The following is a 51,526-nucleotide window of genomic DNA, read 5'->3' on the forward strand; positions in this document are numbered from 1 at the left end:
GCGGCACCGTCACCCGCACCTGAACACGTGAACGGGCCCGGGCGCTCTCCCGCTGCGCACCCGGGCCCTGCCCCGTGTCCCCCCGTGGGGCGGTCAGAGGACGACGGTGGCTATCTGCAGCCCACCTTCCCCGACGACGTCCACACCGGTGAGCCGGGCGGCGGCCCGGCCGTCGACCCGTACGACCGCAGCCGGCCCATCGACCGGACACAGACGGAGTGCGGCACCGTCACCCGCACCTGAACACGTGAACGGGCCCGGGCGCTCTCCCGCTGCGCACCCGGGCCCTGCCCCGTGTCCCCCCGTGGGGCGGTCAGTGGATCACACGCGCTGCCACAGGGCGGGGACGCTCGACGGCTCCCAGCCCGGCTGGGCCTGGTGGCCCTGGAGGCAGCGGTAGGTGGCGCCGCCGTACGTCACCGTGTCGCCCGGCTGGTAGACCGTGCCGACCGCCCAGGTGCCGCCGCCGGGCGGGGGCTCCTCGGGGCCGCCGCCGTCACCGGACGTCTTCAGGGTGAGCCCGTAGTTCGTCAGCAGCGGGTTGATCGGCTGGAAGAAGGTCTCGCCGCCGCTGCTGCAGTTGCCCGAGCCGCCCGAGGTGACGCCCTGGGCCTGGCTGCCGGAGATGTACGAGCCGCCGGAGTCGCCGGGCTCGGCGCACACCGTGGTGCGGGTGACGCCGGAGACGGTGCCCTCCTGGTAGGTGACGCTGGTGTTGAGCTGCTGGACGGTGCCGCAGTGCCAGCCGGTCGTGGAGCCGGAGCGGCAGACGGACGCGCCGACCATGGCCTGCGTGGAACCGGCGACCTGGACGCTCTGCCCGCCGGCGCCGTTGACGTACGGGGTCGCCGTCCAGCTGGAGTTGGTCGCCACCCAGGCCATGTCGCGGCCCGGGAAGGTCGAGCCCTGGAAGGTGCCCTGCGCGACCCGGTTGGCGCCGCTCGTGCCGGCGCCGGCCCGGCCGCAGTGACCCGCGGTGGCGAAGCCCTGCTGGGTGCCCTTGGTGACCGGGAAGCCGATCGAGCAGCGGCCGCTGTTGTTGATGTAGTACGCCTCGCCGCCGCGCAGGTCGTAGAAGGTGCGGGGACGCTCGGTGCGCGACTCGACGCGGGTCAGGGACGCGTCCACGCCGGCCGCGGCCAGCAGCGAGCGGGCCGCGGCGGGACGTACGGCCTCCACGACGAGGGTGTTGGTGCGCGTGTCGACGTACCAGACGGGCGCGTCGGCGGTGTTCCGGCCGGCCGCCACCCGGTCCAGGCGGGCCTTGGCCGCGTCCAGGTCGGCCGGCGAGTGGCGCACGACCTTCGCCTCGGCGCCCTGCGCCTCGATCGCGGCGACGTCGCCCGCGTCCGTCGTCGCGACGGTCAGCGTGCCGGACTCGGCACCCCGCACCCAGGCGCCCGCGAAGTCGGCGCCCAGCGCGGCCCGCAGCCGGCCCGCCACGGCGCCCGCCTCGGCCTCGTTGACCAGGCGCTGCTCGGCCTGCCCACGGTCCAGGCCGAGGTCGCGCTGCATGGCCTTCAGCAGGGCGGGCGGGGCGGCGTCGGTCCGCAGGGTCTCAGCCGCGGTGGGAGCCGACGGCGCCTCGGCCGCCCCGGCGCTCGCGGAGCCGCTGAGCCCGGCCACGAGCAGGGCGGCCGTCGCCGCGAGGGCGGCGCCCGCGGCTCTGGCCCGGGTGTGCCGCTGGGACGCGGGGGACAGGGAGGACATGGGGGACTCCTCGGTCTCGGTGGGGAGGTGCCGAAACCGTAGGGAGGGCCGGCCGGTGGGCATAAGACACCGGTCGGCCCTCTTCCCGGCGTTATGGAACGCGCGGGCGTCGTGGAGCGCCCGCGGCTCAGCCCACGGCCGCCGTGTCTCCGTGCGTCGAGAGCCACGCGGTGTAGCTGTCGCTGCCCGCGGCCACGCCCGCGTGGGCGATGCGGGCCTGGGCGAGGACGGTGGCGGCGGTGTCCTGCCGCTGGGTCCCCGCGTGCCAGCCGAGCAGGTGCCGCCAGGCCAGGGGAGTGCCGGTGAGCGGCCGGGTGACGACGCCGGGCGTGGTCGGGAACGTCGCCCGGCACAGCCCGACCGCCCGGCCCACCTGCACGAGGTGCACCACGGAGGCGGTGTCCGTCTCGTACATGCGGTGCGGCGTGAACCCGGCACGGGCGCAGGACGCGGTGAAGCAGTCCCCGAAGCATCCGTCACCGGGCACACAGGCCCACTCCTCGCCCGCCAGCTCGGCCAGGTCCAGCTCCGGCCGGTGGGCGAGCGGATGGCCGTCGGGCACCATGACGAACACCGGGTCGACGGCGACCTCCCGCCAGACCAGGCCCTCCGCGCCGGGCGGGGGCGCCGACCCGCAGGTCCCGGCGAGGGCGAAGTCCAGCCGCCCTTCGACGAGCTGCTCGGCCAGCTCCCGTTCCGACCAGGAGGTACAGGTCGTCATCCGGGCGTCCGGCGCCACGCCCGCCAGCCGGTCCACCAGGGCGCCCAGCAGCGGTCCGTGGGTGCCGCCCAGCCGCAGCCGTTCCACCGTCCGGGGGGCCGCACGGGCGAACCTGGCCGCCTCCTGCTGGAGTTCGGTGACCGCGGGCAGCACGATCCGGCTGCGCTCCAGCACCAGTTCCCCCAGCGCGGTGGCCCGCACACCGTGCCGCCCCCGCTCGAACAGGGCTCCGCCCAGGGCGCGTTCGATCCGTTTGAGCTGTGCGCTCAACGCGGGCTGCGCGAGCCCGAGCGCCGTCGCCGCCCTGGTGAGGCTGCCGGCCTCCGCGATGGCCCGGACCGTCTTGAGATGCCGCAACTCCAGCTCCATGAGGGGAGCTTGCGACGCGGGAGGGGCGGGGGCAAGGGGTTGGTTCGGACCATTGTCGGAAGCCGCCCCGTCGGCGGGCCGGGAACGGCTGTCAGGACTCCGCGTCCGCGTTGTCCTCGACGAGCCGCCGCACACGCCGCACCAGCGCCTCCCGCACCGAGTCGGGCGCGAGGACCCGCAGGGGTGTGCCCAGGCCGAGCAGGTACGCGGCGAGGCCCTCGGCGTCGGGGCCGCCGACCTCGACGACCGTGGCGTCGGGACCCTCGGCGTGGTGGGTGCCGACGGAGGACGGGACGAGCCGCAGCGCCTGCTCCAGCGGCACCGGTAGGCGGACCGTGGCCCGCAGCGGGTAGGGGCCGGTGGCGATGGAGCGGGAGACGAGCAGCGCGGGGTCCGGCGGGTCGGCGATCTCCACCGGGCGTCCGGTGGGCCGGAGCCGCTGGACGCGGTCGGCCCGGAAGGTCCGCCACCGGTCCCGCTCCACGTCGCGGGCCACGAAGTACCAGCGGCGTCCGGTGTGGACCAGGCGGTACGGGTCTACGTCCCGGACCGTGGCCCGCCCCTCCCGGTCGCGGTACGACAGCCGGGCGCGTTCGGCCCGGCGGCAGGCGGCGGCCAGCTCCAGCAGCCTGCCGGGCGGGACCTGCGGTTCGCCGGCCCTCGGGGTGTGGACGAAGGCGGCGTCCATGTCGCCCAGCCGGTCCGCGACCCGCCGGGGCAGCACCTGCCGCAGTTTCAGCAGTGCCGACAGGGCCGCCTGGTCACCGCCGAGCGCTCCGCTCAGCGCGGCCTCCCGCAGCCCGACGGCCACGGCGAGCGCCTCCTCGTCGTCCAGGACCAGCGGCGGCGTACTGGTGCCGGGGCGCAGGCGGTAGCCGCCCCAGGGGCCGGGGTCGGAGTCGACGGTGTAGCCGAGCTCCCGCAGCCGGGCGACGTCCCGGCGCACCGTCCGCTCGGTCACCTCCATCCGCTCGGCCAGTTCACCGCAGGTCCAGGCGGGCCGGACGGCCAGCAGGGAGACCAGTCGCAGCAGTCGGGCGGACGTGTTCAGCACGTCGGCGAAGTTTTCCACACGCCGCCGCACGACCAGGACCGAACCTGTCCTGGTCGCGCCCTACCGTTCCCTCCATGACCACCACGGAGAACACCCCGGTGCCCGCGCTCCGCTACTCGGCCGTCACCTTCGACTGCCCCGACCCCGCCGACATGGCCCGCTTCTACGGCGAGGCCCTCGGCCTGACCGTCGTCTTCTCCACCGACGACTTCGTCCTGCTCGGCGGCCCGGAGGGCGCCGCCGGCCTCGGCTTCAACCGCCTGGCCGACTACCGCCGCCCCACCTGGCCGGACCCCGCGCAGGAGAAGCAGGCCCACATCGACCTCGGCGCCGACGACCTGGACGCGGCCGAGGCCCGGCTGCTGGCCCTGGGCGCCACGAAGCCCGACTTCCAGCCGGACCCGGACCGGTGGCGGGTGCTGCTGGACCCGGCGGGGCACCCGTTCTGCGTGTCCACGGTGGCGTGAGCGGGCCGCGTCAGTCGCCCTGCGACCAGGCGGCCACCGGCAGCGAGAGGTAGACGCCGAACCCGCGCAGCCCGGTGGCGGCCCGGATGCCGTCGTGCAACCGGTCCACGCGGTCCTGACGGTCGGCCGCCCGGCTCTCGAACCACTTGGACCGCACCTCGATCACGACGTCCAGCCCACTGCGGTCGAAGGGCCCGAGCGGCCGGAACCGCAGCTCCACGTCGCCCGGCCGGAGGTCTCCGTCGTAGGGCTCCTCCGGGCACTCCACGGCCAGGGAGACCAGATGCGGCAGGACCGCACCGAGTTCGCGCAGGGTCGTCTCCGGGACCTGCGGGGCGTAGGTGATCTCCACGAGGGGCATCGCCCCACCCTATTCGGGTGACGTGGACCGCGGCCGCGACGGACGGCCGGTCCCGGACGCCGGGCACGTGCGAGGAGCCCGCCCGGCCCTCACCCCGGCCGCCCGGACGCACCTCCTGCCGTGCGCGTCGGAGAGCCGTCCGCCGGCTCGACGACCTCCTGCGTCCCGACGACCGCCAGCAGCTCCAGCAGCCCCGCGCTGTCCGTCCCGACGGCCGGCGTGAACCACAGCAGCCGCTGCCGCCCGTCCTCGCTGAACAGGTTGAGGCAGTTGACCTCGATCAGGCCGAGTGCGGGGTGGACGAGGCGCTTGCGGTCGTCGCGCCGGAAGGCCACGTCGTGGTCGGCCCACAGCGCGGCGAACTCGGGGGAGACGCCGAGCAGCGTGCGGATGAGCGATCCGGCCTCCGGGTCCCTCGCGTCCCTGCGCGCCGCCGCCGCCCGCAGGTCGGCGACGAAGGAGCGGGACTGCCTCTCGTGGTCGGCCTGCGGGTACAGGCGCCGGGCCTCGGGCTCGGTGAACCACCGGTGGACGAAGCTGGCCCGGGGCCCCCGGAGACCGGACTGGTCCCCGAGCAGCGCCACGGCCGCCGGATTCTGCACGAGGGTGACGTGCAGGTCGGTGATCACCTGCGCCGGTGTCGAGGTCAGCCGGCCGAGCAGGTCGAGCATGCCGGGGTGCACGTGCGAGGCGGCCCCGCCCTGCACGGGCACCGGCCGGTCCGCGAGCCGGTAGAGGTAGTCCCGCTCGTCGGCGGACAGCCGCAGCGCCCGCGCCAGCGCGGCGATCATCTGCTCGGACGGCTGGGACCCGGCGCCCCGCTCCAGCTCGTTGTAGTAGTCCACCGACGCGCCGGCGAGCTGGGCGACCTCCTCACGACGGAGCCCCGGCACCCGGCGCCGCGGCCCGGTCGGGAGTCCGACGTCGGCCGGGCGGATGCGCTCCCGCCGTGATCGCAGGAACGCTCCCAGCTCGGCGTACTTCACGGCGCTCATGCCGCCCATTCTGCGCCGGTCCGGGTCCCCCACCCAGGGGACGGCGTCCCCTGGTTGCGCGGGCGGGTCCGGCGCATCGTGGAGCCATGACCACGAACACGAACACGCATCCCGCCGCCGCGGCCGTCCGCGTCGCCGTCGTCACCGGCGGATCCCGCGGCATCGGCCGGGCGGTCTCCGAGAAGCTCGCCGAGGACGGCCTGGCCGTCGTCGTGAACTACGCCCGCGACGCGGCGTCCGCCGAGGAGACGGTCGCCGCGATCACCGCCGCCGGCGGACGGGCGATCGCCGTACCGGCGGACGTGGCGGAGGAGAAGGAGGTCGCCACGCTGTTCGAGCGGGCGGAGGAGGAGTTCGGCGGCGTCGACGTGGTGGTGAACTCGGCCGGCCGGATGACCCTGTCGGCCATCGCCGACCTGGACCTGGCGGCTCTGGACGCCATGCACCGCACCAACATCCGCGGCACCTTCGTCGTCGCCCGGGAGGCGGCCCGGCGGCTGCGGGCGGGGGGCTCGTTCGTGGGGTTCTCGACGTCCGTCGTCGGCACGCAGTTCCCGGCCTACGGGGCGTACGCGGCGAGCAAGGGCGCGGTGGAGGCGATGATCCTGATCATGGCGCGTGAGCTGCGCGGACGGGACATCACGGTGAACGCCGTGGCCCCCGGGCCCACGGCCACGGACATGTTCCTCGCGGACAAGACGCCCGAGCTGATCGAACAGCTCGCCAAGACCCCGCCCCTGGAACGGCTCGGCACCCCGCAGGACATCGCCGCCGTGGTCGCCTTCCTCGCCGGCCCCGCCGGTCACTGGGTGAACGGCCAGGTCCTGCGCGCCAACGGAGGGCTGGTCTGACATGCCCTTCGCCCACTTCAAGGTCCCCGCGGGCACCGTCACCGCCGAGGACAAGCGGAAGATCGTCGAACGCGCCACCGACCTGTACGCCGAGATCTACGGCGAGCGGGCCCGCGCCACCACCGTCGTCCTCGTCGACGAGGTCGCCGACGGCGGCTGGGGCGTCGCCGGGCACGTCCTCACGGCGGCGATGCTCAACGGGGAGGCGTGAGCGGGCCCGGACCGCCCGCGTCCCGCACCTCCTCCGGTGGCCGGTAGGCGGCGACCCGGTCTCACATAGTGGTCGGGGCGCAGACCGAACACTGGCCAGGGTGTTTACATGCGCGTAACACTTAAGTGTCCCTGCGCGCGGCAACGGCGCCGAGCGCCCCTCACCGGACGGGACAGGAGTCACGCCGGCCACCCCTCCCGGCCTCCCTCCCGGTCCTGGTGCCAGCCGTGCCAGAAAGGGCTTCCGTGACGACGCGATCCGAGACGAAGACCACGCTCGACCACCTGCTCACCGAGATCGAGCACCGCAACCCCGCCCAGCCGGAGTTCCACCAGGCCGTCCACGAGGTGCTGGAGACGCTCGCCCCGGTGGTCGCCGCCAGGCCCGAGTACGCCGAGCCGGGGCTCATCGAGCGTCTGGTCGAGCCCGAGCGGCAGGTCATCTTCCGGGTGCCGTGGCAGGACGACCAGGGGCGCACCCACGTCAACCGCGGCTTCCGCGTCGAGTTCAACAGCGCGCTCGGCCCGTACAAGGGCGGTCTGCGCTTCCACCCCTCCGTCAACCTGGGCGTCATCAAGTTCCTGGGCTTCGAGCAGATCTTCAAGAACGCGCTGACCGGCCTCGGCATCGGCGGCGGCAAGGGCGGCAGCGACTTCGACCCGCACGGGCGCAGCGACGCGGAGGTCATGCGGTTCTGCCAGTCGTTCATGACGGAGCTGCACCGGCACATCGGCGAGCACACGGACGTCCCCGCGGGCGACATCGGCGTCGGCGGCCGGGAGATCGGCTACCTGTTCGGCCAGTACCGGCGGATCACCAACCGCTGGGAGGCCGGCGTCCTGACGGGCAAGGGCGCGGGCTGGGGCGGCTCGCTGATCCGCCCCGAGGCGACCGGCTACGGCAACGTCCTCTTCGCGGCCGCGATGCTGCGCGAGCGCGGCGAGGACCTGGAGGGCCAGACGGCGGTCGTGTCCGGCTCCGGGAACGTGGCGATCTACACCATCGAGAAGCTGGCCGCCCTCGGCGCCAACGCCGTCACCTGCTCGGACTCCTCCGGCTACGTGGTCGACGAGAAGGGCATCGACCTGGAGCTGCTCAAGCAGATCAAGGAGGTCGAGCGCGGCCGGGTCGACGCGTACGCCGAGCGGCGGGGCGCCTCGGCGCGCTTCGTGCCCGGCGGGCGGGTCTGGGAGGTCCCGGCCGACATCGCGCTGCCGTCGGCCACGCAGAACGAGCTGGACGAGAACGACGCCGCCGCGCTGATCCGCAACGGCGTCAAGGCGGTGTCCGAGGGCGCCAACATGCCGACGACCCCCGAGGCCGTCCACCTCCTCCAGCGCTCCGGCGTCGCCTTCGGCCCCGGCAAGGCCGCGAACGCGGGCGGGGTCGCGGTCAGCGCCCTGGAGATGGCCCAGAACCACGCCCGTACGTCGTGGTCGGCGGAGCGCGTCGAGGACGAGCTGACGCACATCATGAACGACATCCACACCACCTGCCACGAGACCGCCGAGCGCTACGGCGCCCCCGGCGACTACGTGACGGGCGCCAACATCGCCGGCTTCGAGCGCGTCGCCGACGCGATGCTCGCCCAGGGCGTCATCTGACGTACGGGTGAACGCGCCGCCAACGCCGGACGGGGCGTTGGCGGCGAGTCGTCGAAAGCACTTCCGTCTGCGGGACGGCTGTTCTTGTCTGGGCGGATGGTGCATGCGGCAGACAAGGGAACACCGTTGGTCGAGCGGGCGGCGAGACGCGTCGCGGGGCGGTCGAGGCAACCGCTCCCGCCGCTCGCGGTGACCGTACCGGGCCCTGCCGCCGGACGGCCGTCACCGCCCGCCCGGCCGGGCGGGCGCCTCTACGTCATCGACGGCATCCGGCTGCTCGCCGCGCTGATGGTGGCCGCGCACCACTACGCCGGCACCTGGCGGGCCGACCGCCCCGGCAACCCGATCTGGGGCCGGCCGGTCTCCGAGATCATGCCGACGGTGTTCCGGTTCGCCTCCTACGGCTGGATCGGCGTCGAGATCTTCTTCGTGATCAGCGGCTTCGTGATCTGCATGTCGTGCTGGGGGCGCACCCCGCGCCAGTTCTTCGTCTCCCGCGTGATCCGGCTCTACCCGGCGTACTGGTTCGCGGTCGTCTTCACCACGGCCGTCCTGATCGCCGTACCGGGAGTGTGGGAACGCCTGCGCCTGCGCGAGGTGCTGCTCAACCTGACCATGCTCCAGTCCGGTTCGGCCGTGCCCAACGTCGACGGCGTCTACTGGACCCTCTGGTCGGAGCTGCGCTTCTACCTGCTCTTCCTCGTGGTGGTCGCCATGGGGCTGACGTACCGCAGGGTGGTCCTCTTCTGCTGCCTGTGGGGCGCGGCGGCGATGCTCGCGCCGATCGCCCGCTTCCCCCTGCTGGAGCTGCTCGCCAACCCGGACGGCGCCTGGTACTTCATCGCGGGCCTCGCCCTCTACCTCATGCACCGCTTCGGCCAGGACCTCCTGCTGTGGGGCATCCTCGCCATGGCGTGGCTCATGGGGCAGCTGGAGCTCGGCAACCGCATCGCGGAGATCGAGCACGTCTCCGGCTGGCGGGGGAGCGTGCTGATCTTCACCGTCTTCCTGCTCTTCATGGTCGCCGTGGCGCTCGGGCACACCGACCGGATCCGCTGGAAGTGGCTGGTCACGGCGGGCGCCATGACGTACCCCCTCTACCTCGTCCACTACGCGGCCGGCACCGCGCTCATCAACCGCCTCCACGACACGATGGACGCCCGCCTCCTGGTGGCCGCGGTCGTCGCCGGCTTCCTGCTCCTGAGCTACCTCGTCCACCGCCTCGTGGAACGCCCCCTGTCCCGGCTGCTGAAGAGGGGGCTGGACACGTCGTTCGCCCGCCTGCGCAACGCGGGGAACCAGCCCGGGCACGGCTGACGTCTCCCGTTCGACACGTGACGCATTTTGCTTATGAGCACACTGCGTCGTCCGCGACGGTGAGTACCGGTGGGCGTGGCCCAACGGGGGCGGGGGGAGCAGAAGTGCCCACGTATCACGAGATCATGACCACGGACCTGGCCGCGCTCACCACCGCCGCCGGCAGCTGGGACGACATGGCGAAGGAGTTCGCCGAACAGGAGAAGGCCTACCGCCGGGACGTGCACGGCATCTCCCTGGGTCCCGGCTGGATCGGTGCGAGCGCGGACATGGCCGACCGGCGTTTCGCCATCACGCTCGAGGAGTACAAGAAGGCCCAGACCGAGGCCAAGGCCGTCGCCTCGCTGCTGCGGGACGCGCACACGCAGTTCACGGACCTGCGGGCGAAGCTGGTGTCGGCGAAAGCGGACGCGGTCGACGCCGGCATGGCGGTCTCGGACCAGGGGGTCGTCTCCTACGACACCGCCAAGCTCACCGAGGGCGAGCGCACCGCCCTGCACCACGACCCCGACTACCAGCAGTCGGTGCGCACGGCCGTCGCTTCGTGGCAGGCGCGCATCGACCGGTTGGTGAAGGACGTGGCGGACGCCGACAAGGGCGTCCAGATCGCCCTGGCCGCAGTGGTGATCGACGGGGACATCGGCGACGGCACCCTCGGCGGCTTCAACGGCCAGGCGCAGGGCGACATCGAGAAGTACGAGGAGGAGGCCGCGGCCGCGGCCAAGGCGGCGGGCACGAAGACCGACGGCTGGGTCTCCGACGGCAAGACCAAGGTCACCGGTCCCGACGCCGGCTTCACCGTGACCACCGACCCGAAGTACGGCAAGGAAGGCTCGGTCAAGGCGTACGCCGACCTGTTCCACGCCACCGCCGAGGGGACGTTGACCAACGGCGGCTGGAAGCTGTCCGGGATCGCCGACGGCTACGGCGGCGCCAGGGCCACCGCCAACTACGGGTTCAACGAGAAAGGCGTCGTGGGCAAGGCCGAGGCGTCCGCCGGGCTGCGGGGACTGGCCGAGGGCCGTGCCGAGTACGGGCCGTACGCCGGCGTCTACGGACGCACCGAAGGCTTCGCCGGGGCCGAGGCCGGGGTCAACGCCAAGGTGACCAAGGAGGAGGTCACCGTCGGCGCCAAGGCGTTCGCCGGGGCCAAGGGCAGCGTCGCCGGGGGTGTCGAGATCGCCGGCATCGGCATCGGCGGCACCGCCGAGGGATGGGCAGGGCCGGGCGCGGAAGCATGGTGGGGCTACAAGAAGGACGACGACGGCAAGTTCCACCTCGGCGGCAAGGCCGGTGCCTCGCCCATCCTGGGGGGCGCGGTGGGGGTCGAGATCACCGTCGACCCGCACAAGGTGGGCGAGACTCTCGGTGACGCGGTGGACGTCGTGGGCGACGCGGTCGACAGCGTCGGCGACGGCTTCGGGTACGTCAAGAACGGCATCACCGGTCTGTTCTGATCTGCTTTTCTCTGGAAGGGGCCCCTTCGTGCCTACGTCACTGCCGATCCCCATCGAGTTCCGGCTGCCGGAGGGCTGGCTTCCTGCCGCCCCGCAGGAAGCGGCCGTGGCGGCGGACGTCGCCTTCGCGGCGGTGCATCCGAGGCCGGACGCCGGCTTCGCCGCCAACATCACCCTCGACGGCGAGGTGGCGCCGGACCAGGCGACGCTCGAGGCCCTCGCCGACCGGGCCGTTCAGCGTCTACGGAGCGTCGCGGACTCGGTCGTGGTGGCCGACCGGCGCGAGGTCGGCTCCGAGGACGCACCCGGGGTGGTCCAGAAGCTGACGTTCTCGGCGACGGTCGGGGGCGTGCGCCGCGCCCTCGTCCAGTCACAGGTGCTGCTGACCATGGCCGACGTGCGGGACCCCCACCGACGCGCCGTGATCCGGGCCGTGCTGACCTCCACCGAGGGGCAGTTCCCGGAGGTCGTACCCGAGTTCCAGGAGTTCCTCGGGAGTATCCGGCCGGACGGCCCGTCGTCCTAGCGCGTCGCGGGGCCTTCGGGGCGCGTCACGTCATCCGACACTCACAGGCGGTTGTTCATGGGACTTTTCGACAAACTGACCGGCACCAGGCGGCCCGACGGCGCTGCCGGGCCGCGTCCGGCCGAGGACGTCCGGACGGCGTTGCTCGCGCTCAACGACACGGACGCGCCCTACCGGGTGCGCAACGCGCTTCCGGACGAGAAGGCCGACCTGGTGGCGGAGTGCCACATCCGGCGGGTCGGCGTCCGGCTCCGGACCCGGATGCGGCTGGTGCCGGACAAGCACGAGGTGCGCTTCCTCGACGAGCGGTGGGAGAACCGCTCCGGCAGCAACGCCGAGGGCCAGTACGGACGCGGACACGCTCCCGCGGTGTTCCGGCAGTGGGAGAAGCGGCAGGGGCCCGACGGCCGCGAGCACCGGGTCGAGGCGTTCCGTTTCGACACCAGGGAGATGACCGACCCGCTGCGGGACGCGGTGCTCGGCGCCGGGTGGACGTGGCGGGGGGTGTTCCGGCTCTGACGGCCGGGCCATGACGCCCCCGCAACCCTTTCGTGTGACCGGCACGTCACGCAAGGTGATCGGTGAGGTACCGTGACCGTGCGTGATCGACGGAGCTCGGAGCGCTCGTCACTGGGGGAGGCGGTTCGTCGTGAGTGGTGCTGTCGTGCGGGTCCTGCGGGGCACGGACCACGGGGTCGGGGCACAGGTTCCGCGGATCCGGCAGCCGTCGCGGCTGGGCCGGTCCTGAGGGAACGGGCGCATGCCGACGTACCACGAGATCATGACCACCGACCTCGGCACGCTCACCACCGCGGCCGACCGGTGGGACGGCATGGCGGGTGAATTCGCCGAGCAGCAGAAGACCTACGGCCGGGACGTGCACGGCATCTCCCTGGGCACCGGCTGGACGGGGCTGAGCGCCGACGCGGCCGACCGGCGTTTCGACATCACCCTCAAGGAATTCGAGTACGCCCGGACGGAGGCCGAAGCGGTGGCCGGACTCCTGCGCGACGCGCACACGCAGTTCGTCGAACTGCGCGGCCGGCTGAAGACGGCCCGGCAGGAAGCCCTCGACGCGGGCATGAAGGTGTCCGAGCAGGGCCGTGTGAGCCTGGACATCGAGCGGTTGTCGGACGCCGAACGCAGAACGCTGCGGCACGATCCGGGGTGGCAGGAGGCCGTCCAGACGTGGCAGGACCGCATCGACAAGGCGGTACGGGACGTCACGGACGCGGACGCTGGCGTACGGATCGCCCTTCAGGCCGTCGTGATCGACTCCAGTGCCATCGCCGGGGGCAAGGGCTTCAACGGCGAGGCGAAGAACGACATCGAGAAGTACGAGGGCGAAGCGGCCGAGAAGGCGCTGGAGAAGCTCCGCGACGGCGGGCGCCTGTCCGACGAGGAGATCGCCGAGCTCGAGCGCACGTTCCGCGACAACAGCGACGACCCGGCGTTCTCGCGGACTCTCCTGGACGGCCTGGGCGCCGCAGGGACCCTCACGCTGACGAACGAGCTGAACGACCTCATCCATGTGCGGGGCGGTGACCGCGCGGCCCGCTACTCGACGATCGAGACCGGCCTGGCCAACGCCCTGGCCTCGGCGACGAAGGACACCGAGTCGTCGTGGTACGAGGGATGGCGCGAGGACATGCGCGAGGCCGGCGTGGAGCGGCACGGCACCGACGCGCAGGGTGCCCGCCTGGACAAGGCCGTCGGCTACCAGTCGCTCGTCACGCTGATGCAGAAGGGGCACGGGTACTCGCCGGACATGCTCGGGGACCTCACCGACGACATGATCGCGGCGGAGAAGAAGGACCCGGGCATCTGGCGTCTGAAGGGGGAGTACGCCGGTGCGCACGGCGGCTGGTTCGCCAACGACCCGGTGGACGGCATGCTCGGCATCATGAGCCACGACCCCGACGCGGCGGCGGCGTATCTCGGTTCCGACGAGAAGACGCGGTACCTGATGAAGGACAGGGACTGGGACGTCACGTTGCACGAGCGTGAGGGTGCGAAGGCGAGTACGTACACGCCGGGCGTGGACGGGGACGACAGGGCCGGCCTCGGCGCCGCGCTCCAGGCCGCGGCGACCGGCATCGACCCGTCGGACCCGAACGCGCGGTACGTCGAACACACGAAGCAGAACGACGCGGTCTTCAGGTCGGCCCTCACGTCCCTGGCCGACAGCGGTGACGACTTCCCGCCGTCCCTGCGGGAGCCGATGGCGAACATCCTGGTGAACCACGGGGAGACGGTGCACACGGCGATGAGTGATGTCGCCATCGCCGGCTCCCCCCTGAACCAGGGCGACCTCTTCGAAGTCACCAAGCAGGTCTCCAAGGACCAGGACGCCTACAGCACCCTGAACGCCGGACTGAACCAGGCGATGGTCTCCGACATCCACGACGACACCCGGCCCAAGTCGACGGAGTCCCTCGTCAGGGCCGGCCGCACGGTCGGCTTTCTGGAGGAAGCGCGCCTTCAGGCGCAAGGGGACCCCAAGGTCGCGGAGTTCACGTGGAAACCCCTCGTGGACGAGGCGATCGGTTACATCCCCGTCGCCAGCGACAAGGTGCAGCAAGCGGCCGACTATGTCACAGACAGGTGGCTGGAGGACGAGCAGAGGAGGCTGGACGATCAGGCGACCAAGGAGAGCGTGAGCGCTTACAAGAGTCGAAACGGTCAGCTCTCCGCCCTGTCGGATGAATGGAAAAACGCCCACGGCGTAGCTGCCGAGGAATACGGGCCGATGGACACCATCGAGAAGTCGACCGAAGCAGGTGTCCAGCATGCGCAGGGAATCTCGGGGTCAGGGGCCACGCCGTGAGGCGGGGACGACGAGTGGTTTTGCGGACCGCCGTGGTCGCGTGTCTAGTTGCACTTACCTCCCTATGGTTCGGGCTGCGCGATGAAAAGCATGCACTCCCGCAGTCGCTCTGCGGCACACGAATCGCTCTGAATATTCTGGAACCACTGATTCCCGATGGCGTTGACGTTACCGAACGCAGTGACGTGGACCGGCGAGACCCGAGCCCCTCCTCGTGGTGCAGCTTGTATGTTGATGGCGAAGAGGCTCTCGACTTGCGTTTCGCGTGGCACAGTGACCTCGTGGATCCCCTGGAGATCGCAAATTCGCTGAACTCCGTCTCGCAGCTCCAGTTGCCAGAGCGCTTGAACGGAAATCCAGACATGGTCGTGGGTAACGACGGGGCCATTGCGACCACGTCGTGTGACACCAAAGGCGGTGCGTATTTCACCTTGTCGGTGCTGCTTAAGGGAAGTAATTCCATGGATGCCGATTATCGGCGTGACATCGATAAGTTCATGCGCGCCTACTTCCCCGCCACCGTCAAGACTCTGAAGTGCGGGTGAGGTGCTGGCGTGCCAGGCGCGCCAGCAGCTTCGCGTAGACCGTTGTCGCCGCTGCCACGACCGTTGTGATCGTCGACAGGGCGAGGATGCCGAGCAGGGCCGGCCACTGGCGCAGCTCGCTGTCGCAGACGTCGTCGCGGCGCTGGAACGGGTCGATCAGCGGGCCCTTGCAGTGTGGCTCGCCGGCGCCGGAGCCGTACGAGGGGTGCTCGGGGCCGTACGAGGAGAGCATCAGGACCGCGAAGCAGCCCTACAGCGCCAGGGACAGCAGGATCCATGCGATCGACCACTTGTCCGCGCGGTCGGCCGCCCGGAGTGCCGCCTCGTCGGGTCGTCCGGCTTCCGCCGGTCCGGTCGTGTCGGCCGTGGCCACGCTCGTCCCCTCCCGAATGTCCGGGCATGTCCCCCGTGCACCCTCGCCCGGCGGGCCGCGGTTTGATCCACGTCACGTGCGGGGTATTCTCTCCGGCTCGATTGGCCAGGCCCCCGTCCCGTATGGCAGACTAGCGGGGTTGCTCGGTCGAGTGCCGATGCTGCGCGCCTCCCGCCGGGAGGACCGGAAGCGAGTCCCACAGTACTCGTCGCCCCTGATCAGGGGCGGAAGTACGGGAATCTTCCGGGAAGTGTCAGCGGGGTGCAGACCAGGCACTCGGTGGGCCTTTCGCCCCCGGCCTGCGGTTCCGGAAGGGCCGCGCTCCCCCAGCAGGGAAGTCCTGGAGAAGGACATCTGTGTCAGCGGGAGTGCGACACGCCCGACCGCGTGGGTCGGACGGAAGGGTTCGAACACCGGGTACCAGAGCGTTTTCGAGAGACAGGACTACGAAGTAGCCATGGCGGGACAGAAGATCCGCATCCGGCTCAAGGCCTACGACCACGAGGTCATCGACTCCTCGGCGAAGAAGATCGTCGAGACGGTGACGCGTACTGGTGCGTCGGTCGCGGGCCCGGTGCCGCTGCCCACTGAGAAGAACGTGTACTGCGTCATCAAGTCGCCGCACAAGTACAAGGACTCGCGCGAGCACTTCGAGATGCGCACGCACAAGCGCCTGATCGACATCCTCGACCCGACCCCCAAGACCGTTGACTCTCTGATGCGACTCGACCTCCCGGCCGGTGTCGACATCGAGATCAAGCTCTGAGGCCGGTGATCTGAAGATGACCAAGCAGATCAAGGGCATCCTGGGCGAGAAGCTCGGCATGACGCAGGTGTGGGACGAGAACAACCGTGTTGTTCCGGTCACCGTCGTCAAGGCCGGCCCCAACGTCGTCACCCAGGTCCGCACGAACGACGTCGACGGCTACGAGTCCGTCCAGATCGCCTTCGGCGAGATCGACCCGCGCAAGGTGAACAAGCCCCTCAAGGGCCACTTCGCCAAGGCCGACGTCACCCCCCGCCGCCACCTTGTCGAGATCCGCACCGCGGACGCCGCCGAGTACACCCTGGGCCAGGAGATCACCGCTGAGGTGTTCGAGTCCGGTGTCAAGGTCGACGTGACCGGCAAGAGCAAGGGCAAGGGCTTCGCCGGTGTCATGAAGCGTCACAACTTCAAGGGCCTCGGCGCCGGTCACGGCACCCAGCGCAAGCACCGCTCTCCCGGTTCCATCGGTGGCTGCGCCACCCCGGGCCGCGTGTTCAAGGGCCTCCGCATGGCCGGCCGTATGGGCAACGAGCGGGTCACCACCCAGAACCTGACCGTCCACGCCGTTGACGCGGAGAAGGGTCTGCTGCTCATCAAGGGCGCGGTTCCCGGTCCGAACGGCGGCCTCGTCCTGGTCCGCACCGCGGCCAAGGGGGCCTGAGGTAACCGATGAGCACTGTTGACATCCTTTCGCCGGCGGGCGACAAGGCCGGTACCGTCGAGCTCCCCGCGGAGATCTTCGGCGTTGAGAAGGTCAGCGTCCCGCTGATCCACCAGGTCGTCGTCGCGCAGCTGGCCGCTGCCCGCCAGGGCACGCACAAGACCAAGACCCGCGGTGAAGTCCGTGGTGGCGGCAAGAAGCCGTACCGCCAGAAGGGCACCGGCCGCGCGCGCCAGGGTTCGACCCGTGCGCCGCAGTTCGCCGGCGGTGGCGTCGTGCACGGTCCCGTGCCGCGCGACTACTCGCAGCGGACCCCGAAGAAGATGAAGGCCGCGGCCCTGCGCCACGCCCTCACCGACCGGGCCCGCCACAACCGCATCCACGTCGTCACCGGCGTGATCGAGGGCGAGACCCCCTCCACCAAGGCCGCCAAGAGCCTGTTCGGCAAGATCAGCGAGCGCAAGAACCTGCTGCTCGTCGCCGACCGCTCCGACGAGGCCGCGTGGCTGTCCGCCCGCAACCTGCCCCAGATCCACATTCTGGAGCCGGGCCAGCTGAACACGTACGACGTTCTCGTCTCGGACGACGTGGTCTTCACCAAGGCCGCTTTCGAGTCCTTCGTCGCCGGCCCGAACAAGGCCAACGACACCGAAGGGAGCGAGGCCTGATGGCTACGCGTCACCCCTCCATCGCCTCGAAGGCCGCCAAGGCGGCCAAGGCCGCGCGCGTCGCCAAGGCGCGTCGCCACGAGGCCGAAGGCAAGAACACCGTCGTCACCCCGGCGAGCAAGGCCTTCACGGACCCCCGTGACGTGCTGCTCAAGCCGGTCGTGTCCGAGAAGAGCTACGCGCTGCTCGACGAGAACAAGTACACGTTCATCGTCGCGCCGGGCTCCAACAAGACCCAGATCAAGGAGGCCGTCCAGGCGGTCTTCTCGGTCAAGGTCACCGGGGTCAACACGATCAACCGCCAGGGCAAGCGCAAGCGGACCCGCACCGGCTTCGGCAAGCGTGCCGACAGCAAGCGCGCGATCGTGACCCTCGCCGAGGGCGACCGTATCGACATCTTCGGCGGTCCGACCTCCTGACGGAGGTCCGGATCGTCCGATATCGGACGAGGACTGAGAAATGGGTATCCGCAAGTACAAGCCGACGACTCCGGGCCGTCGTGGCTCCAGCGTCGCCGACTTCGTCGAGGTCACGCGGTCCACGCCGGAGAAGTCGCTGGTCCGCCCGCTGCACAGCAAGGGCGGCCGTAACAACGCCGGTCGTGTGACCGTTCGCCACCAGGGTGGCGGACACAAGCGCGCCTACCGCGTGATCGACTTCCGTCGTCACGACAAGGACGGCGTGCCGGCGAAGGTCGCGCACATCGAGTACGACCCCAACCGCACCGCGCGCATCGCGCTGCTGCACTACGCCGACGGCGAGAAGCGCTACATCCTCGCCCCGCGCAACCTGCAGCAGGGTGACCGCGTCGAGAACGGTCCCGGGGCCGACATCAAGCCGGGCAACAACCTGGCCCTCCGCAACATCCCGGTCGGTACCACGATCCACGCGATCGAGCTCCGTCCCGGTGGCGGCGCCAAGTTCGCCCGCTCCGCCGGCGCCTCCGTGCAGCTGCTCGCGAAGGAGGGCACGATGGCCCACCTCCGCATGCCGTCCGGTGAGATCCGCCTGGTCGACCAGCGCTGCCGCGCCACGGTCGGCGAGGTCGGCAACGCCGAGCAGAGCAACATCAACTGGGGCAAGGCGGGCCGCAAGCGGTGGCTGGGTGTTCGCCCGACCGTCCGTGGTGTGGTCATGAACCCGGTGGACCACCCGCACGGTGGTGGTGAGGGCCGGACCTCCGGTGGTCGTCACCCCGTGTCCCCGTGGGGCAAGAAGGAAGGCCGTACTCGTTCGCCCAAGAAGGCGTCGAACAAGTACATCGTCCGCCGCCGCAAGACGAACAAGAAGCGCTAAGGACGGGTTGAGATGCCTCGTAGCTTGAAGAAGGGACCCTTCGTCGACGACCACCTGATCAAGAAGGTGGACGCCCAGAACGAAGCCGGTACCAAGAACGTCATCAAGACCTGGTCCCGTCGCTCGATGATCGTCCCGGCGATGCTCGGCCACACGATCGCGGTGCACAACGGCAAGACCCACATCCCGGTGTTTGTCACCGAGTCCATGGTCGGCCACAAGCTCGGCGAGTTCTCGCCGACGCGCACCTTCCGGGGTCACGTCAAGGACGACCGGAAGTCGAAGCGCCGCTAGTCAGCGGGGTGTGAAAGACCATGACAAACACTGAAGGGACAACCATGGAAGCCAGGGCCCAGGCGCGGTACATCCGCGTCACGCCCATGAAGGCCCGCCGCGTGGTGGACCTCATCCGTGGCATGGATGCCACGGAGGCTCAGGCGGTCCTGCGTTTCGCCCCGCAGGCCGCGAGCGTGCCGGTCGGCAAGGTGCTGGACAGCGCCATTGCCAACGCCGCGCACAACTACGACCACACCGATGTCGACAGCCTCTTCATTTCCGAGGCCTACGTCGACGAGGGCCCGACCCTGAAGCGGTTCCGTCCGCGCGCCCAGGGCCGCGCCTACCGGATCCGCAAGCGGACCAGCCACATCACCGTGGTCGTCAGCAGCAAGGAAGGAACCCGGTAATGGGCCAGAAGGTTAACCCGCATGGGTTCCGGCTCGGTGTCACCACCGACTTCAAGTCGCGTTGGTACGCCGACAAGCTGTACAAGGACTACGTCAAGGAAGACGTCGCCATCCGTCGGATGATGACGTCCGGCATGGAGCGCGCCGGCATCTCCAAGGTCGAGATCGAGCGCACCCGTGACCGCGTGCGTGTGGACATCCACACCGCTCGTCCGGGCATCGTCATCGGCCGCCGCGGCGCCGAGGCCGACCGCATCCGCGGCGACCTCGAGAAGCTCACCGGCAAGCAGGTCCAGCTGAACATCCTCGAGGTCAAGAACCCCGAGACGGACGCTCAGCTCGTGGCCCAGGCCGTCGCCGAGCAGCTCTCCTCCCGCGTCTCCTTCCGCCGTGCCATGCGCAAGAGCATGCAGTCGGCGATGAAGGCCGGCGCCAAGGGCATCAAGATCCAGTGCGGTGGCCGCCTCGGTGGCGCCGAGATGTCCCGCTCGGAGTTCTACCGCGAGGGCCGCGTGCCCCTGCACACGCTCCGCGCGAACGTGGACTACGGCTTCTTCGAGGCCAAGACGACCTTCGGCCGCATCGGTGTGAAGGTCTGGATCTACAAGGGCGACGTCAAGAACATCGCCGAGGTCCGCGCCGAGAACGCTGCCGCCCGTGCGGGTAACCGCCCGGCCCGCGGTGGCGCCGACCGCCCGGCCCGTGGTGGCCGCGGTGGCGAGCGGCGCGGTCGCAAGCCGCAGCAGCAGTCGGCTCCGGCCGCCGAGGCCCCCAAGGCCGAGGCGCCCGCCGCTGCCGCTCCGGCTGAGAGCACCGGAACGGAGGCCTGACCGACATGCTGATCCCCCGTAGGGTCAAGCACCGCAAGCAGCACCACCCGAAGCGCAACGGTATGTCCAAGGGTGGAACGCAGGTTGCGTTCGGCGAGTACGGCATCCAGGCGCTGACCCCGGCCTACGTCACGAACCGCCAGATCGAGGCGGCTCGTATCGCGATGACCCGTCACATCAAGCGTGGCGGCAAGGTCTGGATCAACATCTACCCGGACCGTCCGCTCACCAAGAAGCCGGCCGAGACCCGCATGGGTTCCGGTAAGGGTTCGCCGGAGTGGTGGATCGCCAACGTCAAGCCCGGACGCGTCATGTTCGAGCTGTCGTACCCCAACGAGAAGATCGCCCGTGAGGCGCTGACCCGTGCGGCCCACAAGCTGCCGATGAAGTGCCGGATCGTCAAGCGCGAGGCAGGTGAAGCGTGATGTCGGCCGGTACCAAGGCGTCCGAGCTGCGCGAGCTGGGCAACGAGGAGCTTCTCGCGAAGCTCCGCGAGGCCAAGGAAGAGCTGTTCAACCTCCGCTTCCAGGCGGCGACGGGTCAGCTCGAGAACCACGGTCGGCTCAAGGCCGTCCGTAAGGACATCGCGCGGATCTACACCCTGATGCGTGAGCGCGAGCTGGGCATCGAGACGGTGGAGAGCGCCTGATGAGCGAGAGCAACGTGACTGAGAACACCGAGGCACGCGGATTCCGCAAGACCCGCGAGGGTCTGGTCGTCAGTGACAAGATGGACAAGACCGTCGTCGTCGCCGTCGAGGACCGCGTCAAGCACGCGCTGTACGGCAAGGTGATCCGCCGTACGAACAAGCTCAAGGCCCACGACGAGCAGAACGCCGCGGGCGTCGGCGACCGCGTCCTCCTCATGGAGACCCGGCCGCTGTCCGCGACGAAGCGCTGGCGCGTCGTCGAGATCCTCGAGAAGGCCAAGTAATTCCTGCGGGCAAACCCGCAGGTCGTTCCGCCAGGCTCGGCAGGGGCCCCACCTCGTGACGAGGCGGCCCCTGCCGGGAACCGGCAGACAATCAGGAGATAGACGTGATCCAGCAGGAGTCGCGGCTGCGTGTCGCCGACAACACGGGTGCGAAGGAAATTCTCACCATCCGTGTGCTCGGTGGCTCCGGCCGCCGCTACGCGGGTATCGGTGACGTCATCGTCGCCACCGTCAAGGACGCGATCCCCGGTGGCAACGTGAAGAAGGGTGACGTCGTCAAGGCGGTCATCGTTCGCACCGTCAAGGAGCGCCGCCGTCCGGACGGCTCGTACATCCGCTTCGACGAGAACGCCGCCGTCATTCTGAAGAACGACGGCGACCCTCGTGGCACCCGTATCTTCGGCCCGGTCGGCCGTGAGCTGCGCGAGAAGAAGTTCATGAAGATCATCTCCCTCGCGCCGGAGGTGCTGTGAGCATGAAGATCAAGAAGGGCGACCTGGTCCAGGTCATCACCGGTAAGGACAAGGGCAAGCAGGGCAAGGTCATCGCGGCCTTCCCCCGCGAGGACCGTGTCCTGGTCGAGGGTGTCAACCGGGTCAAGAAGCACACCAAGGCCGGTCCGACCGCTCGCGGTTCGCAGGCCGGCGGCATCGTGACCACCGAGGCCCCGATCCACGTCTCCAACGTCCAGCTGGTCGTGGAGAAGGACGGCAAGAAGGTCGTCACGCGCGTCGGTTACCGCTTCGACGACGAGGGCAACAAGATCCGCGTTGCCAAGCGGACGGGTGAGGACATCTGATGGCGACCACCACCACTCCGCGTCTGAAGACGAAGTACCGCGAGGAGATCGCCGGCAAGCTGCGTGAGGAGTTCTCGTACGAGAACGTCATGCAGGTTCCGGGCCTCGTCAAGATCGTGGTCAACATGGGTGTGGGCGACGCCGCCCGCGACTCCAAGCTGATCGAGGGCGCCATCCGCGACCTCACCACGATCACCGGTCAGAAGCCGGCCGTCACCAAGGCCCGCAAGTCCATCGCGCAGTTCAAGCTGCGCGAGGGCCAGCCGATCGGTGCCCACGTCACGCTCCGTGGCGACCGCATGTGGGAGTTCCTGGACCGCACCCTGTCGCTCGCGCTGCCGCGCATCCGCGACTTCCGCGGCCTGTCCCCCAAGCAGTTCGACGGCCGTGGCAACTACACCTTCGGTCTCACGGAGCAGGTCATGTTCCACGAGATCGACCAGGACAAGATCGACCGCGTCCGGGGTATGGACATCACCGTGGTCACCACGGCGACCAACGACGCTGAGGGCCGCGCGCTCCTTCGTCACCTCGGCTTCCCGTTCAAGGAGGCGTGAGCGAGATGGCGAAGAAGGCTCTGATCGCTAAGGCTGCTCGCAAGCCCAAGTTCGGTGTGCGTGGCTACACCCGCTGCCAGCGCTGCGGCCGCCCGCACTCCGTCTACCGCAAGTTCGGCCTGTGCCGCGTGTGCCTTCGTGAGATGGCTCACCGCGGCGAGCTGCCGGGCGTGACCAAGAGCTCCTGGTAATCCGGTAATTCCGGGTTATTCAGACTCTCGGTAAGCATCTGGGTCGGCAGGGGCCCACCTCCGCATGCCTTAGGCTTGTGGGGTTGGGCGTCTGCCGCCCGTACGACTTACTACGCCGTAGGTCCACCGCGCCGCACCCGTCCCGTCTCGGATCGGGGAGAGGGATGGCGCACCAGGAAACCCCGGCGAGAGAGGCCGAAGGCCAATTCATGACCATGACTGATCCGATCGCAGACATGCTTACGCGTCTGCGGAACGCGAACTCGGCGTACCACGACTCCGTGACGATGCCGGCGTCCAAGATCAAGTCTCACATCGCGGAGATCCTCCAGCAGGAGGGCTTCATCACGGGCTGGAAGGTCGAGGACGCCGAGGTCGGCAAGAACCTCGTCCTCGAGCTGAAGTTCGGCCCGAACCGTGAGCGCTCCATCGCGGGCATCAAGCGGATCTCCAAGCCCGGTCTCCGGGTGTACGCGAAGTCCACCAACCTGCCGAAGGTGCTGGGCGGCCTCGGCGTGGCGATCATCTCCACGTCGCACGGGCTCCTCACCGACAAGCAGGCCGGCAAGAAGGGCGTGGGTGGGGAAGTCCTCGCCTACGTCTGGTAGCGGAAGGGAACGGAGGAAACAGCTATGTCGCGCATCGGCAAGCTCCCCATCGCGGTTCCCGCCGGCGTGGACGTCACCATCGACGGCCGTACGGTCGCGGTCAAGGGCCCCAAGGGCACGCTGACCCACACCATCGTCGCGCCGATCGACATCGCCAAGGGTGAGGACGGCGTTCTGAACGTCACCCGCCCCAACGACGAGCGTCAGAGCAAGGCCCTGCACGGCCTGTCCCGCACGCTGGTGGCGAACATGATCACCGGCGTGACCCAGGGTTACGTGAAGAAGCTCGAGATCAGCGGTGTCGGTTACCGCGTGGTCGCCAAGGGTTCGAACCTGGAGTTCTCCCTCGGCTACAGCCACCCGATCACCGTCGAGGCCCCCGAGGGCATCACCTTCAAGGTGGAGTCCCCGACCCGCTTCTCGGTCGAGGGCATCGACAAGCAGAAGGTCGGCGAGGTTGCGGCCAACATCCGCAAGCTGCGCAAGCCCGACCCGTACAAGGCCAAGGGCGTCAAGTACGAGGGCGAAGTCATCCGCCGCAAGGTCGGAAAGGCGGGTAAGTAAGCCATGGCATACGGGCAGAAGATCCTCAAGGGCGACGCCTACAAGCGCGCCGCGATCAAGCGCCGTCACATCCGGATCCGCAAGCGGATCGCCGGTACGGCGGAGCGTCCCCGTCTGGTCGTTACTCGCTCGAACCGCCACATCGTGGCCCAGGTGATCGACGACCTCAAGGGTCACACCCTTGCGTCGGCGTCCACCCTGGACAGCTCGATCCGCGGCGGCGAGGCCGACAAGTCGGCGCAGGCCAAGCAGGTCGGTGCCCTGGTCGCCGAGCGCGCCAAGGCCGCCGGTGTCGAGGCCGTCGTGTTCGACCGTGGTGGCAACCAGTACGCCGGGCGCATCGCCGCTCTGGCGGACGCCGCCCGCGAAGCCGGACTGAAGTTCTGAGCCGGTTCCGTAGCTAGCGGAAAAAGAGAGAGGTAATTCCAATGGCTGGACCCCAGCGCCGCGGAAGCGGTGCCGGTGGCGGCGAGCGGCGGGACCGGAAGGGCCGTGACGGCGGCGCAGCTGCCGCCGAGAAGACCGCTTACGTCGAGCGCGTCGTCGCGATCAACCGCGTCGCCAAGGTTGTGAAGGGTGGTCGTCGCTTCAGCTTCACCGCGCTGGTCGTGGTGGGCGACGGTGACGGCACCGTGGGCGTCGGATACGGCAAGGCCAAGGAGGTGCCGGCCGCCATCGCCAAGGGTGTCGAGGAGGCCAAGAAGCACTTCTTCAAGGTCCCCCGCATCCAGGGCACCATCCCGCACCCCATCCAGGGTGAGAAGGCTGCCGGCGTCGTCCTGCTCAAGCCCGCGTCGCCCGGTACCGGTGTTATCGCCGGTGGTCCGGTGCGTGCCGTGCTCGAGTGCGCCGGTATCCACGACGTGCTGTCGAAGTCGCTCGGCTCCGACAACGCCATCAACATCGTGCACGCGACCGTGGAGGCCCTGAAGGGTCTGCAGCGTCCCGAGGAGATCGCGGCCCGCCGTGGTCTGCCGCTCGAGGACGTCGCTCCCGCGGCCCTGCTGCGTGCGCGTGCCGGGGCGGGTGCGTAATCATGGCGCAGCTCAAGATTACGCAGGTCAAGTCCTACATCGGCAGCAAGCAGAACCACCGTGACACCCTGCGCTCCCTTGGTCTCAAGGGCATCAACACGCAGGTCGTCAAGGAGGACCGCCCCGAGTTCCGCGGCATGGTGCACACCGTCCGCCACCTCGTGACGGTCGAGGAGGTCGACTGATCATGGCGGAGCAGAACCCGCTCAAGATCCACAACCTCCGTCCCGCCCCGGGCGCCAAGACCGCCAAGACCCGTGTCGGTCGTGGTGAGGCGTCGAAGGGTAAGACGGCCGGTCGTGGTACCAAGGGTACGAAGGCCCGTTACCAGGTTCCGGAGCGCTTCGAGGGTGGCCAGATGCCCCTCCACATGCGTCTTCCGAAGCTGAAGGGCTTCAAGAACCCGTTCAAGACCGAGTTCCAGGTCGTGAACCTCGACAAGCTGGCCGCGCTGTACCCCGAGGGTGGCGAGGTCACCGTCGAGGGCCTCGTGGCCAAGGGTGCCGTTCGCAAGAACAGCCTCGTCAAGGTCCTCGGCCAGGGCGAGATCTCCGTGGCGCTGCAGGTGACGGTCGACGCCGTCTCCGGCTCCGCCAAGGAGAAGATCACCGCCGCCGGCGGTACCGTCACCGAGCTCGTCTGAGCCCTTCAGACGCCTCGATGACCTGAGCGAACCCGACCGGGGATACTCCACAAAAGGGGTATCCCCGGTTGGTCGTTCCAAGGGAAGTGGTCCCGCCGGTAAGGTGGCCTGCGCTGCCCTCTTTCACGGGTGCCACACATGGGGCACCCTGAGCGGCAGTTGACCGTTATCCCCTAAGTCGTCAGTCGAACCTCAAGACCGTCACCCTTGACGCAGAAGCGCGGGGGTCGCAGGAGGCACCGTGCTCACCGCGTTCGCCCGGGCGTTCAAGACGCCCGACCTGCGCAAGAAGCTGCTCTTCACGCTCGGCATCATCGTGGTGTACCGGCTGGGTACCCACATCCCGATCCCCGGCGTCGACTACAAGAGCGTCCAGGAGTGTGTGGACCAGGCGTCCGGCAACCAGGGCCTGTTCGGTCTGGTCAACATGTTCAGCGGTGGCGCCCTGCTGCAGATCACGGTCTTCGCGCTCGGCATCATGCCGTACATCACGGCGAGCATCATTCTGCAGCTGCTGACCGTGGTGATCCCGCGCCTGGAGGCCCTGAAGAAGGAGGGCCAGGCGGGTACGGCGAAGATCACGCAGTACACCCGCTACCTGACCATCGCGCTCGCGATCCTGCAGGGCACCGGTCTGGTGGCCACCGCCCGCAGCGGCGCCCTCTTCTCCGGCTGCACCGTCGCCGGCCAGATCGTGCCGGACCGGTCGATCTTCACCACCGTCGTCATGGTGATCTGCATGACCGCCGGTACGGCCGTCGTCATGTGGCTCGGCGAGCTCGTCACCGACCGCGGCATCGGCAACGGCATGTCGATCCTGATGTTCATCTCGATCGCCGCGACCTTCCCGTCCGCCCTGTGGGCCATCAAGACGTCGGGCAAGCTGGCCGACGGCTGGATCGAGTTCGGCACCGTCATCCTGGTCGGCCTGGCCATGGTCGGTCTGGTCGTCTTCGTCGAGCAGGCCCAGCGCCGCATCCCGGTGCAGTACGCCAAGCGCATGATCGGCCGGCGTTCCTACGGCGGTACGTCCACGTACATCCCGCTCAAGGTGAACCAGGCGGGTGTGATCCCCGTCATCTTCGCCTCGTCGCTGCTCTACATCCCGGCGCTGATCGTCCAGTTCTCCAACTCGCAGGCGGGCTGGGCCACCTGGATCACGAAGAACCTCGCGGACACGGCGGCCACGCCGCACATCATCCTGTACTTCTTCCTGATCGTCTTCTTCGCCTTCTTCTACGTGGCCATCTCCTTCAACCCCGAGGAAGTCGCCGACAACATGAAGAAGTATGGTGGCTTCATCCCGGGCATCCGGGCTGGCCGACCGACCGCTGAGTATCTGAGCTACGTACTCAACCGGATCACCTGGCCGGGTTCGCTGTACCTGGGTCTGATCGCTCTCGTCCCGACAATGGCGTTGGCTGGTTTCGGGGCAAACCAGAACTTCCCGTTCGGTGGCACCAGCATCCTGATCATCGTGGGTGTGGGCCTCGAGACGGTGAAGCAGATCGAGAGCCAGCTCCAGCAGCGCAATTACGAAGGGTTCCTCCGCTGATGCGAATCGTCCTCGTCGGGCCGCCGGGTGCCGGAAAGGGAACGCAGGCCACCCGCCTTGCCGAGACGCTGCACATTCCGCACATCTCCACGGGAGACCTGTTCCGCGCGAACATCAGCCGGCAGACCGAGCTGGGCAAGCTCGCCAAGTCCTACATGGACGCCGGCAACCTCGTACCGGACGAGGTCACCATCGCCATGGCGAAGGACCGGATGGAGCAGCCCGACGCCGAGGGCGGCTTCCTGCTGGACGGTTTCCCGCGCAACGTCTCGCAGGCCGAGGCGCTGGACGAGCTCCTCGACACCGAGAACATGAAGCTCGACGCGGTGCTCGACCTGGAGGCCCCCGAGGACGAGGTCGTCAAGCGGATCGCCGGGCGGCGCGTCTGCCGCAACGACTCGGCGCACGTCTTCCACGTGACGTACACGCCGCCGAAGCAGGAAGGCGTCTGCGACGTCTGCGGCGGCGAGCTGTACCAGCGGGACGACGACTCCGAGGAGACGGTCCGCAAGCGGCTCGAGGTCTACCACACGCAGACCGAGCCGATCATCGACTACTACAAGTCGCAGGGTCTGGTCGTCACCATCTCCGCGATGGGGCCGGTGAGCGAGGTCACGGCGCGGGCGCTGGAGGCGCTCAAGCGCGACAAGTAGGTCCGGCGACGCGTGGTCACAGCCGCGGTTCCTTCCGGGGGCCGCGGCTGTGGCGTGGGCGGGCGGCCGCCGCGGCCGACGCGGGGGCCCGGCCCCGTATCGTTGATGGCGTCCGTTGTTCCCCCGGTCCAGAAAGGCCGCAGTCCCCATGGTGCAGATCAAGAGCCCCGAGCAGATCGCCAAGATGCGTGAGGCGGGGCTGGTCGTCGCCGCCATCCACGCGGCCACGCGGGAGGCCGCCGTGCCCGGCGCCACGACCAAGGACCTGGACCAGGTCGCCCGCAAGGTGCTCGCGGAGCACGGCGCCAAGCCGAACTTCCTCGGCTACGGCGGGTTCCCGGCGACGATCTGCACGTCCGTGAACGAGGTCGTCGTCCACGGCATCCCGTCCGACGACGTGGTCCTCAAGGACGGGGACATCATCTCCATCGACTGCGGCGCGATCATCGACGGCTGGCACGGCGACGCCGCCTACACGGCCTTCGTCGGCTCCGGTCACGCCCCGGAGCTGGTCGAGCTCTCCCGGGTGACCGAGGAGTCGATGTGGGCCGGCATCGCGGCGATGAAGCAGGGCAACCGGCTCGTCGACATCTCACGGGCCGTCGAGACGTACATCCGCCGCCAGCCCAAGCCGGGCGGCGGCAAGTACGGGATCATCGAGGACTACGGCGGCCACGGCATCGGCACCGAGATGCACATGGACCCGCACCTGCTGAACTACGTCGACCGGCGCCGCGGCAAGGGACCGAAGCTGGTGCCCGGCTTCTGCCTGGCCATCGAGCCGATGGTGTCCCTCGGCACCCCGAGGACCGAGGTCCTCGAGGACGACTGGACGGTCATCACGACCGACGGCACGTGGTCGTCGCACTGGGAGCACTCCGTGGCGCTGACGGAGCAGGGCCCCCTGGTCCTGACGGCCCCCGACGGCGGCAGGGCGAAGCTGGCCGAGCTGGGGATCACGGCGGCGCCGGACCCGCTGGCGTAACGATCTCACCCGTGGGGCAGACTTCCTCGTTTCGCCTTTCCGGGGGTGCTGACGTAGACTGACTCGTCGGCTCCAGTGCACCCGTATGCCTGTATCTGCTCGCAGGGCGCAGCGGAGTCGATCAAGGTAGTCGATTCGAAGGGCGAAGCGTGGCCAAGAAGCAAGGTGCCATCGAGATCGAGGGCACTGTCGTCGAGTCTCTTCCGAACGCCATGTTCAAGGTCGAGCTCCAGAACGGCCACCAGGTCCTGGCACACATCAGCGGCAAGATGCGCATGCACTACATCCGCATCCTCCCTGACGACCGGGTCGTGGTGGAGCTGTCTCCGTACGACCTGACGCGTGGCCGGATCGTCTACCGGTACAAGTAGATCTTGCCCACGTCCCGCGGCGCCGTGCCGCGGGTCCGCCGGCAACTGACCCGGAGAACCTCACCCCATGAAGGTCAAGCCGAGCGTCAAGAAGATCTGCGACAAGTGCAGGGTGATCCGCCGTCACGGTCGGGTCATGGTCATCTGCGACAACCCGCGCCACAAGCAGCGCCAGGGCTGACGCACGACCGTTCCCTCCGCGATTCGCATGACTTCGCGCGACGCGAGCTGAACATGTTCATACGCAGGACCCGGGCACCCAGGTGCCCGACACCCCCGGTTCGGAGGCCGGGGACCCGGTTCGTACCTGATACGGCGGCCGGGAACCGGTTCTGTGGAAGACCTCCGACAATCAACTGGAGCCATTGAATGGCACGCGTTTCCGGTGTTGACATCCCGCGCGAAAAGCGCGTGGAGATCGCCCTCACCTACGTGTTCGGCATCGGCCGGACCCTCTCGCAGCAGACGCTCGCTGCCACCGGCGTGGACCCGAACACCCGTGTTCGCGACCTCTCCGAGGAGCAGCTCGTCGCGATCCGCGAGTACGTCGACAACAACATCAAGACCGAGGGTGACCTCCGTCGCGAGATCCAGGCCGACATCCGCCGCAAGGTCGAGATCGGTACCTACCAGGGTCTCCGTCACCGTCGCGGTCTGCCCGTCCGCGGTCAGCGCACCAGCACCAACGCCCGCACCCGCAAGGGCCCGCGTCGCGCCATCGCCGGTAAGAAGAAGCCGGGCAAGAAGTAGTCCGCAGCGGACTCGCCGTCCAGCGGTCTTCGCTGTAGGACCGACCACCTCCCGTAGGAGAACGACATGCCCCCCAAGGGACGTCAGGGCGCTGCCAAGAAGGTGCGCCGCAAGGAAAAGAAGAACGTCGCTCACGGCCACGCGCACATCAAGAGCACGTTCAACAACACCATCGTGTCGATCACGGACCCGTCCGGCAACGTGATCTCCTGGGCCTCCGCCGGCCACGTCGGCTTCAAGGGCTCCCGGAAGTCCACGCCGTTCGCCGCGCAGATGGCCGCCGAGTCGGCTGCCCGCCGCGCCCAGGAGCACGGCATGCGCAAGGTCGACGTGTTCGTCAAGGGCCCGGGTTCCGGTCGTGAGACCGCGATCCGCTCCCTGCAGGCGACCGGCCTCGAGGTCGGCTCCATCCAGGACGTCACGCCCACCCCGCACAACGGCTGCCGTCCGCCGAAGCGTCGTCGCGTCTGACGCTCGACACGCGGCGGACGGGCCTCCGGCTGGGGGTGTGGGGGTCGCCCCCACAGTCGCAGCACGGCTGCCGTCCGCCGAGGCGTCGTCGTGTCCGACCTCGCTTCGTCAGGGATTTCCGGGCGGTACGGCTCTTTCGGGTCGTGCCGCCCGTACCCTTGCAGTACAGAGTCGGGCGTCAAATAGCGGGCGCCCCTGACTGAAGGATTCACTCCATGCTGATCGCTCAGCGTCCCTCGTTGACCGAAGAGGTCGTCGACGAGTTCCGCTCCCGGTTCGTCATCGAGCCGCTGGAGCCGGGCTTCGGCTACACCCTCGGCAACTCCCTCCGCCGCACCCTCCTCTCGTCGATCCCCGGCGCTGCTGTGACCAGCATCCGCATCGACGGTGTCCTGCACGAGTTCACCACCGTGCCGGGCGTCAAGGAGGACGTCACCGACCTGATCCTCAACATCAAGCAGCTGGTCGTCTCCTCGGAGCACGACGAGCCGGTCGTGATGTACCTGCGCAAGCAGGGCCCGGGTCTGGTCACCGCCGCCGACATCGCGCCCCCGGCCGGTGTCGAGGTGCACAACCCCGACCTCGTCCTCGCCACGCTCAACGGCAAGGGCAAGCTGGAGATGGAGCTGACCGTCGAGCGCGGTCGCGGCTACGTCTCCGCCGTGCAGAACAAGCAGGTGGGCCAGGAGATCGGCCGTATCCCGGTCGACTCGATCTACTCGCCGGTCCTCAAGGTCACGTACAAGGTCGAGGCCACGCGTGTCGAGCAGCGCACCGACTTCGACAAGCTGATCGTCGACGTCGAGACCAAGCAGGCGATGCGTCCGCGTGACGCCATGGCCTCCGCCGGCAAGACCCTGGTCGAGCTGTTCGGTCTCGCCCGTGAGCTGAACATCGACGCCGAGGGCATCGACATGGGTCCGTCCCCGACGGACGCCGCGCTCGCCGCCGACCTGGCGCTGCCGATCGAGGAGCTCGAGCTCACCGTCCGGTCGTACAACTGCCTCAAGCGTGAGGGCATCCACTCCGTGGGTGAGCTCGTCGCCCGCTCGGAGGCCGACCTGCTGGACATCCGCAACTTCGGTGCGAAGTCCATCGACGAGGTCAAGGCGAAGCTGGCCGGCATGGGCCTCGCGCTCAAGGACAGCCCGCCCGGATTCGACCCGACCGCCGCCGCGGACGCGTTCGGTGCCGATGACGACGCGGACGCCGGTTTCGTGGAGACCGAGCAGTACTGATCCGGCTGCCGGTCCGTCGTGGCGGGTCGCGCAGTTCCCCGCGCCCCTTCGGGGGCGCGGACCGCTCCGGGCACCTGGAAGGGTGCCCGGATCTCCGACAGGCGACCGCCTGCTCGGATACTGACCCCGGTACCTGATACGGCCGGGGCAGACACCTAGGAGAAACACCATGCCGAAGCCCACCAAGGGTGCCCGTCTGGGCGGCAGCGCCGCGCACGAGAAGCTGCTCCTCGCGAACCTCGCGAAGTCGCTGTTCGAGCACGGCCGCATCACCACGACCGAGGCGAAGGCGCGCAAGCTGCGTCCGTACGCCGAGCGTCTGGTCACCAAGGCGAAGAAGGGCGACCTTCACAACCGCCGTCAGGTGCTCCAGGTCATCACGGACAAGAGCGTCGTCCACACGCTCTTCACCGAGATCGGCCCCCGGTACGAGAACCGTCCCGGTGGTTACACCCGGATCACCAAGATCGGCAACCGCCGTGGCGACAACGCGCCCATGGCCGTCATCGAGCTGGTCGAGGCGCTGACCGTGGCGCAGCAGGCCACCGGTGAGGCCGAGGCCGCCACCAAGCGTGCCGCCAAGGACGCCGAGGCCGCTCCGGCTGCCGAGGAGACCAAGACCGAGGCCGCCGAGGCCCCGGCCGAGGAGTCCAAGGAGGCCTGAGGCTTCCGGCTCGCGACGGGCCCGTCCCCTTTTCCGGGGGCGGGCCCGTCCGCATCTCGGGGCAACCTTTCCGGCGGGTCGGTGGTCATGTATGCGTCACCGAATCCCGGTGCGTCCGGTCCCTGAGTCACGGGGGTTTCATGCCTTCTCCCGCCGCCGTGCGGCGTCGTACCGCCGCCTTCGCGCTGGCCGCCCTGGCCGCCACGGCGCTCGCCAGTCCCGCCCATGCCGAGGAACAGCCGCTGCCGGTCGCCGTCACCGGCCCCGACAGCGTGAACCTCTCCCTGCACCCGGAGTCCGACGGGTCGGCCGAACCGCAGATCGAGCTGGGGCTGCGGGCGCCCGGCGAGCCGGTACCGGACCAGGACGGGGTCATCACCCCGATCCACAACGGCGAATACACGGTCACCGTGGACGCGCGCTCCCTGGCCGGGGTCGCCGCGGTGGACTTCTCCGGCCTCGGCGGCTGGCAGGGGTGCGCCGTCGACGGGCTCGTCGCCACCTGCAACGGCTACGAGATCTACGCCGGCCAGGACTACAACCGCCTCGGCGGCATCCGCCTCGACGTGACCGACGAGAGCGCCGCGGGCGACGCCGGCAGCATCGAGGTCACGGCCCAGGGCGAGGGCCTGGCCTTCACCGGGCACTCGGTGGACGTGCTGGTCGGCGGTCCCGAGCTGCGGATGAGGCAGCTGACCGAGCCCGGGGACCTCCGGGCCGGCGACACCTTCCAGGCCCCGCTGGGCTTCAGCAACGTCGGCGGGCTGGGCGGCGAGGGCGTCCTGCTGCGCGTCTCCGGCACCCGGGGCCTGTCCTTCCCCCGCACCTTCGGCAACTGCTGGTACGACCCGCGTGACCCCGACGACCTGCTCGGGCGTTCCGAGGCGCTGTGCTTCTTCGACGGCGAGTTCGCCGGGGACGCGGCCTACGGGCTGAGCACGCCCTTCCCGGTCCGGACGGCCGGCTTCGCGCTGTACGACGCGCTGTCCTACTCCTTCACCGCGATGCCCGCCGCACAGGCGCGGGAGCTGCTGGCCCAGGGCGGTCACCAGGCCGGGGACGGCCCGGCGCTGGGGCTGGTCCGCCTGCCGGAGGCGGACCCGGCCGGCTACACGCGCTGGGCGGAGCTGGACCTGCCGACCAGGAACACCTTCGACCTCGACCTGACCGGTGAGCGGCTGCGGGCCCGCAAGGGCGACACCGTGTCGGTGGACGTCGGCTTCGCCAACCACGGTCCCGCCTGGCTGGCCCTGCTGCGCTCCGGGGGCGAGCCGATCTCCTTCCAGGTCGACCTGCCGCCGGGCACCACGGCCACCACCGTTCCCGAGAACTGCCGGCGTGCCTGGGAGGGCGCCGAGGGCGACTACGCCTGCTTCGTCTCCACGCCGATCCTGGAGGACGACTCCCGCACCTTCACCTTCGGCCTCCGCGTCGACCAGGTGATCAAGAACGCCACCGGCCGGGCGTTCTTCGCGTACACGATGCCGAACGAGGGCGACCCGGCGAACGACTCCGGGCAGATCGTGCTGAACCCCACCGGCAGGCGCTGACCGCCGGCCGTCCGGCAGCGGGTCCGTCCTCCGGGGGGCGGGCCCGTTCGCCGTTCCTGAGAGGATTCAGGGGTGAGTGAGGAAGTAGAGCCCGGGCACGTGCGGGTGCGCCTTGATCTTTCCTACGACGGCACCGAGTTCTCCGGCTGGGCCAAGCAGGCCGGCGGGCGGCGGACCGTGCAGGGGGAGATCGAGGACGCGCTGCGCACGGTCACGCGGTCCCGTGAGATGTACGAACTGACCGTGGCGGGGCGGACCGACGCCGGGGTGCACGCCCGGGGTCAGGTCGCCCACGTCGACCTGCCGCGCGAGGTCTGGGCCGAGCACCACGGCAAGCTGCTCAAGCGGCTCGCCGGGCGGCTGTCCCGGGACGTGCGGGTGTGGGCCCTCAGGGAGGCGCCCAGCGGCTTCGACGCCCGGTTCTCGGCGATCTGGCGGCGCTACGCCTACCGGGTCACCGACAACCCCGGCGGCGTCGACCCGCTGCTGCGCGGACACGTGCTGTGGCACGACTGGCCCCTCGACGTGGACGCCATGAACGAGGCGGCCCGGGGGCTGCTCGGGGAGCACGACTTCGCCGCCTACTGCAAGAAGCGGGAGGGGGCCACGACCATCCGGACGCTTCAGGAGCTGAGCCTGGTGCGCGGCGACGACGGGATCATCACCGCCACCGTCCGGGCCGACGCCTTCTGCCACAACATGGTCCGCTCCCTGATCGGGGCGCTCCTGTTCGTCGGCGACGGCCACCGCCCGACCCCCTGGCCCGCCGAGGTGCTCGCCGCCGGGGTGCGGGACTCCGCCGTGCACGTCGTCCGGCCGCACGGGCTGACCCTGGAGGAGGTCGGCTATCCGGCGGACGAGCTGCTGGCGGCGCGGAACAAGGAGGCGCGCAACCGGCGCACCCTGCCGGGGGCCGGCTGCTGCTGAGCCGCTACTCGGCCGTCGCCGCCGCCGACGCCTGGGCCTCGCCGCGCCGGCGGATCTGCCGGAAGGCGAACTCGCCCAGGTCGTCGCCGGTGCGGAACACGTCCGTGGCCTTCTGCGTCACGTTCTCGCCGTTCGTGAAGCCGGCGATCGTGAAGTAGGCGTAGCGGCCGTAGGAGTTGGTGGTGGAGCGGCAGACCGCGCCGGTGCAGAACGGCTTCACGCCGCCGCCGGACAGCGAGCGCACGATGCTCTTCTTGTCGGTCTGGGCCTTGGCCTTCAGCGCCTGCGCCTCGGTGTCGAAGACGGCCACGCCGACCGTGACGGCGATGTCGCCCTTGGTGTAGGTGACGCGGAGCAGCCGAGTGCAGCCGTTGGCGGTGAGGGCGCCCGGCAGGGTGCCCTGGGCGGCGGAGGCGCAGGTGCGGGTGTCGGCCGTCGGCCCCTTCTTGTACACGATGTCGCCCATGGTCAGCTGCGTGCCGGGGAAGAGGACCTCCGGGCTCAGCGGGGCCTTGTCCTTCTCGCTGCTGGAGACGAAGTCCTTCGGGTCCAGCGGCGGCGGGGCACTGGTCGGCGCGAACGAGGGGGCCGTGGCCGACTGGCTGGGGATGTCAGCGGTCGAGGGCAGCCGGGAGGAGGGCGTGTCCGACGCCTGGTCGGAGCCGTTCGCCGAGACCACGGCCACGGCCACGGCACTCGCGATCGCCACGGTGGCCAGCGCACCGCCGCCGATGAACAGGAGCCGGCGCCGCTTGTTGCGGGCTTCGGAGGCCTCGGCGAGGGCGGCCCAGTCCGGGGAGTCGCCGCCGCCGCTGTTCCAGGGCTGCTGCTGCGATTGCGGTTTCCAGGGATCCCACTGTGACTGAGGTCCCCCCTGCCCAAAGCTCATGGGCGGCATCTTAGACGGGCCTGAGGCGCGCTGGTGCGCCTGCGGAGAGGCCGCAGCGCCTAGCGTTCCCCCCATGCGGACGGGCAAAAACGACATCTCCGGGTGGTTGGTGCGGCCTGCGGGCGGGCACGCGTGGGCGGCGCTCGTGGTGGTGCTGGGGGCGTCGGCGCTGAGCGCGGCCCGGGCGGCCCCGGACGGGGGGATGGACAACGCGATCGTCGTGCGGGCCGCCCGGACCTGGCTGGCCGGGGGCTCCCCGTACGACGATCCGCACTTCCTGTACCTCCCGAGCGCGGTCCTGGCCGCCGTCCCGCAGGCGCTGCTGCCCGGGGCCGTGCTGCGGGTGCTGGCGCCGCTGGCGGTGACGGGGCTGCTGGCGCTGGCCTGGGGCTGCGCGCTGCGCCTGCACCGGGTGCCGTACGGCAGCCGCCTCGGCGTCCTCGGGCTCACCGGGCTCGCGGCGGGCTTCGCGCCGTTCGGGCACCTGGTGCGGCTCGGCAACTGGACGGTGACCGCGGCGGTGGGCCTGCCGCTGTGCCTGCTGCTGGCGAGCCGGGGGCGGTGGACGGCGGCGGGGGCCGTCATCGGCGCGGCCGTGGCGCTCAAGCCGCTGCTGGCGCCCGCGGTCCTGCTGTTCGTGTTCGCCGGGCGGTGGCGGCCCCTGGCGGCGGCCGTCCTGGTGCCCGCGCTGGCCTCCGGCGCGGCGGCGCTGGCGATGCCCGACCCGGCCGGCTTCCTCACCCGCACCCTGCCGTTCCTCCTGCACGGCGACGACGGGTTCGTACGGCTCTACGAGGCCTCTCCGGCGGCCGTCCTGCCCCGGCTCGGGGTGGCGGGGCCGCTCGCGCAGGGGGCCGCGGTGGCGGCGGCCGGGGCCGGGGTGCTGTGCGCGTACCTGCGCTGGCGCCGCGCCGACCCGGGGCCGCTGCGGTACGCGGAGACCGGCGCGGGCCTGATGCTGTCGGCGTTCCTGGTCTCCAGGCCGTCGTACGACCACTACCTCCTGGTCGCGGTGCCGCTGCTGCTCGCCGGGCTGCCGTACGCCGGGGCGGTGGCCCGGGGGCCCTGGTTCTGGATCGCCCTGGTGCCGCAGGCGCCGGGGCTGACCTGGCCCTGGCTGGAGTCGGTGCGGCAGCGGGCCTTCAAGGACGCGTTCACGCTGTGCGTGCTGGTGTGGGCGGTGGCGCGACGGGCCCGGGGCGGCGCGGCGCCCGCCGGCGACCACGGCGGGGCCGGGCGCCCGCCGGAGCCCGCGCGGGTGTCGGCGCCCCCGTTTTGACCCGCCTGGGACATCCCGGGTACCCTGCACAGTCGTATGTGTATTGGCTTGCTCATTCTCACGTGAGGGGCCCTTACACCGGTCGACCGGGACCGATGACCAGCGACCAGCACGCGGTTTGCGTCACCGCAGTGCGGTCAGGGCTGTCGTGATCGTCTTCGGTGACCTTGTCAGGACCATTCACTGAAGAAGCGAAGGCTACGAACCGTGCGTACGTACAGCCCCAAGCCCGGCGATGTGACGCGTCAGTGGCACGTCATCGACGCTCAGGACGTCGTCCTGGGCCGTCTGGCCTCCACCGCGGCCTCCATCCTCCGTGGCAAGCACAAGCCCATCTACGCGCCCCACGTCGACACCGGTGACTTCGTCATCATCATCAACGCCGACAAGGTGCACCTCTCCGGCAACAAGCGGACCCAGAAGATGGCGTACCGCCACTCCGGCTACCCGGGCGGTCTGCGCTCCGTGCGCTACGACGAGCTGCTGGACAAGAACCCGGAGAAGGCCATCGAGAAGGCCGTCAAGGGCATGCTCCCGAAGAACTCCCTGGGCCGTCAGATGCTCTCGAAGCTGAAGGTCTACAAGGGTGACCAGCACCCGCACGGCGCGCAGCAGCCGCAGCCGTTCGAGATCACCCAGGTCGCGCAGTAAGTCCGGCCACCCCCTAAGACTGAAGAGAATCTGAGGAGCATCGTGGCCGAGACCACTGCCGAGCAGCCGCTCGAAGAGATCGACATCGACAGCTACACCACCGAGTCCGAGGTCCCCGTCGAGGGCGAGTACACCTCGGAGTCCATGGCGTCCCGCTTCGGCGAGCCCCAGCCGGCCGCCGGCCTGGGCCGTCGCAAGAACGCCATCGCCCGTGTCCGGATCGTCCCGGGCACCGGCAAGTGGAAGATCAACGGTCGCACCCTCGAGGACTACTTCCCGAACAAGGTGCACCAGCAGGAAGTCAACGAGCCCTTCAAGGTGCTCGAGCTCGAGGGCCGTTACGACGTCATCGCCCGCATCGCGGGTGGCGGTGTCTCCGGTCAGGCCGGTGCGCTCCGTCTCGGTGTCGCCCGCGCGCTGAACGAGGCCGACGTCGACAACAACCGCGGCCCGCTGAAGAAGGCCGGCTTCCTCAAGCGCGACGACCGTGCGGTCGAGCGCAAGAAGGCCGGTCTCAAGAAGGCCCGCAAGGCTCCGCAGTACAGCAAGCGCTAAGCCTCGCTGCCTGTACTCCGAACGCCCCGGCGGCACGCCACTGTGCTGCCGGGGCGTTCGTTTATCTCGACCGTTGGGCGTATAACGGCACAAGACGTTCAGAGGTTCAGCCGCTGAGACGTTCAGACGTTCAGAGGCTTGTGTGATCGGATGGCCGGGCAGCGCGGTGCGACGCGTGACCGGTACCACGGGAGCCGACTGCGTGGGCCGCACAGCAGCCGCTCCCGGAATTGACGTTTCCTCAGGAGGACAAGTGGGACGACTCTTCGGCACGGACGGCGTGCGCGGTGTCGCCAACGCGGATCTGACGGCCGAGCTGGCGCTCGGTCTCTCCGTCGCCGCGGCGCACGTACTGGCCGAGGCGGGCACCTTCGCCGGACACCGCCCGACCGCGGTGGTCGGACGGGACCCGCGCGCCTCCGGGGAGTTCCTGGAGGCCGCCGTGGTCGCGGGTCTGGCCAGCGCCGGGGTGGACGTGCTGCGGGTCGGCGTCCTGCCGACGCCCGCGGTGGCCCACCTCACCGGCGCGCTCGGCGCCGACCTCGGCGTGATGCTCTCCGCGAGTCACAACGCCATGCCCGACAACGGCATCAAGTTCTTCGCCCGCGGCGGTCACAAGCTCGCCGACGAGCTGGAGGACCGCATCGAGGCCGTCTACGCGGAGCACCGCACCGGCGCCCCCTGGGACCGCCCGACCGGCGCCGGCGTCGGCCGTGTCCGCGACTACGACGAGGGACTCGACCAGTACGTCGCCCACCTCGTCGGCGTCCTCCCGAACCGTCTCGACGGTCTGAAGATCGTCCTCGACGAGGCGCACGGCGCCGCCTCCCGGGTCTCGCCGGAGGCGTTCGCGCGGGCCGGCGCGGAGCTCGTCACCATCGGCGCGGTGCCGGACGGCCTCAACATCAACGACGGCTGCGGCTCCACCCACCTCGACCTGCTCAAGGCGGCCGTGGTCGAGCACGGCGCCGACCTCGGCATCGCCCACGACGGCGACGCCGACCGCTGCCTGGCCGTGGACCACACCGGCGCGGAGGTGGACGGCGACCAGATCCTCGCCGTGCTCGCGCTGGCGATGCGGGAGCGGGGCGCGCTGCGCTCCGACACCGTCGTCGCGACCGTCATGTCAAACCTGGGCTTCAAGCTGGCCATGGAGCGCGAGGGCATCCAGTTCGTGCAGACCGGGGTCGGCGACCGGTACGTCCTGGAGGAGATGAAGGCCAACGGGTACGCCCTCGGCGGCGAGCAGTCCGGCCACGTCATCATCCTCGACCACGCCACCACCGGCGACGGCACGCTGACCGGCCTGATGCTGGCGGCGCGGGTCGCGCAGACCGGTCGTACGCTGCAGGACCTCGCGTCCGTGATGGAGCGGCTGCCGCAGGTGCTGATCAACGTGCCCGACGTGGACAAGGCGCGGGTCAGGACGTCCGCGGAGCTGGCGACCGCCGTCGGGGAGGCGGAGCGGGAGCTGGGCGACACCGGGCGCGTGCTGCTGCGTCCCTCGGGGACCGAACCGCTCGTGCGGGTCATGGTCGAGGCGGCGGACATCGAGCAGGCCCGGTCCGTCGCGGGGCGGCTGGCCGATGCGGTGAAGTCGGCGCTCGGGTAGTTCCGCGGCGCCGGGTCCGGGGCGGGGTGCTGTGCGGGCCGCGGCACCGTCGTGGTGTGCCGCACGGTTCCCCGCGTCCCTCGGGCGGGCTTCCCTAACCGGCGTCGTCCGTCGTGGTCAGGCGGCCGCGCTGGGTGGCCCACAGGACCTTCTGGACCAGGAGCGTCAGGGTGCCGGCCACGACGATGCCCGCCAGGTTGAGCAGGAGCTGCTCGCTGGAGCCGACCGTCTGCCTGGTGTCGCCGAAGCTCAGGGCGACGGCCGCGTTCGCGGCGGCCGGGACCGTGGTGACGGAGATGGCCACGCCCACCAGGGCGCCGGACTTCGCCGAGGTGAGGGACAGCGTGCCCGCGATGCCGGCGAGGACCGCCACCACGAAGGAGAAGGCGTCCGGGGCGTAGACGAAGCCCGTGTTGGGGCGGTCCCCCTCCAGCTTGCCCTCGCTGAACAGGGAGAAGCCGGACATGACCCAGCTGAAGCCCACCGTCACCGCCATCGCCACCGCGAAGCCCACCAGCAGGGCGACCAGTGACCGCAGCGCCAGGCGCGGCGCGCGCTGGACGATCGCGGTGCAGACGCCCGCCAGCGGGCCGAACTCCGGGCCGACCGCCATCGCGCCCACGATCAGGACGGCGTTGTCGAGCACCACACCGCAGGCCGCGATCATCGTGGCGAGCGTGATGAAGGCGACGTAGGTGACGGAGAGGGACGACTCCTCCTGGGTCGCCTCCTCCAGCTGCTCCCACAGCACGGCGTCCGCGGGTTCGCCGGGGGCGTCCTCCTCCGCCTTGTCGGCCCGCCTGGACAGCGACAGGTCGATGTTCTCGGCGGTGATGGCGCCGCAGTCGTCGATGCCCAGCGCGCGGAGCCGGTTGATGAGTTCGTCGCCCGCCTCGCGGGCCACGTCGCACATGACGACGTCGCCCTCCGGAACCCGGGCGGCGCCCGGCAGGACGACGAGGTGGGTGGTGCCGACCGTGCGGCCGATCAGGCGGACCACCTCGTCGGTCCGGTCGGCCGGGGAGATCAGACGCAGATGCAGCATCCGGTATTTCTACAGGTCCGGACGGTGGCCGTCACAGCTTCCGCAGGCTCAGGCGCTGCACCTTGTGGTCCGGCCCCTTGCGCAGGATCAGGGTGGCCCGGCCCCGGGTGGGGGCCACGTTCTCCACCAGGTTCGGCTTGTTGATGGTGCGCCAGGTGGTGCGGGCGTAGTCGAGGGCCTCCTCCTCCGAGACCTGGGTGTACTTGCGGAAGTACGAGGAGGGGTTCTGGAAGGCGGTCGCGCGCAGCTTGCGGAAGCGGCTGAGGTACCAGCGCTCGATGTCCTCGGTGCGGGCGTCGACGTACACGCTGAAGTCGAAGTAGTCGGCGAGGCCGACCCTGGTGCGGCCGTCCTTGCCGGGCAGCGCGGGCTGCAGGACGTTCAGGCCCTCGACGATCAGGATGTCGGGGCGGCGCACGACGAGCTTCTCGTCCGGGACGATGTCGTAGATGAGGTGGGAGTAGACGGGGGCGGTCACCTCGGCCTTGCCCGCCTTGATGTCGGCGACGAACCGGGTGAGCGCCCGGCGGTCGTACGACTCGGGGAAACCCTTCCGCGACATCAGGCCGCGGGCCTCCAGCTCCCTCGTGGGCAGCAGGAAGCCGTCGGTCGTGACCAGCTCGACGCGCGGGTGCTCGGGCCAGCGGGACAGCAGCGCCTGGAGGAGGCGGGCCACGGTGGACTTGCCGACCGCGACCGAGCCGGCGACCCCTATGACGAAGGGCGTGCCGGACTGGGAGCCCTGCTCGCCGAGGAAGGTGTTCAGCGCGCCGCGCAGGCCGTCGGTGGCGCCGACGTAGAGGTTGAGGAGCCGCGACAGGGGCAGGTAGATGTCCCGCACCTCGTCGAGGTCGATGACGTCGCCGAGGCCGCGCAGCTTCTCCACCTCCTCCGCGGTCAGCGGCAGCGGCGTCTTGTCGCGCAGCGCGCTCCACTCGGGACGGGTGAGGTCGACGTAGGGAGTCGCCTCCGGCCGGGACCGGTGGGCGCTCCGGGGCATCGAGGGGACCGGAGAGATCACAGTCCATTGTTAACGGAGTTCGAACGCGGTGGCGGGTGGGCTGTGTCACGCCGGACGCCGTCCCGCCGGTCAAGATCACGTCGGCGTCACGGTCGAGTACCGGGTGGTGACGGAGTGATCGCTCGTGAGCTACCTGTGAGTACAGTGCGCGCGAAACATGCGGAGCCCCTCCGCAGTCCTGGCAGAAAGAGTCGCCCCCGTGAGAACGACCGCTGTGCGCCGTACCGCCCTGGCGGCCTCCGCCGCCGCCCTGGCCCTCCTCGTCACCGCCTGCGGCGGATCCTCCGACGACGGCGGCAGGACCGGCGACGGCAAGGCCGACGGTGACAAGAACGCCTCGGCGGCCCCGGCCGCCGCCGAGGCGCTGAGCGCCGCCGAGCTGGACAAGGCCGTCCTGGCCCAGGCGGACGTCAAGAACGGCAAGGTCACCAAGCCCGTCGCCTCGGACGACATCCCGCAGGACAAGGTGAAGGCGGAGAAGGCCGAGTGCCGGCCGCTCGTCCTCGCACAGACCGGCATCGCCGCGGGCGAGCCGGCGGCCACGGTGAAGCGGTCCTGGACGGAAGGGCCGAAGAAGCCGGCCGGGGACGACGTGTCCGAGGCGGCGCTCGACAGCGCTTTCGACCTGGACAAGCTCCTGGTGACCCTGGCCTCCTACGAGGACGGCGGCGCCGAGAAGGTCCTGGAGGACGTGAACGCCGCCGCGAGCGCGTGCGCGGGCGGCTTCGCCTACACCGCGGCCGGCGTCAGGACGCAGGTCGACAAGGTCGTCACCGACAAGGCGCCCGCGGGTGCCGACGAGGCGGTCGCGATGACCATGACGGTGACCGGCGAGGAGGGCGACAAGTTCCCGGTCAAGGTCGCCGTCACCCGCAAGGGCTCCACCGTGGCGTCGTTCACCGTGATCAACCTGGCCGCCGCCGCCACGGGCAAGGACTTCTCCTTCCCCACGGAGATCAGCGACGCCCAGCTCGCCAAGCTGGGCTGACCGCGAGCGGCCGGGAACTCCCACCGGGGTGTTCGTACCCCGGTGGGAATTTCCGATTTCGGGCACGTGACAGCAGGTTCGTGATCGAATCTGACCGTAGGCTGCCGGTCATGTGCGGAATCGTGGGATACGTGGGGTCGCAGTCGGCGCTCGATGTCGTGGTGGCCGGACTGAAGCGGCTGGAGTACCGGGGATACGACTCGGCGGGCGTCGCCGTGCTCGCCGACGGCGGGCTCGCCACCGCCAAGCGCGCCGGCAAGCTCGTCAACCTGGACAAGGAACTGTCCGAACACCCGCTGCCGTCCGCCGCGACCGGCATCGGCCACACCCGCTGGGCCACGCACGGCGGACCCACCGACGCCAACGCCCACCCGCACCTCGACAACGCCGGCCGGGTGGCCGTGGTCCACAACGGCATCATCGAGAACTTCGCCGAGCTGCGGGCCGAGCTGGAGGAGCGCGGCCACGAGCTGGCCTCCGAGACCGACACCGAGGTCGTCGCCCACCTGCTCGCCGAGCAGTACTCCGCCTGCGCCGACCTGGCCGAGTCGATGCGGCTGGTGTGCCGCCGGCTGGAGGGCGCGTTCACGCTGGTCGCGGTGCACGCCGACGAGCCGGACGTGGTCGTGGGCGCGCGGCGCAACTCACCGCTCGTGGTGGGCGTGGGGGAGGGCGAGTCCTTCCTCGCCTCCGACGTCGCCGCCTTCATCGCCCACACCCGGGACGCCCTCGAACTGGGCCAGGACCAGGTGGTGGAGCTGCGCCGGGACGGCGTGACGGTCACCGGCTTCGACGGCAGCCCCGCGGACGTGCGCGCGTACCACGTCGACTGGGACGCCTCGGCCGCCGAGAAGGACGGCCACGACTACTTCATGCTCAAGGAGATCGCCGAGCAGCCCAAGGCGGTCGCCGACACGCTCCTCGGCCGCATCGACGCCTCCGGCTCCCTCACCCTGGACGAGCTGCGGATCCCCGCGGGCGTGCTCCGCGAGGTCGACAAGGTCGTCATCGTCGCCTGCGGCACGGCCTTCCACGCCGGGCTGATCGCCAAGTACGCCATCGAGCACTGGACGCGCATCCCCTGCGAGGTGGAGCTGGCCAGCGAGTTCCGCTACCGCGACCCGATCCTCGACCAGCAGACCCTGGTCGTCGCCGTCTCCCAGTCCGGCGAGACCATGGACACCCTCATGGCACTGCGCCACGCCCGCGAGCAGGGCTCCAAGGTGCTGGCCATCTGCAACACCAACGGCTCGACCATCCCGCGCGAGTCCGACGCGGTGCTCTACACGCACGCCGGACCCGAGGTCGCCGTCGCCTCGACGAAGGCCTTCCTGACCCAGCTGGTGGCCTGCTACCTGGTCGCCCTCTACCTCGGCCAGGTCCGCGGCACGAAGTACGCCGACGAGATCCGCGGTGTCGTCCGCGACCTCTCGCGGATCTCCGGCGCCGTCGAACGGGTCCTGGAGACCATGCGGCCGGTACGGGAACTGGCGCGCTCGCTCGCCCACAAGGACACGGTGCTGTTCCTGGGCCGGCACGTCGGGTACCCGGTCGCGCTCGAAGGCGCCCTGAAGCTCAAGGAGCTGGCGTACATGCACGCCGAGGGCTTCGCGGCGGGCGAGCTGAAGCACGGGCCGATCGCGCTGATCGAGGAGGACCTGCCGGTCGTCGTGGTCGTGCCGTCCCCGCGCGGCCGTTCCGTGCTCCACGACAAGATCGTGTCCAACATCCAGGAGATCCGGGCCCGGGGCGCGCGGACCATCGTCATCGCGGAGGAGGGCGACGAGGCGGTCGTCCCCTACGCCGACCACCTCGTCCGGATCCCCGCCACCCCGACGCTGCTCCAGCCGCTGGTGGCGACGGTGCCGCTGCAGGTCTTCGCCTGCGAACTGGCCACGGCCCGGGGCAACGAGGTGGACCAGCCGCGGAACCTGGCCAAGTCGGTGACGGTGGAGTAGCTCACAGCAGCCCGGCGAGCGGCTCCACGGTCCTCCAGCGCCCCAGGTACCGGGTGGCCGCGTGCGGGTCCGTGTTGCGGTTCCGCACCAGCCGGGTGCGCTCCGGGACGGCGTCGTCGTCCGGGAACAGGGTCCGCAGCCGCAGGGTCGCGACGATGAAGTCGTCCCGGTCGGCGACGTTCACCCGGCGCTTGACGTGCGCCGGCGGGCGCAGCGGCCGCGGGCGCAGCCGGCGCCGGATGACGGACCGCAGGCCGAGCGGCGACCCGGAGGCCGGCAGCAGCGGCACCGGTTGTTCCGGCCGGTGCAGGGCCTTGCAGACACGACGACGGTTCCCGGCGAGTGCGCGACCACCGCCCTGGTGTCCGGGGTCACCCGGGACGGCACGGCCTCGATCGCGCCCTCGCGGACCGCCTCGTCCTCCGGGTACGCCGCCACCTGCCCGAGGTGGGACACGCCGGCGCTGCTGAGCGCCGCGAAACCGGAGCGGGCGACCGGGCCGAGCCGCCCGAGCATCGCCACGAGCATCCGCAGCACCTCGGCCGGGTCCTGTTCGGGGCCCACCTCGGCGTGCGGCCCGTCCAGGGCGCGGGCCGCCTCGTCGCGGGCCGCAGGGTCGGACGCGTGCCGCCGGATGTTCTCCGCGACGTCCTCGGCGACGTCCTCGCCGGCCGTCGCCACCGGACCGGGCAGCGGCATGTCCCAGTCGTCCCGCGGGACGCAGCGGTCGTACAGGTGGCGGTAGTACGCCACGGCGACCGTGAGGGAACCGTACGGCGGCCCGCTCCACCCGAGGTGATCGGGACCCGGTTCGGACAGGCCCGGGCGAGGGCGCGGCAGGGTGACGTCGAGGCCGCCGCGGCACAGCTGCGCCAGGTCAGGGACGGCCGCGCCCGGGTCCTGGGCGAGGACCACCCCGACACGCCGGCCGCCCGGGCGGGGCTGGACGGGCCGGCCGCCGGCTGAGCGCACCCGGGTGGCCGTGCCGTCCCGTGGGCCGCCTTAGGGTGCTCGGCATGGGCATCATCGGGGTCGGCATCGACGTGGCCGAGATCGAGCGGTTCGGGGCGTCGCTGGAGCGCACGCCGGCCATGGCGCGGCGGCTCTTCCTGGAGAGCGAGCTGCTGCTGCCGGGCGGGGAGCGCCGGGGCGTCGCCTCGCTCGCCGCCCGCTTCGCCGCCAAGGAGGCGCTGGCCAAGGCGCTCGGCGCGCCGGCGGGACTGCACTGGAGGGACGCCGAGGTGTACGTCGAGGACAACGGGCGGCCGCGGCTGCGGGTGACCGGGACGGTGGCGGCACGGGCCGCGGAGCTGGGGGTCACGTCCTGGCACGTGTCGCTGAGCCACGACGCGGGGGTCGCGTCGGCGGTGGTGATCGCGGAGGGATAGGCCCCCCGCCGCGGAGGCCCCGCCCGTGCGGCGCGCCCGGCCGGAGGACCGGCCGGGCGCGGACGGGACCGGCGCGGTCCGTGATGTCCGTGCCGTACAGGGAAGACTCGACGGCATGCGGACTGCGTACAGCGTGGAGACGGTCAGGACGGCCGAACGGGAGGCGATGGCGAGGCTGCCGGACGGGGCCCTGATGCAACGGGCGGCGGCCGGACTCGCCGCCGCCTGCGCGGAGCTGCTCGGCCGCGTGGCCGGCCGGGTCTACGGCAGCCGGGTCGTGCTGCTCGTCGGCAGCGGCGACAACGGCGGCGACGCCCTGTACGCCGGGGCGCGGCTCGCCCGGCGCGGGGCCGGGGTGACGGCCGTCCTGCTCGCACCCGGGCGCGCGCACGCCGGCGGCCTCTCGGCGCTGCGGCGGGCCGGCGGACGGGTCGCCGCCGACGGTGACGGGGAGCGGCTGATCGAGCGGGCCGACCTGGTCGTGGACGGCATCGTCGGGATCGGCGGCCGGGGCGGGCTGCGGGAGGAGGCGGTGCCGCTGGCCGCCGCGGCCGGGCGGTCGCGGGCCGCCGTCGTCGCGGTCGACCTGCCGAGCGGGGTCGACGCCGACACCGGTCAGGTGCGCGGGGAGGCGGTGCGGGCCGATCTGACGGTGACCTTCGGGACGCACAAGCCGGGGCTGCTGGTCGATCCGGCGCGGGAGTACGCCGGGTCGGTGCGGCTGGTGGACATCGGGCTGGCGCTGCCGCACGACGCGGCCGAGCTGGAGGCCCTGCAGCACGCGGACGTGGCCCGGCTGCTGCCGGTGCCGGGGGCGGAGAGCGACAAGTACCGGCGCGGGGTCGTCGGCATCGCCGCAGGGTCGGCGCGCTATCCGGGGGCCGCCGTGCTCGCCGTCTCCGGGGCGCTGCGGGGCGGGGCCGGGGCGGTGCGGTACGTGGGACCGGCGGGGGACGCGGTGATCGCGCGCTTCCCGGAGACGCTCGTGTCCGACCGGGGGCCGAAGCGGGCGGGGCGGGTGCAGGCGTGGGTCGTCGGCCCCGGGGCCGGGGACGACGCCGGGACCGTGGCGGAGGTGCTGGCGGCTCGGGTGCCGGTGCTGATCGACGCGGACGGGCTGCGGCTGGCCGACGCGGACGCGGTGCGGGGACGCACGGCGCCGACGCTGATGACGCCGCATGCCGGGGAGGCGGCGGCGCTGCTCGGGGTGAGCCGCGAGGAGGTCGAGGGGGCGCGGCTGGCCTCGGCGCGGGAGCTGGCGGAGCGGTACGGGGCGACGGTGCTGCTGAAGGGATCGACGACGGTGGTGGCCCCGGCGGGCGGGAAGGGGCCCGTGCGGGTCAACGCGACGGGGACGTCGTGGCTGGCCACGGCGGGGAGCGGGGACGTGCTGTCGGGGCTGGCGGGGTCGTTGCTGGCGGCGGGGCTGTCGGCGCTGGACGCGGGGAGCGCGGGGGCGTACCTGCACGGGCTGGCGGGGCGGATCGCGGCAGTGGGGGCTCCGGTGGGGGCGCACGACGTGGCGGAGGCGGTGCCGGCCGCCTGGCGGGACGTGCGGGAGGTTCTGGACGGGCGGGGATGACGGGTGCGGTCGGACCGGACCCGACGTGGTCGTCGGTGCGGGGGCGGTCGCGTGGCCCGGCGCCGGCGGGGCGCCTCCCCCGGAGGGGGAGCCCCGGTGCCCGCCCGTGCCGCCCCCGGGGATGCCTCCCGGGCCGTTCGGGCACGGGGGAGGCGCGACTGCCCGCAGCGGCGGGGAAGGGAGGAGGACCGCCCGCGGCGGTGGGGTGTGTGGCGGCTGCGTGGGGGTGATCGGGGGCTCTGAGAGACTGGGGTGCGATGAGTGAGACTTCCGTCCGATGGGACGCGTCCCTGCGGGGCCGTGCCGAGATCGATCTGGCCGCACTGCGGGCCAACGTGCGCGCGCTGCGTGAACGGGCGCCCGGTGCGGCCCTCATGGCCGTCGTCAAGGCCGATGCCTACGGCCACGGCGCGATCCCGTGCGCCCGCGCGGCCGTCGCGGCCGGCGCGACCTGGCTCGGCACCGCCACGCCCCAGGAGGCGCTCGCGCTGCGCGCGGAGGCCGGGCTGCCGGACGACGTGCGGATCATGTGCTGGCTGTGGACGCCGGGCGGCCCCTGGCGGGAGGCCGTCGAGGCCGGTCTCGACGTCTCCGTCAGCGGGATGTGGGCCCTGGACGAGGTCACCGCGGCGGCACGTCCGGCCGGACGCCCCGCACGGGTGCAGCTCAAGGCCGACACCGGGCTGGGCCGCAACGGCTGCGGGCCGGGCGACGACTGGGAGGAGCTCGTCCGGGAGGCCCGGCGCGCCGAGGCCGAGGGGCTGATCCGCGTCACCGGGCTCTGGTCGCACTTCGCCTGCGCCGACGAGCCCGGCCACCCCTCCATCGCCGCCCAGCTCACCCTCTTCCGCGAGATGACGGCGTACGCCGAGCGGCAGGGCGTCCGCCCCGAGGTGCGGCACATCGCCAACTCGCCGGCCACGCTCACGCTCCCCGAGAGCCACTTCGACCTCGTACGCCCCGGCATCGCGATGTACGGCGTCTCGCCCAGCCCCGAAGTCGGCATCCCCGCCGACTTCGGACTGCGTCCCGTGATGACGCTGTCCGCCGCTCTGGCCCTGGTCAAGCAGGTCCCCGGCGGCCACGGCGTCAGCTACGGCCACCACTACACCACCCCCGGCGAGACCACCCTCGGCCTCGTCCCCCTCGGCTACGCCGACGGCATCCCGCGCCACGCCTCCTCCACCGGCCCCGTCCTGGTCGGGGGCAAGTGGCGCACGGTCGCGGGGCGGGTCGCGATGGACCAGTTCGTCGTCGACCTGGGAGGGGACCGGCCCCCGCCCGGCGCCGAGGCGGTGCTGTTCGGGCCCGGCGACCGCGGCGAGCCCACCGCCGAGGACTGGGCGCGGGCGGCGGGCACCATCGCGTACGAGATCGTCACCCGGATCGGCGCGCGCGTGCCCCGCGTCTATGTGAACGAGTGACGATCGCGGGCCCGCGTGACCAGTGACACGTGACGCGCGCCCGGCCCGGCGTGTATGACGTGCATGCGACACGTGTGCGGGTGAACGAGGGACAAGAGGGGGATCCGCCCCGCGGCCCGGTGAAGAGGAGCGGTACGTGAGCGAGAGCAGTGCGGAGGGGCTCGCGGACGTCGCCGCGGTGGCCGTCGCCTCCGCCGCGGAGGCCGCCACCGACGTGGCCGCCGGCGGCTGGCGCCGGGCGACCGGGATCGCCGGCGCGGCGATAGGCGTGGTCGCCGCGGGCGCGGCGGCCGGCGTGGCGATAGAGCGGCTCACCGTCGGCCGCGGAATGCGCCAGAAGGCGCGGCTCGCCCTCGACGCGGCGGGACCGTACGGCGGACTGCGCGGCACCCCCGGCAGGGCGTACGCCGACGACGGCACCGAGCTGTACTACGAGGTCGACGACGTCGATCCGGACACCGAGTCCGCGCTCACCCGGCGCCGCCGCCGGCTCTTCGGCCGCAAGGCGCCCGCTCCCGTCACCGTCGTCTTCTGCCACGGTTACTGCCTCAACCAGGACTCCTGGCACTTCCAGCGGGCGGCGCTGCGGGGCGTCGTGCGCACCGTGCACTGGGACCAGCGCAGCCACGGACGGTCCGGGCGGGGCGTGACCCAGGTGCGCGACGACGAGCCGGTCACCATCGACGAGCTGGGCCGGGACCTGAAGGCCGTCATCGACGCGGCCGTGCCCGACGGCCCGATCGTGCTGGTCGGGCACTCCATGGGCGGCATGACGGTGATGGCCCTGGCCGACCGCTTCCCCGGCCTGATCCGCGAGCGCGTCGTCGGCGTCGCCCTCGTCGGCACGTCGTCCGGGCGGCTCGGCGAGGTCAACTTCGGGCTGCCGGTGGCCGGCGTCAACGCGGTGCGGCGGGTGCTGCCCGGGGTGCTGAAGGCGCTGGGGCAGCGGGCCGAGCTGGTGGAGAAGGGGCGGCGGGCGACGGCGGACCTGTTCGCCGGGATCATCAAGCGGTACTCGTTCGCGTCCCGGGACGTCGACCCGGCCGTGGCCCGGTTCGCCGAGCGGATGATCGAGTCGACGCCGATCGACGTGGTCGCCGAGTACTACCCGGCGTTCAACGACCACGACAAGACCGAGGCCCTCGCCCGCTTCCGCGGCCTCCCGGTGCTGGTGCTGGCCGGGGTGCGGGACCTGGTGACGCCCAGCGAGCACAGCGAGGCCATCGCCGGCCTGCTGCCGGAGGCCGAGCTGGTGCTCGTCCCCGACGCGGGGCACCTGGTGATGCTGGAGCACCCGGAGCTGGTCACCGACCGCCTCGCCGACCTGCTCGCCCGCGCCGACGAGAAGGCGCGCGGCGCGGCCGTGTGAGCGGGGCGGCGGGAGACGGGCCGGTGCGCCGGCGGCGCTACCGTTGAGGGCTATGGAAGCACCAGCAGCACCGCAGGGCCCGGCCGGGCCCGCCCCCGCCGTCGAGATCACCGTCACCTCCCCGGAGCAGATGAGGGAACTGGGCCGCAGGCTCGCCAAACTGCTGCGCGCCGGGGACCTGGTGATGCTGAGCGGGGAGCTGGGGGCGGGCAAGACGACGCTGACCCGGGGGCTCGGCGAGGGCCTCGGCGTGCGCGGCGCCGTCACCTCCCCGACCTTCGTGATCGCCCGCGTGCACCCCTCGCTCGGCGACGGTCCGCCGCTCGTCCACGTCGACGCCTACCGGCTGTCCGGCGGCCTGGACGAGATGGAGGACCTCGACCTCGACGTCTCCCTGTCCGACTCGGTGATCGTGGTCGAGTGGGGCGAGGGCAAGGTGGAGGAGCTCACCGAGGACCGGTTGCAGCTCCTGATCCACCGGGCCGTGGGCGACACCACCGACGAGGTGCGGCAGGTGACGCTGACGGGGGTCGGCGAGCGCTGGGCGGCGGTCGACCTGAGCGTCCTCGCCGCCTGAGCCGCTCCCCGTGACCCCGCCCGTCCCGTTCTCGTTCTCCGGACTGCGGGTTCCGCGTCACCGGCGCCCGGCCGGGTTTCCGACAACACGTCGGCAAGATATTGCCAACGGGGTCCCGCCCGTGGTCACATGGTAGCCAGCTTGTGGTTAGGCATGCCTAACCACACCCGCCCCCGACCTCCAGGAGGCGTCCGTGCCGGAGCCCGTGACCCAGCCGCCCGCGCTCGCCGGGGTGTCCATGCACGACCTGCTCGCGTCCTGCGCCGCGGCGAGCGCCGTCTCCACGCCGCCGCGCGCGCCGGAGCCGGAGGAGCGCCGCCCCGTCCGGGAGCACCGCGAGGCCGCCTGATCCGGGGGTGCCGCCGGGGCGCGGCGGCACGGATCAGGGGATGACGACGAC

Annotated in this window: 67 protein-coding genes and 1 pseudogene; 56 read left to right on the forward strand and 12 right to left on the reverse strand. The window is 71.0% G+C overall.

What is annotated here, in order from left to right:
• Positions 1 to 84 precede the first annotated feature (84 nt).
• Positions 85 to 243, forward strand: coding sequence for a hypothetical protein (locus ACZ4V6_RS18500; protein WP_467828392.1), 159 nt, complete (start codon positions 85 to 87; stop codon positions 241 to 243).
• A gap of 78 nt (positions 244 to 321) precedes the next feature.
• On the opposite strand, the gene ACZ4V6_RS18505 is transcribed toward ACZ4V6_RS18500, so the two are convergent.
• The 3 genes from ACZ4V6_RS18505 to ACZ4V6_RS18515 all read right to left on the reverse strand — a co-directional run bounded on the left by ACZ4V6_RS18505 (position 322) and on the right by ACZ4V6_RS18515 (position 3,854).
• Positions 322 to 1,710 carry an alpha-lytic protease prodomain-containing protein gene (locus ACZ4V6_RS18505; protein WP_467828395.1) on the reverse strand — a complete coding sequence of 463 codons (1,389 nt, stop codon included), beginning with the start codon at positions 1,708 to 1,710 and terminating at the stop codon, positions 322 to 324.
• A gap of 127 nt (positions 1,711 to 1,837) precedes the next feature.
• Entirely contained in the window at positions 1,838 to 2,800 is a 963-nt protein-coding gene (locus ACZ4V6_RS18510) for a LysR family transcriptional regulator (protein WP_467828397.1), read from the reverse strand.
• Between the two features lie 91 nt (positions 2,801 to 2,891).
• A complete protein-coding gene (locus ACZ4V6_RS18515; RefSeq protein ID WP_467828399.1) occupies positions 2,892 to 3,854 on the reverse strand; it encodes a helix-turn-helix transcriptional regulator in 963 nt (320 codons plus the stop codon).
• Positions 3,855 to 3,928: 74 nt separating this feature from the next.
• On the opposite strand from ACZ4V6_RS18515, the gene ACZ4V6_RS18520 reads away from it, so the two are divergent.
• Positions 3,929 to 4,321, forward strand: coding sequence for a VOC family protein (locus ACZ4V6_RS18520; RefSeq protein ID WP_467828401.1), 393 nt, complete (start codon positions 3,929 to 3,931; stop codon positions 4,319 to 4,321).
• Between the two features lie 10 nt (positions 4,322 to 4,331).
• Here the strand turns inward: ACZ4V6_RS18520 and ACZ4V6_RS18525 are convergent, their stop codons facing one another.
• Positions 4,332 to 4,682, reverse strand: coding sequence for a hypothetical protein (locus ACZ4V6_RS18525; protein WP_467828403.1), 351 nt, complete (start codon positions 4,680 to 4,682; stop codon positions 4,332 to 4,334).
• A gap of 89 nt (positions 4,683 to 4,771) precedes the next feature.
• Positions 4,772 to 5,686, reverse strand: a complete 915-nt coding sequence (locus tag ACZ4V6_RS18530) for a helix-turn-helix transcriptional regulator (protein ID WP_467828405.1) — start codon at positions 5,684 to 5,686, stop codon at positions 4,772 to 4,774.
• Positions 5,687 to 5,763: 77 nt separating this feature from the next.
• On the opposite strand from ACZ4V6_RS18530, the gene ACZ4V6_RS18535 reads away from it, so the two are divergent.
• From ACZ4V6_RS18535 to ACZ4V6_RS18575, 9 genes are all read left to right on the forward strand, one after another.
• Positions 5,764 to 6,528 carry an SDR family oxidoreductase gene (locus ACZ4V6_RS18535; protein ID WP_467828407.1) on the forward strand — a complete coding sequence of 255 codons (765 nt, stop codon included), beginning with the start codon at positions 5,764 to 5,766 and terminating at the stop codon, positions 6,526 to 6,528.
• Position 6,529: 1 nt separating this feature from the next.
• A complete protein-coding gene (locus tag ACZ4V6_RS18540; RefSeq protein WP_467828409.1) occupies positions 6,530 to 6,739 on the forward strand; it encodes a 4-oxalocrotonate tautomerase family protein in 210 nt (69 codons plus the stop codon).
• A 245-nt stretch (positions 6,740 to 6,984) separates the two neighbouring features.
• Positions 6,985 to 8,343 (forward strand): NADP-specific glutamate dehydrogenase, encoded by a 1,359-nt coding sequence (gdhA, locus tag ACZ4V6_RS18545; RefSeq protein ID WP_467828411.1) that lies wholly within the window; start codon positions 6,985 to 6,987, stop codon positions 8,341 to 8,343.
• A 189-nt stretch (positions 8,344 to 8,532) separates the two neighbouring features.
• Positions 8,533 to 9,660: an acyltransferase family protein gene (locus tag ACZ4V6_RS18550; protein ID WP_467828413.1), complete on the forward strand. Its 1,128-nt coding sequence runs from the start codon at positions 8,533 to 8,535 to the stop codon at positions 9,658 to 9,660.
• Between the two features lie 125 nt (positions 9,661 to 9,785).
• On the forward strand, positions 9,786 to 11,117 hold the full coding sequence (locus ACZ4V6_RS18555) for a hypothetical protein (RefSeq protein ID WP_467828415.1): 1,332 nt from the start codon (positions 9,786 to 9,788) through the stop codon (positions 11,115 to 11,117).
• A gap of 28 nt (positions 11,118 to 11,145) precedes the next feature.
• The gene (locus ACZ4V6_RS18560) at positions 11,146 to 11,643 is read left to right on the forward strand and encodes a hypothetical protein (protein ID WP_467828417.1); all 498 of its coding nucleotides are present in this window, start codon (positions 11,146 to 11,148) and stop codon (positions 11,641 to 11,643) included.
• A gap of 57 nt (positions 11,644 to 11,700) precedes the next feature.
• Positions 11,701 to 12,162, forward strand: coding sequence for a hypothetical protein (locus ACZ4V6_RS18565; protein WP_467828419.1), 462 nt, complete (start codon positions 11,701 to 11,703; stop codon positions 12,160 to 12,162).
• Positions 12,163 to 12,403: 241 nt separating this feature from the next.
• Positions 12,404 to 14,470, forward strand: a complete 2,067-nt coding sequence (locus ACZ4V6_RS18570; protein WP_467828421.1) for a hypothetical protein — start codon at positions 12,404 to 12,406, stop codon at positions 14,468 to 14,470.
• A 281-nt stretch (positions 14,471 to 14,751) separates the two neighbouring features.
• Entirely contained in the window at positions 14,752 to 15,015 is a 264-nt protein-coding gene (locus tag ACZ4V6_RS18575) for a hypothetical protein (protein ID WP_467828423.1), read from the forward strand.
• On the opposite strand, the gene ACZ4V6_RS18580 is transcribed toward ACZ4V6_RS18575, so the two are convergent.
• Positions 14,993 to 15,247 carry a hypothetical protein gene (locus ACZ4V6_RS18580; protein ID WP_467828425.1) on the reverse strand — a complete coding sequence of 85 codons (255 nt, stop codon included), beginning with the start codon at positions 15,245 to 15,247 and terminating at the stop codon, positions 14,993 to 14,995. The two genes, ACZ4V6_RS18575 and ACZ4V6_RS18580, sit on opposite strands and share 23 nt — an antisense overlap.
• A gap of 18 nt (positions 15,248 to 15,265) precedes the next feature.
• On the reverse strand, positions 15,266 to 15,388 hold the full coding sequence (locus ACZ4V6_RS18585) for a hypothetical protein (RefSeq protein ID WP_467828426.1): 123 nt from the start codon (positions 15,386 to 15,388) through the stop codon (positions 15,266 to 15,268).
• A 457-nt stretch (positions 15,389 to 15,845) separates the two neighbouring features.
• Between ACZ4V6_RS18585 and rpsJ the strand changes: the two genes are divergently transcribed.
• The 32 genes from rpsJ to truA all read left to right on the forward strand — a co-directional run bounded on the left by rpsJ (position 15,846) and on the right by truA (position 34,788).
• Entirely contained in the window at positions 15,846 to 16,154 is a 309-nt protein-coding gene (gene rpsJ / locus ACZ4V6_RS18590) for a 30S ribosomal protein S10 (protein ID WP_003948644.1), read from the forward strand.
• 16 nt (positions 16,155 to 16,170) lie between these two features.
• Positions 16,171 to 16,815, forward strand: a complete 645-nt coding sequence (gene rplC / locus ACZ4V6_RS18595; RefSeq protein ID WP_037858413.1) for a 50S ribosomal protein L3 — start codon at positions 16,171 to 16,173, stop codon at positions 16,813 to 16,815.
• An 8-nt stretch (positions 16,816 to 16,823) separates the two neighbouring features.
• Positions 16,824 to 17,483, forward strand: coding sequence for a 50S ribosomal protein L4 (rplD, locus tag ACZ4V6_RS18600; RefSeq protein ID WP_467828428.1), 660 nt, complete (start codon positions 16,824 to 16,826; stop codon positions 17,481 to 17,483).
• On the forward strand, positions 17,483 to 17,902 hold the full coding sequence (rplW, locus tag ACZ4V6_RS18605; RefSeq protein WP_007443985.1) for a 50S ribosomal protein L23: 420 nt from the start codon (positions 17,483 to 17,485) through the stop codon (positions 17,900 to 17,902). Before rplD ends, rplW begins: the two co-directional genes overlap by 1 nt.
• A 40-nt stretch (positions 17,903 to 17,942) precedes the next feature.
• Positions 17,943 to 18,779, forward strand: coding sequence for a 50S ribosomal protein L2 (gene rplB / locus ACZ4V6_RS18610; RefSeq protein ID WP_003974264.1), 837 nt, complete (start codon positions 17,943 to 17,945; stop codon positions 18,777 to 18,779).
• A gap of 12 nt (positions 18,780 to 18,791) precedes the next feature.
• Entirely contained in the window at positions 18,792 to 19,073 is a 282-nt protein-coding gene (gene rpsS, locus ACZ4V6_RS18615; protein ID WP_010036728.1) for a 30S ribosomal protein S19, read from the forward strand.
• Positions 19,074 to 19,117: 44 nt separating this feature from the next.
• Positions 19,118 to 19,465 (forward strand): 50S ribosomal protein L22, encoded by a 348-nt coding sequence (rplV, locus tag ACZ4V6_RS18620; protein WP_006130776.1) that lies wholly within the window; start codon positions 19,118 to 19,120, stop codon positions 19,463 to 19,465.
• Positions 19,465 to 20,295, forward strand: coding sequence for a 30S ribosomal protein S3 (gene rpsC, locus ACZ4V6_RS18625; RefSeq protein ID WP_009190135.1), 831 nt, complete (start codon positions 19,465 to 19,467; stop codon positions 20,293 to 20,295). Before rplV ends, rpsC begins: the two co-directional genes overlap by 1 nt.
• Before the next feature lie 5 nt (positions 20,296 to 20,300).
• Positions 20,301 to 20,720 carry a 50S ribosomal protein L16 gene (rplP, locus tag ACZ4V6_RS18630; RefSeq protein WP_009190136.1) on the forward strand — a complete coding sequence of 140 codons (420 nt, stop codon included), beginning with the start codon at positions 20,301 to 20,303 and terminating at the stop codon, positions 20,718 to 20,720.
• Entirely contained in the window at positions 20,720 to 20,944 is a 225-nt protein-coding gene (gene rpmC / locus ACZ4V6_RS18635; protein ID WP_003974259.1) for a 50S ribosomal protein L29, read from the forward strand. The genes rplP and rpmC overlap by 1 nt, the downstream gene beginning before the upstream one ends.
• Complete coding sequence (gene rpsQ, locus ACZ4V6_RS18640; RefSeq protein ID WP_014674375.1) at positions 20,944 to 21,228, forward strand: 30S ribosomal protein S17; 285 nt, start codon at positions 20,944 to 20,946, stop codon at positions 21,226 to 21,228. The genes rpmC and rpsQ overlap by 1 nt, the downstream gene beginning before the upstream one ends.
• A gap of 104 nt (positions 21,229 to 21,332) precedes the next feature.
• Complete coding sequence (rplN, locus tag ACZ4V6_RS18645; RefSeq protein ID WP_003974257.1) at positions 21,333 to 21,701, forward strand: 50S ribosomal protein L14; 369 nt, start codon at positions 21,333 to 21,335, stop codon at positions 21,699 to 21,701.
• A gap of 2 nt (positions 21,702 to 21,703) precedes the next feature.
• The gene (rplX, locus tag ACZ4V6_RS18650; RefSeq protein WP_010036713.1) at positions 21,704 to 22,027 is read left to right on the forward strand and encodes a 50S ribosomal protein L24; all 324 of its coding nucleotides are present in this window, start codon (positions 21,704 to 21,706) and stop codon (positions 22,025 to 22,027) included.
• Positions 22,027 to 22,584, forward strand: coding sequence for a 50S ribosomal protein L5 (rplE, locus tag ACZ4V6_RS18655; protein WP_019329632.1), 558 nt, complete (start codon positions 22,027 to 22,029; stop codon positions 22,582 to 22,584). Before rplX ends, rplE begins: the two co-directional genes overlap by 1 nt.
• Positions 22,585 to 22,589: 5 nt before the next feature.
• The gene (locus tag ACZ4V6_RS18660) at positions 22,590 to 22,775 is read left to right on the forward strand and encodes a type Z 30S ribosomal protein S14 (protein ID WP_003948630.1); all 186 of its coding nucleotides are present in this window, start codon (positions 22,590 to 22,592) and stop codon (positions 22,773 to 22,775) included.
• A 209-nt stretch (positions 22,776 to 22,984) separates the two neighbouring features.
• Positions 22,985 to 23,383: a 30S ribosomal protein S8 gene (gene rpsH, locus ACZ4V6_RS18665; RefSeq protein WP_007384075.1), complete on the forward strand. Its 399-nt coding sequence runs from the start codon at positions 22,985 to 22,987 to the stop codon at positions 23,381 to 23,383.
• A gap of 24 nt (positions 23,384 to 23,407) precedes the next feature.
• On the forward strand, positions 23,408 to 23,947 hold the full coding sequence (rplF, locus tag ACZ4V6_RS18670; RefSeq protein ID WP_077796751.1) for a 50S ribosomal protein L6: 540 nt from the start codon (positions 23,408 to 23,410) through the stop codon (positions 23,945 to 23,947).
• 3 nt (positions 23,948 to 23,950) lie between these two features.
• Positions 23,951 to 24,334, forward strand: coding sequence for a 50S ribosomal protein L18 (rplR, locus tag ACZ4V6_RS18675; RefSeq protein WP_019329629.1), 384 nt, complete (start codon positions 23,951 to 23,953; stop codon positions 24,332 to 24,334).
• A 41-nt stretch (positions 24,335 to 24,375) separates the two neighbouring features.
• On the forward strand, positions 24,376 to 24,981 hold the full coding sequence (gene rpsE / locus ACZ4V6_RS18680; protein WP_019753099.1) for a 30S ribosomal protein S5: 606 nt from the start codon (positions 24,376 to 24,378) through the stop codon (positions 24,979 to 24,981).
• A 2-nt stretch (positions 24,982 to 24,983) separates the two neighbouring features.
• Positions 24,984 to 25,166, forward strand: a complete 183-nt coding sequence (gene rpmD, locus ACZ4V6_RS18685; RefSeq protein WP_003974250.1) for a 50S ribosomal protein L30 — start codon at positions 24,984 to 24,986, stop codon at positions 25,164 to 25,166.
• Between the two features lie 2 nt (positions 25,167 to 25,168).
• Complete coding sequence (rplO, locus tag ACZ4V6_RS18690) at positions 25,169 to 25,624, forward strand: 50S ribosomal protein L15 (RefSeq protein ID WP_023547373.1); 456 nt, start codon at positions 25,169 to 25,171, stop codon at positions 25,622 to 25,624.
• Positions 25,625 to 25,865: 241 nt separating this feature from the next.
• Positions 25,866 to 27,179: a preprotein translocase subunit SecY gene (gene secY / locus ACZ4V6_RS18695; protein WP_467828436.1), complete on the forward strand. Its 1,314-nt coding sequence runs from the start codon at positions 25,866 to 25,868 to the stop codon at positions 27,177 to 27,179.
• Positions 27,179 to 27,832 (forward strand): adenylate kinase, encoded by a 654-nt coding sequence (locus ACZ4V6_RS18700; RefSeq protein WP_467828438.1) that lies wholly within the window; start codon positions 27,179 to 27,181, stop codon positions 27,830 to 27,832. The genes secY and ACZ4V6_RS18700 overlap by 1 nt, the downstream gene beginning before the upstream one ends.
• 148 nt (positions 27,833 to 27,980) lie before the next feature.
• Positions 27,981 to 28,817 (forward strand): type I methionyl aminopeptidase, encoded by an 837-nt coding sequence (gene map, locus ACZ4V6_RS18705; protein ID WP_467828441.1) that lies wholly within the window; start codon positions 27,981 to 27,983, stop codon positions 28,815 to 28,817.
• 149 nt (positions 28,818 to 28,966) lie between these two features.
• Positions 28,967 to 29,188 carry a translation initiation factor IF-1 gene (infA, locus tag ACZ4V6_RS18710; RefSeq protein ID WP_003948620.1) on the forward strand — a complete coding sequence of 74 codons (222 nt, stop codon included), beginning with the start codon at positions 28,967 to 28,969 and terminating at the stop codon, positions 29,186 to 29,188.
• Positions 29,189 to 29,255: 67 nt separating this feature from the next.
• Positions 29,256 to 29,369, forward strand: coding sequence for a 50S ribosomal protein L36 (rpmJ, locus tag ACZ4V6_RS18715; RefSeq protein WP_003974245.1), 114 nt, complete (start codon positions 29,256 to 29,258; stop codon positions 29,367 to 29,369).
• A gap of 188 nt (positions 29,370 to 29,557) precedes the next feature.
• On the forward strand, positions 29,558 to 29,938 hold the full coding sequence (rpsM, locus tag ACZ4V6_RS18720; RefSeq protein ID WP_004984507.1) for a 30S ribosomal protein S13: 381 nt from the start codon (positions 29,558 to 29,560) through the stop codon (positions 29,936 to 29,938).
• A gap of 66 nt (positions 29,939 to 30,004) precedes the next feature.
• The gene (rpsK, locus tag ACZ4V6_RS18725) at positions 30,005 to 30,409 is read left to right on the forward strand and encodes a 30S ribosomal protein S11 (RefSeq protein WP_003956432.1); all 405 of its coding nucleotides are present in this window, start codon (positions 30,005 to 30,007) and stop codon (positions 30,407 to 30,409) included.
• 215 nt (positions 30,410 to 30,624) lie between these two features.
• Entirely contained in the window at positions 30,625 to 31,647 is a 1,023-nt protein-coding gene (locus ACZ4V6_RS18730; protein WP_003966937.1) for a DNA-directed RNA polymerase subunit alpha, read from the forward strand.
• 169 nt (positions 31,648 to 31,816) lie between these two features.
• A complete protein-coding gene (gene rplQ / locus ACZ4V6_RS18735) occupies positions 31,817 to 32,311 on the forward strand; it encodes a 50S ribosomal protein L17 (RefSeq protein ID WP_077796747.1) in 495 nt (164 codons plus the stop codon).
• Positions 32,312 to 32,451: 140 nt separating this feature from the next.
• Complete coding sequence (locus tag ACZ4V6_RS18740; RefSeq protein ID WP_467828445.1) at positions 32,452 to 33,861, forward strand: hypothetical protein; 1,410 nt, start codon at positions 32,452 to 32,454, stop codon at positions 33,859 to 33,861.
• 72 nt (positions 33,862 to 33,933) lie between these two features.
• Entirely contained in the window at positions 33,934 to 34,788 is an 855-nt protein-coding gene (truA, locus tag ACZ4V6_RS18745) for a tRNA pseudouridine(38-40) synthase TruA (RefSeq protein ID WP_467828447.1), read from the forward strand.
• 4 nt (positions 34,789 to 34,792) lie between these two features.
• On the opposite strand, the gene ACZ4V6_RS18750 is transcribed toward truA, so the two are convergent.
• Positions 34,793 to 35,677, reverse strand: a complete 885-nt coding sequence (locus ACZ4V6_RS18750; protein WP_467828449.1) for a hypothetical protein — start codon at positions 35,675 to 35,677, stop codon at positions 34,793 to 34,795.
• Between the two features lie 73 nt (positions 35,678 to 35,750).
• On the opposite strand from ACZ4V6_RS18750, the gene ACZ4V6_RS18755 reads away from it, so the two are divergent.
• From ACZ4V6_RS18755 to glmM, 4 genes are all read left to right on the forward strand, one after another.
• A complete protein-coding gene (locus tag ACZ4V6_RS18755; protein ID WP_467828451.1) occupies positions 35,751 to 36,956 on the forward strand; it encodes a glycosyltransferase 87 family protein in 1,206 nt (401 codons plus the stop codon).
• Positions 36,957 to 37,163: 207 nt separating this feature from the next.
• The gene (gene rplM / locus ACZ4V6_RS18760) at positions 37,164 to 37,607 is read left to right on the forward strand and encodes a 50S ribosomal protein L13 (protein ID WP_137303147.1); all 444 of its coding nucleotides are present in this window, start codon (positions 37,164 to 37,166) and stop codon (positions 37,605 to 37,607) included.
• Between the two features lie 42 nt (positions 37,608 to 37,649).
• Positions 37,650 to 38,162, forward strand: a complete 513-nt coding sequence (gene rpsI / locus ACZ4V6_RS18765) for a 30S ribosomal protein S9 (protein WP_077796742.1) — start codon at positions 37,650 to 37,652, stop codon at positions 38,160 to 38,162.
• A 253-nt stretch (positions 38,163 to 38,415) separates the two neighbouring features.
• Positions 38,416 to 39,774 carry a phosphoglucosamine mutase gene (gene glmM / locus ACZ4V6_RS18770; RefSeq protein WP_467828454.1) on the forward strand — a complete coding sequence of 453 codons (1,359 nt, stop codon included), beginning with the start codon at positions 38,416 to 38,418 and terminating at the stop codon, positions 39,772 to 39,774.
• A gap of 94 nt (positions 39,775 to 39,868) precedes the next feature.
• On the opposite strand, the gene ACZ4V6_RS18775 is transcribed toward glmM, so the two are convergent.
• Entirely contained in the window at positions 39,869 to 40,819 is a 951-nt protein-coding gene (locus ACZ4V6_RS18775; protein WP_467828456.1) for a DUF389 domain-containing protein, read from the reverse strand.
• Between the two features lie 31 nt (positions 40,820 to 40,850).
• Positions 40,851 to 41,819: a type I pantothenate kinase gene (gene coaA / locus ACZ4V6_RS18780; protein WP_403516953.1), complete on the reverse strand. Its 969-nt coding sequence runs from the start codon at positions 41,817 to 41,819 to the stop codon at positions 40,851 to 40,853.
• A 220-nt stretch (positions 41,820 to 42,039) separates the two neighbouring features.
• Between coaA and ACZ4V6_RS18785 the strand changes: the two genes are divergently transcribed.
• Entirely contained in the window at positions 42,040 to 42,828 is a 789-nt protein-coding gene (locus tag ACZ4V6_RS18785; protein WP_467828458.1) for a hypothetical protein, read from the forward strand.
• A 110-nt stretch (positions 42,829 to 42,938) separates the two neighbouring features.
• The gene (gene glmS, locus ACZ4V6_RS18790; protein ID WP_467828460.1) at positions 42,939 to 44,786 is read left to right on the forward strand and encodes a glutamine--fructose-6-phosphate transaminase (isomerizing); all 1,848 of its coding nucleotides are present in this window, start codon (positions 42,939 to 42,941) and stop codon (positions 44,784 to 44,786) included.
• 1 nt (position 44,787) lies between these two features.
• Here the strand turns inward: glmS and ACZ4V6_RS18795 are convergent, their stop codons facing one another.
• A complete protein-coding gene (locus tag ACZ4V6_RS18795) occupies positions 44,788 to 44,970 on the reverse strand; it encodes a hypothetical protein (RefSeq protein ID WP_467828462.1) in 183 nt (60 codons plus the stop codon).
• Positions 44,967 to 45,539 carry a hypothetical protein gene (locus ACZ4V6_RS18800; RefSeq protein ID WP_467828464.1) on the reverse strand — a complete coding sequence of 191 codons (573 nt, stop codon included), beginning with the start codon at positions 45,537 to 45,539 and terminating at the stop codon, positions 44,967 to 44,969. Before ACZ4V6_RS18800 ends, ACZ4V6_RS18795 begins: the two co-directional genes overlap by 4 nt.
• Before the next feature lie 42 nt (positions 45,540 to 45,581).
• Here ACZ4V6_RS18800 and ACZ4V6_RS18805 point away from each other — a divergent pair, with 42 nt between their 5' ends.
• From ACZ4V6_RS18805 to ACZ4V6_RS18835, 7 genes and pseudogenes are all read left to right on the forward strand, one after another.
• A complete protein-coding gene (locus ACZ4V6_RS18805; protein ID WP_467828466.1) occupies positions 45,582 to 45,752 on the forward strand; it encodes a tetratricopeptide repeat protein in 171 nt (56 codons plus the stop codon).
• A 50-nt stretch (positions 45,753 to 45,802) separates the two neighbouring features.
• The gene (locus tag ACZ4V6_RS18810; RefSeq protein WP_467828467.1) at positions 45,803 to 46,174 is read left to right on the forward strand and encodes a holo-ACP synthase; all 372 of its coding nucleotides are present in this window, start codon (positions 45,803 to 45,805) and stop codon (positions 46,172 to 46,174) included.
• Positions 46,175 to 46,289: 115 nt separating this feature from the next.
• Positions 46,290 to 47,756, forward strand: a complete 1,467-nt coding sequence (locus tag ACZ4V6_RS18815; RefSeq protein WP_467828469.1) for an NAD(P)H-hydrate dehydratase — start codon at positions 46,290 to 46,292, stop codon at positions 47,754 to 47,756.
• Positions 47,757 to 48,013: 257 nt separating this feature from the next.
• On the forward strand, positions 48,014 to 49,180 hold the full coding sequence (alr, locus tag ACZ4V6_RS18820) for an alanine racemase (RefSeq protein ID WP_467828471.1): 1,167 nt from the start codon (positions 48,014 to 48,016) through the stop codon (positions 49,178 to 49,180).
• Positions 49,181 to 49,316: 136 nt separating this feature from the next.
• Positions 49,317 to 50,633: pseudogene (locus tag ACZ4V6_RS18825) on the forward strand (alpha/beta fold hydrolase); the annotation flags it as partial.
• Positions 50,602 to 51,126, forward strand: coding sequence for a tRNA (adenosine(37)-N6)-threonylcarbamoyltransferase complex ATPase subunit type 1 TsaE (gene tsaE, locus ACZ4V6_RS18830; protein ID WP_467828474.1), 525 nt, complete (start codon positions 50,602 to 50,604; stop codon positions 51,124 to 51,126). The pseudogene ACZ4V6_RS18825 and the gene tsaE, both read left to right, overlap by 32 nt.
• 193 nt (positions 51,127 to 51,319) lie before the next feature.
• Positions 51,320 to 51,475, forward strand: coding sequence for a hypothetical protein (locus tag ACZ4V6_RS18835; protein ID WP_467828477.1), 156 nt, complete (start codon positions 51,320 to 51,322; stop codon positions 51,473 to 51,475).
• Positions 51,476 to 51,526: the final 51 nt, after the last annotated feature.

It is taken from the genome of Streptomyces sp. NPDC029152, from assembly GCF_055564355.1.

Bases quoted from the DNA above. Each gene is read 5' to 3' on its own strand.
- ACZ4V6_RS18505 (WP_467828395.1), bottom strand. From the start codon at position 1,710: ATGTCCTCCCTGTCCCCCGCGTCCCAGCGGCACACCCGGGCCAGAGCC.
- ACZ4V6_RS18510 (WP_467828397.1), bottom strand. From the start codon at position 2,800: ATGGAGCTGGAGTTGCGGCATCTCAAGACGGTCCGGGCCATCGCGGAG.
- ACZ4V6_RS18520 (WP_467828401.1), top strand. From the start codon at position 3,929: ATGACCACCACGGAGAACACCCCGGTGCCCGCGCTCCGCTACTCGGCC.
- ACZ4V6_RS18525 (WP_467828403.1), bottom strand. From the start codon at position 4,682: ATGCCCCTCGTGGAGATCACCTACGCCCCGCAGGTCCCGGAGACGACC.
- ACZ4V6_RS18530 (WP_467828405.1), bottom strand. From the start codon at position 5,686: ATGGGCGGCATGAGCGCCGTGAAGTACGCCGAGCTGGGAGCGTTCCTG.
- ACZ4V6_RS18535 (WP_467828407.1), top strand. From the start codon at position 5,764: ATGACCACGAACACGAACACGCATCCCGCCGCCGCGGCCGTCCGCGTC.
- ACZ4V6_RS18540 (WP_467828409.1), top strand. From the start codon at position 6,530: ATGCCCTTCGCCCACTTCAAGGTCCCCGCGGGCACCGTCACCGCCGAG.
- ACZ4V6_RS18555 (WP_467828415.1), top strand. From the start codon at position 9,786: ATGACCACGGACCTGGCCGCGCTCACCACCGCCGCCGGCAGCTGGGAC.
- ACZ4V6_RS18565 (WP_467828419.1), top strand. From the start codon at position 11,701: ATGGGACTTTTCGACAAACTGACCGGCACCAGGCGGCCCGACGGCGCT.
- ACZ4V6_RS18570 (WP_467828421.1), top strand. From the start codon at position 12,404: ATGCCGACGTACCACGAGATCATGACCACCGACCTCGGCACGCTCACC.
- ACZ4V6_RS18580 (WP_467828425.1), bottom strand. From the start codon at position 15,247: ATGCTCTCCTCGTACGGCCCCGAGCACCCCTCGTACGGCTCCGGCGCC.
- rpsJ (WP_003948644.1), top strand. From the start codon at position 15,846: ATGGCGGGACAGAAGATCCGCATCCGGCTCAAGGCCTACGACCACGAG.
- rplC (WP_037858413.1), top strand. From the start codon at position 16,171: ATGACCAAGCAGATCAAGGGCATCCTGGGCGAGAAGCTCGGCATGACG.
- rplD (WP_467828428.1), top strand. From the start codon at position 16,824: ATGAGCACTGTTGACATCCTTTCGCCGGCGGGCGACAAGGCCGGTACC.
- rplW (WP_007443985.1), top strand. From the start codon at position 17,483: ATGGCTACGCGTCACCCCTCCATCGCCTCGAAGGCCGCCAAGGCGGCC.
- rplB (WP_003974264.1), top strand. From the start codon at position 17,943: ATGGGTATCCGCAAGTACAAGCCGACGACTCCGGGCCGTCGTGGCTCC.
- rpsS (WP_010036728.1), top strand. From the start codon at position 18,792: ATGCCTCGTAGCTTGAAGAAGGGACCCTTCGTCGACGACCACCTGATC.
- rplV (WP_006130776.1), top strand. From the start codon at position 19,118: ATGGAAGCCAGGGCCCAGGCGCGGTACATCCGCGTCACGCCCATGAAG.
- rpsC (WP_009190135.1), top strand. From the start codon at position 19,465: ATGGGCCAGAAGGTTAACCCGCATGGGTTCCGGCTCGGTGTCACCACC.
- rplP (WP_009190136.1), top strand. From the start codon at position 20,301: ATGCTGATCCCCCGTAGGGTCAAGCACCGCAAGCAGCACCACCCGAAG.
- rpmC (WP_003974259.1), top strand. From the start codon at position 20,720: ATGTCGGCCGGTACCAAGGCGTCCGAGCTGCGCGAGCTGGGCAACGAG.
- rpsQ (WP_014674375.1), top strand. From the start codon at position 20,944: ATGAGCGAGAGCAACGTGACTGAGAACACCGAGGCACGCGGATTCCGC.
- rplX (WP_010036713.1), top strand. From the start codon at position 21,704: ATGAAGATCAAGAAGGGCGACCTGGTCCAGGTCATCACCGGTAAGGAC.
- rplE (WP_019329632.1), top strand. From the start codon at position 22,027: ATGGCGACCACCACCACTCCGCGTCTGAAGACGAAGTACCGCGAGGAG.
- ACZ4V6_RS18660 (WP_003948630.1), top strand. From the start codon at position 22,590: ATGGCGAAGAAGGCTCTGATCGCTAAGGCTGCTCGCAAGCCCAAGTTC.
- rpsH (WP_007384075.1), top strand. From the start codon at position 22,985: ATGACCATGACTGATCCGATCGCAGACATGCTTACGCGTCTGCGGAAC.
- rplF (WP_077796751.1), top strand. From the start codon at position 23,408: ATGTCGCGCATCGGCAAGCTCCCCATCGCGGTTCCCGCCGGCGTGGAC.
- rplR (WP_019329629.1), top strand. From the start codon at position 23,951: ATGGCATACGGGCAGAAGATCCTCAAGGGCGACGCCTACAAGCGCGCC.
- rpsE (WP_019753099.1), top strand. From the start codon at position 24,376: ATGGCTGGACCCCAGCGCCGCGGAAGCGGTGCCGGTGGCGGCGAGCGG.
- rpmD (WP_003974250.1), top strand. From the start codon at position 24,984: ATGGCGCAGCTCAAGATTACGCAGGTCAAGTCCTACATCGGCAGCAAG.
- rplO (WP_023547373.1), top strand. From the start codon at position 25,169: ATGGCGGAGCAGAACCCGCTCAAGATCCACAACCTCCGTCCCGCCCCG.
- ACZ4V6_RS18700 (WP_467828438.1), top strand. From the start codon at position 27,179: ATGCGAATCGTCCTCGTCGGGCCGCCGGGTGCCGGAAAGGGAACGCAG.
- map (WP_467828441.1), top strand. From the start codon at position 27,981: ATGGTGCAGATCAAGAGCCCCGAGCAGATCGCCAAGATGCGTGAGGCG.
- rpmJ (WP_003974245.1), top strand. From the start codon at position 29,256: ATGAAGGTCAAGCCGAGCGTCAAGAAGATCTGCGACAAGTGCAGGGTG.
- rpsM (WP_004984507.1), top strand. From the start codon at position 29,558: ATGGCACGCGTTTCCGGTGTTGACATCCCGCGCGAAAAGCGCGTGGAG.
- rpsK (WP_003956432.1), top strand. From the start codon at position 30,005: ATGCCCCCCAAGGGACGTCAGGGCGCTGCCAAGAAGGTGCGCCGCAAG.
- ACZ4V6_RS18730 (WP_003966937.1), top strand. From the start codon at position 30,625: ATGCTGATCGCTCAGCGTCCCTCGTTGACCGAAGAGGTCGTCGACGAG.
- rplQ (WP_077796747.1), top strand. From the start codon at position 31,817: ATGCCGAAGCCCACCAAGGGTGCCCGTCTGGGCGGCAGCGCCGCGCAC.
- ACZ4V6_RS18740 (WP_467828445.1), top strand. From the start codon at position 32,452: ATGCCTTCTCCCGCCGCCGTGCGGCGTCGTACCGCCGCCTTCGCGCTG.
- ACZ4V6_RS18750 (WP_467828449.1), bottom strand. From the start codon at position 35,677: ATGAGCTTTGGGCAGGGGGGACCTCAGTCACAGTGGGATCCCTGGAAA.
- ACZ4V6_RS18755 (WP_467828451.1), top strand. From the start codon at position 35,751: ATGCGGACGGGCAAAAACGACATCTCCGGGTGGTTGGTGCGGCCTGCG.
- ACZ4V6_RS18775 (WP_467828456.1), bottom strand. From the start codon at position 40,819: ATGCTGCATCTGCGTCTGATCTCCCCGGCCGACCGGACCGACGAGGTG.
- coaA (WP_403516953.1), bottom strand. From the start codon at position 41,819: ATGCCCCGGAGCGCCCACCGGTCCCGGCCGGAGGCGACTCCCTACGTC.
- glmS (WP_467828460.1), top strand. From the start codon at position 42,939: ATGTGCGGAATCGTGGGATACGTGGGGTCGCAGTCGGCGCTCGATGTC.
- ACZ4V6_RS18810 (WP_467828467.1), top strand. From the start codon at position 45,803: ATGGGCATCATCGGGGTCGGCATCGACGTGGCCGAGATCGAGCGGTTC.
- ACZ4V6_RS18815 (WP_467828469.1), top strand. From the start codon at position 46,290: ATGCGGACTGCGTACAGCGTGGAGACGGTCAGGACGGCCGAACGGGAG.
- alr (WP_467828471.1), top strand. From the start codon at position 48,014: ATGAGTGAGACTTCCGTCCGATGGGACGCGTCCCTGCGGGGCCGTGCC.
- tsaE (WP_467828474.1), top strand. From the start codon at position 50,602: ATGGAAGCACCAGCAGCACCGCAGGGCCCGGCCGGGCCCGCCCCCGCC.